This window comes from Duganella margarita (assembly GCF_009857535.1).
Lineage (GTDB): Bacteria > Pseudomonadota > Gammaproteobacteria > Burkholderiales > Burkholderiaceae_D > Rugamonas > Rugamonas margarita.
This window is the reverse complement of the sequence record NZ_WWCS01000020.1, coordinates 1-55,212: the sequence shown is the minus strand read 5'-3', so window position 1 is coordinate 55,212 and position 55,212 is coordinate 1. Positions and strand designations below refer to the sequence as shown.

General features: G+C 63.9%; 56 protein-coding genes and 1 pseudogene (1 of these 57 only partly in view). 24 read left to right on the top strand and 33 right to left on the bottom strand.

The window, feature by feature from the left end; genetic code table 11:
• The 3 genes in view from GTP55_RS23965 to hemC are tightly spaced (at most 7 nt apart) and all read right to left on the bottom strand, a layout consistent with a single transcriptional unit that may run on beyond the window.
• Positions 1–1,049, bottom strand: the 5' portion of a protein-coding gene (locus GTP55_RS23965; RefSeq protein WP_161047324.1) for a uroporphyrinogen-III C-methyltransferase. It extends 106 nt beyond the left edge of the window; only the first 1,049 of its 1,155 coding nucleotides appear in the window; the start codon lies at positions 1,047–1,049; its stop codon lies off the left edge, out of view.
• On the bottom strand, positions 1,046–1,837 hold the full coding sequence (locus GTP55_RS23960) for a uroporphyrinogen-III synthase (RefSeq protein ID WP_161047323.1): 792 nt from the start codon (positions 1,835–1,837) through the stop codon (positions 1,046–1,048). The genes GTP55_RS23965 and GTP55_RS23960 overlap by 4 nt, the downstream gene beginning before the upstream one ends.
• A 7-nt stretch (positions 1,838–1,844) precedes the next feature.
• Positions 1,845–2,858: a hydroxymethylbilane synthase gene (gene hemC, locus GTP55_RS23955; protein WP_161047354.1), complete on the bottom strand. Its 1,014-nt coding sequence runs from the start codon at positions 2,856–2,858 to the stop codon at positions 1,845–1,847.
• 166 nt (positions 2,859–3,024) lie between these two features.
• Between hemC and ppc the strand changes: the two genes are divergently transcribed.
• A complete protein-coding gene (ppc, locus tag GTP55_RS23950) occupies positions 3,025–5,859 on the top strand; it encodes a phosphoenolpyruvate carboxylase (protein ID WP_161047322.1) in 2,835 nt (944 codons plus the stop codon).
• A 294-nt stretch (positions 5,860–6,153) separates the two neighbouring features.
• Positions 6,154–7,209, top strand: a complete 1,056-nt coding sequence (locus tag GTP55_RS23945) for a PAS domain-containing sensor histidine kinase (RefSeq protein ID WP_161047321.1) — start codon at positions 6,154–6,156, stop codon at positions 7,207–7,209.
• An 11-nt stretch (positions 7,210–7,220) separates the two neighbouring features.
• On the opposite strand, the gene GTP55_RS23940 is transcribed toward GTP55_RS23945, so the two are convergent.
• The 4 genes from GTP55_RS23940 to rpoD all read right to left on the bottom strand — a co-directional run bounded on the left by GTP55_RS23940 (position 7,221) and on the right by rpoD (position 11,751).
• Positions 7,221–7,601, bottom strand: a complete 381-nt coding sequence (locus tag GTP55_RS23940) for a GFA family protein (RefSeq protein WP_161047320.1) — start codon at positions 7,599–7,601, stop codon at positions 7,221–7,223.
• Between the two features lie 10 nt (positions 7,602–7,611).
• Positions 7,612–8,088, bottom strand: coding sequence for a hypothetical protein (locus GTP55_RS23935; RefSeq protein ID WP_161047319.1), 477 nt, complete (start codon positions 8,086–8,088; stop codon positions 7,612–7,614).
• 25 nt (positions 8,089–8,113) lie between these two features.
• Positions 8,114–9,190, bottom strand: coding sequence for a CPBP family intramembrane glutamic endopeptidase (locus tag GTP55_RS23930; RefSeq protein WP_161047318.1), 1,077 nt, complete (start codon positions 9,188–9,190; stop codon positions 8,114–8,116).
• 89 nt (positions 9,191–9,279) lie between these two features.
• Positions 9,280–11,751, bottom strand: coding sequence for an RNA polymerase sigma factor RpoD (gene rpoD / locus GTP55_RS23925; protein ID WP_161047317.1), 2,472 nt, complete (start codon positions 11,749–11,751; stop codon positions 9,280–9,282).
• A 407-nt stretch (positions 11,752–12,158) separates the two neighbouring features.
• Here rpoD and GTP55_RS23920 point away from each other — a divergent pair, with 407 nt between their 5' ends.
• The 4 genes from GTP55_RS23920 to GTP55_RS23905 are packed head-to-tail and all read left to right on the top strand — an operon-like array spanning position 12,159 to position 15,319.
• Positions 12,159–12,638 (top strand): ProQ/FINO family protein, encoded by a 480-nt coding sequence (locus tag GTP55_RS23920; RefSeq protein ID WP_161047316.1) that lies wholly within the window; start codon positions 12,159–12,161, stop codon positions 12,636–12,638.
• A gap of 25 nt (positions 12,639–12,663) precedes the next feature.
• Positions 12,664–13,311: a 3'-5' exonuclease gene (locus tag GTP55_RS23915; protein WP_110848560.1), complete on the top strand. Its 648-nt coding sequence runs from the start codon at positions 12,664–12,666 to the stop codon at positions 13,309–13,311.
• Between the two features lie 38 nt (positions 13,312–13,349).
• The gene (locus tag GTP55_RS23910; protein ID WP_161047315.1) at positions 13,350–14,048 is read left to right on the top strand and encodes a c-type cytochrome; all 699 of its coding nucleotides are present in this window, start codon (positions 13,350–13,352) and stop codon (positions 14,046–14,048) included.
• Entirely contained in the window at positions 14,045–15,319 is a 1,275-nt protein-coding gene (locus tag GTP55_RS23905; protein ID WP_161047314.1) for a cytochrome c, read from the top strand. Before GTP55_RS23910 ends, GTP55_RS23905 begins: the two co-directional genes overlap by 4 nt.
• Before the next feature lie 3 nt (positions 15,320–15,322).
• On the opposite strand, the gene GTP55_RS23900 is transcribed toward GTP55_RS23905, so the two are convergent.
• Both GTP55_RS23900 and GTP55_RS23895 read right to left on the bottom strand, forming a co-directional pair.
• A complete protein-coding gene (locus GTP55_RS23900) occupies positions 15,323–16,441 on the bottom strand; it encodes a type IV pilus twitching motility protein PilT (protein WP_161047313.1) in 1,119 nt (372 codons plus the stop codon).
• Between the two features lie 64 nt (positions 16,442–16,505).
• On the bottom strand, positions 16,506–17,150 hold the full coding sequence (locus GTP55_RS23895; protein ID WP_161047312.1) for a class I SAM-dependent rRNA methyltransferase: 645 nt from the start codon (positions 17,148–17,150) through the stop codon (positions 16,506–16,508).
• A gap of 146 nt (positions 17,151–17,296) precedes the next feature.
• Here GTP55_RS23895 and GTP55_RS23890 point away from each other — a divergent pair, with 146 nt between their 5' ends.
• Positions 17,297–18,064 (top strand): head GIN domain-containing protein, encoded by a 768-nt coding sequence (locus GTP55_RS23890; RefSeq protein ID WP_229258135.1) that lies wholly within the window; start codon positions 17,297–17,299, stop codon positions 18,062–18,064.
• On the opposite strand, the gene GTP55_RS23885 is transcribed toward GTP55_RS23890, so the two are convergent.
• Positions 18,061–18,870: an alpha/beta fold hydrolase gene (locus GTP55_RS23885; protein ID WP_161047310.1), complete on the bottom strand. Its 810-nt coding sequence runs from the start codon at positions 18,868–18,870 to the stop codon at positions 18,061–18,063. The two genes, GTP55_RS23890 and GTP55_RS23885, sit on opposite strands and share 4 nt — an antisense overlap.
• Before the next feature lie 128 nt (positions 18,871–18,998).
• Here GTP55_RS23885 and GTP55_RS23880 point away from each other — a divergent pair, with 128 nt between their 5' ends.
• Positions 18,999–20,444 (top strand): NAD-dependent succinate-semialdehyde dehydrogenase, encoded by a 1,446-nt coding sequence (locus tag GTP55_RS23880; protein ID WP_161047309.1) that lies wholly within the window; start codon positions 18,999–19,001, stop codon positions 20,442–20,444.
• Positions 20,445–20,450: 6 nt separating this feature from the next.
• Here the strand turns inward: GTP55_RS23880 and GTP55_RS23875 are convergent, their stop codons facing one another.
• The gene (locus GTP55_RS23875; protein WP_161047308.1) at positions 20,451–21,476 is read right to left on the bottom strand and encodes an Rpn family recombination-promoting nuclease/putative transposase; all 1,026 of its coding nucleotides are present in this window, start codon (positions 21,474–21,476) and stop codon (positions 20,451–20,453) included.
• 98 nt (positions 21,477–21,574) lie between these two features.
• On the opposite strand from GTP55_RS23875, the gene GTP55_RS23870 reads away from it, so the two are divergent.
• A complete protein-coding gene (locus GTP55_RS23870) occupies positions 21,575–22,846 on the top strand; it encodes a Xaa-Pro dipeptidase (RefSeq protein WP_161047307.1) in 1,272 nt (423 codons plus the stop codon).
• Here GTP55_RS23870 and GTP55_RS23865 read toward each other — a convergent pair.
• Together GTP55_RS23865 and purU are read right to left on the bottom strand one after the other, a co-directional pair.
• Complete coding sequence (locus GTP55_RS23865) at positions 22,843–23,385, bottom strand: YaeQ family protein (protein WP_110848569.1); 543 nt, start codon at positions 23,383–23,385, stop codon at positions 22,843–22,845. The two genes, GTP55_RS23870 and GTP55_RS23865, sit on opposite strands and share 4 nt — an antisense overlap.
• A 21-nt stretch (positions 23,386–23,406) precedes the next feature.
• Positions 23,407–24,276 carry a formyltetrahydrofolate deformylase gene (purU, locus tag GTP55_RS23860; protein ID WP_161047306.1) on the bottom strand — a complete coding sequence of 290 codons (870 nt, stop codon included), beginning with the start codon at positions 24,274–24,276 and terminating at the stop codon, positions 23,407–23,409.
• A gap of 123 nt (positions 24,277–24,399) precedes the next feature.
• Between purU and GTP55_RS23855 the strand changes: the two genes are divergently transcribed.
• From GTP55_RS23855 to GTP55_RS23845, 3 genes are all read left to right on the top strand, one after another.
• Positions 24,400–25,419 carry an NADP-dependent oxidoreductase gene (locus tag GTP55_RS23855; protein ID WP_161047305.1) on the top strand — a complete coding sequence of 340 codons (1,020 nt, stop codon included), beginning with the start codon at positions 24,400–24,402 and terminating at the stop codon, positions 25,417–25,419.
• A 64-nt stretch (positions 25,420–25,483) separates the two neighbouring features.
• Complete coding sequence (phaP, locus tag GTP55_RS23850; RefSeq protein ID WP_161047304.1) at positions 25,484–25,927, top strand: TIGR01841 family phasin; 444 nt, start codon at positions 25,484–25,486, stop codon at positions 25,925–25,927.
• 84 nt (positions 25,928–26,011) lie between these two features.
• The gene (locus GTP55_RS23845) at positions 26,012–26,332 is read left to right on the top strand and encodes a KGG domain-containing protein (protein ID WP_161047303.1); all 321 of its coding nucleotides are present in this window, start codon (positions 26,012–26,014) and stop codon (positions 26,330–26,332) included.
• Between the two features lie 2 nt (positions 26,333–26,334).
• Here the strand turns inward: GTP55_RS23845 and GTP55_RS23840 are convergent, their stop codons facing one another.
• A complete protein-coding gene (locus GTP55_RS23840) occupies positions 26,335–27,012 on the bottom strand; it encodes an inositol monophosphatase family protein (RefSeq protein ID WP_161047302.1) in 678 nt (225 codons plus the stop codon).
• A 97-nt stretch (positions 27,013–27,109) separates the two neighbouring features.
• Here GTP55_RS23840 and GTP55_RS23835 point away from each other — a divergent pair, with 97 nt between their 5' ends.
• A complete protein-coding gene (locus GTP55_RS23835) occupies positions 27,110–27,895 on the top strand; it encodes a helix-turn-helix domain-containing protein (RefSeq protein WP_161047301.1) in 786 nt (261 codons plus the stop codon).
• Positions 27,896–27,905: 10 nt separating this feature from the next.
• Here the strand turns inward: GTP55_RS23835 and GTP55_RS23830 are convergent, their stop codons facing one another.
• On the bottom strand, positions 27,906–28,826 hold the full coding sequence (locus tag GTP55_RS23830; protein ID WP_202423843.1) for an AraC family transcriptional regulator: 921 nt from the start codon (positions 28,824–28,826) through the stop codon (positions 27,906–27,908).
• A gap of 131 nt (positions 28,827–28,957) precedes the next feature.
• Here GTP55_RS23830 and GTP55_RS23825 point away from each other — a divergent pair, with 131 nt between their 5' ends.
• Complete coding sequence (locus GTP55_RS23825; protein ID WP_161047300.1) at positions 28,958–29,785, top strand: oxidoreductase; 828 nt, start codon at positions 28,958–28,960, stop codon at positions 29,783–29,785.
• Here GTP55_RS23825 and GTP55_RS23820 read toward each other — a convergent pair.
• The 4 genes from GTP55_RS23820 to modA are packed head-to-tail and all read right to left on the bottom strand — an operon-like array spanning position 29,782 to position 32,688.
• The gene (locus GTP55_RS23820) at positions 29,782–30,573 is read right to left on the bottom strand and encodes a TOBE domain-containing protein (protein ID WP_161047352.1); all 792 of its coding nucleotides are present in this window, start codon (positions 30,571–30,573) and stop codon (positions 29,782–29,784) included. The two genes, GTP55_RS23825 and GTP55_RS23820, sit on opposite strands and share 4 nt — an antisense overlap.
• A gap of 2 nt (positions 30,574–30,575) precedes the next feature.
• Entirely contained in the window at positions 30,576–31,265 is a 690-nt protein-coding gene (locus GTP55_RS23815) for an ATP-binding cassette domain-containing protein (RefSeq protein WP_161047299.1), read from the bottom strand.
• Positions 31,262–31,942: a molybdate ABC transporter permease subunit gene (modB, locus tag GTP55_RS23810; RefSeq protein WP_161047298.1), complete on the bottom strand. Its 681-nt coding sequence runs from the start codon at positions 31,940–31,942 to the stop codon at positions 31,262–31,264. Before modB ends, GTP55_RS23815 begins: the two co-directional genes overlap by 4 nt.
• Positions 31,943–31,944: 2 nt before the next feature.
• Positions 31,945–32,688 carry a molybdate ABC transporter substrate-binding protein gene (gene modA / locus GTP55_RS23805; RefSeq protein WP_161047297.1) on the bottom strand — a complete coding sequence of 248 codons (744 nt, stop codon included), beginning with the start codon at positions 32,686–32,688 and terminating at the stop codon, positions 31,945–31,947.
• A gap of 167 nt (positions 32,689–32,855) precedes the next feature.
• On the opposite strand from modA, the gene GTP55_RS23800 reads away from it, so the two are divergent.
• The 5 genes and pseudogenes from GTP55_RS23800 (at position 32,856) to GTP55_RS29930 (ending at position 35,383) form a co-directional block, all read left to right on the top strand.
• Entirely contained in the window at positions 32,856–33,293 is a 438-nt protein-coding gene (locus tag GTP55_RS23800) for a hypothetical protein (RefSeq protein WP_161047296.1), read from the top strand.
• Positions 33,294–33,305: 12 nt separating this feature from the next.
• Positions 33,306–33,491, top strand: a complete 186-nt coding sequence (locus GTP55_RS23795) for a hypothetical protein (RefSeq protein WP_161047295.1) — start codon at positions 33,306–33,308, stop codon at positions 33,489–33,491.
• A 168-nt stretch (positions 33,492–33,659) separates the two neighbouring features.
• Positions 33,660–34,064, top strand: coding sequence for a retropepsin-like aspartic protease (locus GTP55_RS23790; protein WP_161047294.1), 405 nt, complete (start codon positions 33,660–33,662; stop codon positions 34,062–34,064).
• A gap of 128 nt (positions 34,065–34,192) precedes the next feature.
• Positions 34,193–34,849: pseudogene (locus GTP55_RS29935) on the top strand (peroxiredoxin-like family protein); the annotation flags it as partial.
• Positions 34,850–34,933: 84 nt separating this feature from the next.
• The gene (locus GTP55_RS29930) at positions 34,934–35,383 is read left to right on the top strand and encodes a carboxymuconolactone decarboxylase family protein (protein WP_229258138.1); all 450 of its coding nucleotides are present in this window, start codon (positions 34,934–34,936) and stop codon (positions 35,381–35,383) included.
• Between the two features lie 4 nt (positions 35,384–35,387).
• Here the strand turns inward: GTP55_RS29930 and GTP55_RS23780 are convergent, their stop codons facing one another.
• Positions 35,388–36,278 (bottom strand): LysR family transcriptional regulator, encoded by an 891-nt coding sequence (locus tag GTP55_RS23780; RefSeq protein ID WP_161047292.1) that lies wholly within the window; start codon positions 36,276–36,278, stop codon positions 35,388–35,390.
• Between the two features lie 150 nt (positions 36,279–36,428).
• Between GTP55_RS23780 and GTP55_RS23775 the strand changes: the two genes are divergently transcribed.
• From GTP55_RS23775 to GTP55_RS23765, 3 genes are all read left to right on the top strand, one after another.
• Positions 36,429–37,064 carry a glutathione S-transferase family protein gene (locus GTP55_RS23775; protein WP_161047291.1) on the top strand — a complete coding sequence of 212 codons (636 nt, stop codon included), beginning with the start codon at positions 36,429–36,431 and terminating at the stop codon, positions 37,062–37,064.
• A gap of 52 nt (positions 37,065–37,116) precedes the next feature.
• A complete protein-coding gene (locus GTP55_RS23770) occupies positions 37,117–37,626 on the top strand; it encodes a YgjP-like metallopeptidase domain-containing protein (protein WP_161047290.1) in 510 nt (169 codons plus the stop codon).
• A 137-nt stretch (positions 37,627–37,763) separates the two neighbouring features.
• On the top strand, positions 37,764–38,276 hold the full coding sequence (locus GTP55_RS23765) for a DUF4142 domain-containing protein (protein ID WP_161047289.1): 513 nt from the start codon (positions 37,764–37,766) through the stop codon (positions 38,274–38,276).
• 7 nt (positions 38,277–38,283) lie between these two features.
• Here the strand turns inward: GTP55_RS23765 and GTP55_RS23760 are convergent, their stop codons facing one another.
• The 13 genes from GTP55_RS23760 to GTP55_RS23700 form a co-directional block, all read right to left on the bottom strand.
• On the bottom strand, positions 38,284–38,826 hold the full coding sequence (locus GTP55_RS23760) for an LOG family protein (protein WP_161047288.1): 543 nt from the start codon (positions 38,824–38,826) through the stop codon (positions 38,284–38,286).
• Positions 38,819–39,607, bottom strand: coding sequence for a tetratricopeptide repeat protein (locus tag GTP55_RS23755; RefSeq protein WP_161047287.1), 789 nt, complete (start codon positions 39,605–39,607; stop codon positions 38,819–38,821). Before GTP55_RS23755 ends, GTP55_RS23760 begins: the two co-directional genes overlap by 8 nt.
• Before the next feature lie 16 nt (positions 39,608–39,623).
• Complete coding sequence (locus GTP55_RS23750) at positions 39,624–40,289, bottom strand: TetR/AcrR family transcriptional regulator (RefSeq protein ID WP_110848588.1); 666 nt, start codon at positions 40,287–40,289, stop codon at positions 39,624–39,626.
• 109 nt (positions 40,290–40,398) lie between these two features.
• The gene (locus GTP55_RS23745; protein ID WP_161047286.1) at positions 40,399–40,764 is read right to left on the bottom strand and encodes a phasin family protein; all 366 of its coding nucleotides are present in this window, start codon (positions 40,762–40,764) and stop codon (positions 40,399–40,401) included.
• 64 nt (positions 40,765–40,828) lie between these two features.
• Entirely contained in the window at positions 40,829–41,590 is a 762-nt protein-coding gene (locus tag GTP55_RS23740; protein WP_229258134.1) for a substrate-binding periplasmic protein, read from the bottom strand.
• A gap of 44 nt (positions 41,591–41,634) precedes the next feature.
• A complete protein-coding gene (locus tag GTP55_RS23735; RefSeq protein WP_161047285.1) occupies positions 41,635–42,864 on the bottom strand; it encodes a DUF1444 domain-containing protein in 1,230 nt (409 codons plus the stop codon).
• 2 nt (positions 42,865–42,866) lie between these two features.
• Complete coding sequence (locus tag GTP55_RS23730) at positions 42,867–46,529, bottom strand: EAL domain-containing protein (protein WP_161047284.1); 3,663 nt, start codon at positions 46,527–46,529, stop codon at positions 42,867–42,869.
• A gap of 20 nt (positions 46,530–46,549) precedes the next feature.
• Positions 46,550–48,034: a PAS domain-containing sensor histidine kinase gene (locus tag GTP55_RS23725; RefSeq protein ID WP_161047283.1), complete on the bottom strand. Its 1,485-nt coding sequence runs from the start codon at positions 48,032–48,034 to the stop codon at positions 46,550–46,552.
• 69 nt (positions 48,035–48,103) lie between these two features.
• Positions 48,104–49,060: an esterase/lipase family protein gene (locus tag GTP55_RS23720; RefSeq protein ID WP_161047282.1), complete on the bottom strand. Its 957-nt coding sequence runs from the start codon at positions 49,058–49,060 to the stop codon at positions 48,104–48,106.
• An 18-nt stretch (positions 49,061–49,078) separates the two neighbouring features.
• A complete protein-coding gene (locus GTP55_RS23715; protein ID WP_161047281.1) occupies positions 49,079–50,698 on the bottom strand; it encodes a GMC family oxidoreductase in 1,620 nt (539 codons plus the stop codon).
• The gene (locus GTP55_RS23710; RefSeq protein ID WP_161047280.1) at positions 50,695–51,222 is read right to left on the bottom strand and encodes a twin-arginine translocation signal domain-containing protein; all 528 of its coding nucleotides are present in this window, start codon (positions 51,220–51,222) and stop codon (positions 50,695–50,697) included. The genes GTP55_RS23715 and GTP55_RS23710 overlap by 4 nt, the downstream gene beginning before the upstream one ends.
• Before the next feature lie 62 nt (positions 51,223–51,284).
• Positions 51,285–51,731: an acyl-CoA thioesterase gene (locus tag GTP55_RS23705; protein WP_161047279.1), complete on the bottom strand. Its 447-nt coding sequence runs from the start codon at positions 51,729–51,731 to the stop codon at positions 51,285–51,287.
• Positions 51,728–52,525: an RNA methyltransferase gene (locus tag GTP55_RS23700; RefSeq protein ID WP_161047278.1), complete on the bottom strand. Its 798-nt coding sequence runs from the start codon at positions 52,523–52,525 to the stop codon at positions 51,728–51,730. The genes GTP55_RS23705 and GTP55_RS23700 overlap by 4 nt, the downstream gene beginning before the upstream one ends.
• 165 nt (positions 52,526–52,690) lie before the next feature.
• Between GTP55_RS23700 and GTP55_RS23695 the strand changes: the two genes are divergently transcribed.
• Together GTP55_RS23695 and GTP55_RS23690 are read left to right on the top strand one after the other, a co-directional pair.
• A complete protein-coding gene (locus GTP55_RS23695; RefSeq protein ID WP_161047350.1) occupies positions 52,691–53,473 on the top strand; it encodes an inositol monophosphatase family protein in 783 nt (260 codons plus the stop codon).
• A gap of 202 nt (positions 53,474–53,675) precedes the next feature.
• Positions 53,676–55,082, top strand: a complete 1,407-nt coding sequence (locus GTP55_RS23690; protein WP_161047277.1) for a DEAD/DEAH box helicase — start codon at positions 53,676–53,678, stop codon at positions 55,080–55,082.
• Positions 55,083–55,212: the final 130 nt, after the last annotated feature.

Here is a 55,212-nt window from a genome sequence, read left to right as displayed (position 1 = left end):
GTCTGGGTGGAACGGGCGCGGGTGTCGAAATACTTGACCAGCGCGTCCTGCGCGGCGATCAGGTCGGCGCGGAAAGCGCCTTCGTTACGCGACAGCAGCGCCATGCGCGCGTTCAGCAAACGCAGCTTGAGATTTTCGCGCATGAAGTAGGCCTGGGTTGGCGACAGCATCAACGCGTCCGGCGTGTTCACATTGCGCACCCGCACCAGATCACGCATGTCGCTCCACATTTCGCTGCTCCAGCCATTCCAGCCGTCCTGCAAGGCTTGCAGCCATGGGCTGGTGGTTTGTTCGACCACCACCGGCTTGCCGTCCTTGCCGTGCACGACCTTGGTTTTGACTTTCTTTTCAGGCAGCGCCGGCGCTGCCTGTTTTTCGTCCGACAGCATCGGCAGCGTATCGATTTGCGCAATCGCGTTGTCCAGGCGCAGCGCGACGCCGACCGAGTCGACGCTCGGCAGCGCTTTCAGCTTGTCGGTATCGCGCGCGATGGCGCGGCGGATGGTGATGAACTGCGGCTTGTCGGAACGCGACAGGCTGCGGTCGGCATTCTGCAGCGCGATCAGCGCGCCCGGCACGTTGCCAGCCAGCTGCAGCTGCTGAGACGCGGTCGACAGCACTTGCTCGATCTCGGTCAGCGCCCATTCGTCGCGGTTTTTCGACAGATCCTGATACAGCTGCTCCAGCGCCAGTTGCTGGCTCTGCGCTTCCTGTTGCTTGCTTTCCAGCAGCGCGACCTTGGCTTGCAACTCCTTCGTGCTCTCCTGCACGCTATGCACCTGGCTGCCGGTGTCGGCATTGATGGCGTCGCCTTTTTGCAGGCGCATCGCCACTTCCTCGCGCAGCTTGCTGACCCGCGCATGCGAATACCAGGTCTGGCCGGCCAGCAGGATCGCCAGCACAAGTATCCCCACCGACAGCATTTGCGGCTGTTGCAGGGTTTCGAGCAGGCTCGGTTCAGACTGCGTTGGCGGCGTGGCCGCAGGCGGGATCTCGCTGGCTTTGGCGGACGAGACGGCTGGGTCAGGTAAAGTAGGCAAATCGTTCATAGGCATGATTGTAACGCGGCCAGCAGGCGTTCGTCGCCTGATCCGGTGAGCGTCAGCTTGGAAAACCCCAAATTATTTGCCGTTTCGGCAATTCGGGCGTGGGGCACGATCAGATGCTGTTGTTGCATAGCTACAACGCTATTGTGCTGCATCGCGTCAGGGTGCTGCAAGTCCAATTCGGCCAGGATGCCGCACAGGCCGCGTAAAGCCTCGGAGCTGGTGATGATCCAGTCGTTTTGCTGCGCCAGCAAACGGCGCAACGTGGCGCCCAGTTCGGCCGTCAGCGGCGGCACCGAGCGGCGGTAGGCTGGCGCCACGTCGACCAAGGCGCCGGCGGCGCGCAGGCCGTCGCCCATCAGTTCGCGGCCGCTTTCGCCGCGGATGATCAGCACCGGCCGGCCTTTCAAGGCCGCCAGGTCCAGTGCCTGCAGCAGGTGTTCGGAGTCGCTGGGCACGTTGTCGGCCGGGCAGACGATGCGGTAGCGGTCCGGCGTGACGCCGTGCACCGCCAGCGCGGTGCGGCTGCCCTCGCCCACCACCGCCAGCGTCACCTCCGGCGGCCACTGCTTTATATGCGCAAACGCGGCATCGATGGCGTTGGGCGAGACGAAGGCCACCAGTGCATAATCCGCCAGCCGGGCCAGCGTGGCTTGCAGCGGCCGCTGGTCGGCCAGCGGCGCGATATCCAGCAGCGGCAGCACTTCGACCGTACGGCCCAGGGCCGCCACGCGGGCGGCCAGCGGCGCGGCTTGCGCCAGCGGACGGGTGATGACGACGGCGCCGGCCATCCCCGGATCAGGCGGCCGGCTTGCCGGCGGCGCTGGCGGCCAGCTCGGCCGAGCGCGCATCGTCGTCGGCTTGCGCCGCTTCGCTCAGGCAGGCGGCCAGGATGCCTTCGGCGTCCTGCACCCGCAGCAGCTCGGCCACTTGCAGGCCCAGCGCTTCGGCGTCGGCGGCCGGGCCGCGCGCTTCGGCGCTGATCATGCGCGTGCCGTCCGGCGTCGCCACCATGGCGCGCAGGTGCATCTGGTCGCCATCGATGGTGGCGTAGGACGCCAGCGGAATCTGGCAGCTGCCGCCAAACACTTGCGACACCTTGCGCTCGGCGATCGACACCAGCGCGCTGTGCGCGTGATGCAGCGGCGCCAGCAGCGCGACCAGGTCGAGGCCATCGTCACGTTCGGGAATCTCAATCGCCAGCGTGCCCTGTCCCGGCGCCGGCAAACTGGTTTCCGGCGACAGCAGCGCACGGATGCGCGCGGCCAGGCCCAAACGGTTGAGGCCGGCTGCAGCCAGGATGATGGCGGCATACTCGCCACGGTCCAGCTTGGCCAGACGGGTGTCCAGGTTGCCGCGCAGCGGCTTGATCACCAGTTGCGGATAGCGGGCGGCAATCAGCGCCTGGCGGCGCAGGCTGCTGGTGCCGACCACCGCGCCAGCCGGCAAGTCGTCGAGGGAAGCGTAATCGTTGGAAACAAAAGCGTCGCGCGCATCTTCGCGCTCCATCACCGCCGCCATGGCGAAGCCTTCAGGCAACACCATCGGCATGTCTTTCAGGCAGTGCACGGCCAGATCGGCGCGGCCTTCGGCCATTGCCACTTCCAGTTCTTTGACAAACAGGCCCTTGCCCCCCACCTTCGACAAGGTGCGATCCAGAATTTGATCGCCACGCGTCGTCATTCCGACAATTTTGACATCGCACTGCGGATATAATAATGTCAAGCGATCGCGGACGTGCTCGGCTTGCCACATGGCGAGACGGCTCTCCCGCGACGCAATGACCAATCTGGACGGGGAGTTTTGTACCAATTCGGATGTTTTCAAAACCAGTTCTTTCGCTGTAGCTGACGCTAACCGGCGCAAGCCAGTACCACGCGCGTGTTTAAGATCACAAATTTTAGCATGCTCACCTTCTTGCAGAACCGGGCCATAAGCCTACGCACCGACATATTTCACCTTTCGTGACTTAAAACACATGGCCAATCCATCTAGTGCATTGAACGAACACGTTGCTGAACAACCGGGCGCCGACAAAGACGCGCCATTGAAGGAAGACATCCGCTTATTAGGCCGCCTGCTGGGCGATGTCTTGCGCGACCAGGAGGGCGAGGAAGTCTACGCCGTGGTCGAGACCATTCGCCAGACCGCCGTGCGCTTCCGCCGCGAGGCCGACGCCGGCGCCGCCAAGGAACTGGACGGCATGCTGAAGATCCTGACCAAGGAGCAGACCATTTCGGTGGTGCGCGCCTTCTCGTACTTCTCGCACCTGGCCAATATCGCCGAAGACCAGCACCACATCCGCCGCCGCCGCGCCCACCTGCTGGCCGGCTCCAGGCCGCAGCAAGGCAGCGTCAACTACGCGCTGTGCAAGCTGAAGGAAGCCGGCGTCAGCCAGCAGACCGTCTCGACCTTCTTCCAGGAGGCGCTGATCTCGCCGGTGCTGACCGCCCACCCGACCGAAGTGCAGCGCAAGTCCATCCTCGACGCCGAGCACGACATCGCGCGCCTGCTGGCCGAACGCGACCTGCCGCTGACGCCGAAGGAAACCGCCGCCAATATGCACCTGCTAAAAGCGCGCATCGCCACGCTGTGGCAGACCCGCATGCTGCGCTACTCCAAGCTGACCGTGGCCGACGAAATCGAAAACGCCCTGTCCTACTACCGCATCACCTTCCTGCGCGAACTGCCGGGGTTGTACGATGACATCGAGCAGGACATCGCCCACCACTACGGCAACGACGAGCAGCCGCAGGCGATCACCGCACCATATGTGCAGATGGGCAGCTGGATCGGCGGTGACCGCGACGGCAATCCCAACGTCAACGGCGACACGATGTCGCACGCGCTGACGCGCCAGGCCACCACCATCCTCGACTTCTACCTGGAAGAAGCGCACACGCTGGGCGCCGAACTGTCGATCTCGACGCTGATGGTGGCGTGCTCGCCGGCATTGCAAGCGCTGGCCGACCAGTCGCCCGACACCTCCGACCACCGCGCCGACGAACCGTATCGCCGCGCGCTGATTGGCATCTACGCCCGCCTGGCCTCGACCGCGCGCGCCCTGGGCGCCACCAACATCCTGCGCAAGGAAGTCGGCCACGCCGAGCCGTACCACGGCGCCGCCGACTTCGCCGCCGACCTGCAAGTGCTGATCGACTCGCTGACCGCCAACCACGGCGAGGTGCTGGTGCAGCCGCGCCTGGCCACGCTGAAGCGCGCGGCCGACATCTTCGGCTTCCATCTGGCCTCGCTGGACATGCGGCAGTCGTCCGACGTCCACGAGCGCGTGCTGGCGGAACTGTTCTCCACCGCCGGCGTGCAGGCCGACTACGCCGCGCTGGACGAAGACGCCAAGATCGCGCTGCTGCTGGGCGAGCTGGCGCAACCGCGCCTGCTCAATTCGCCGTACATCAACTACTCGGCCGAGACCGTATCGGAACTTGGCGTGCTGCGCGCGGCGCGCCAGATCCGCGCCCGCTACGGTGCCCGCGCGATCCGCAACTACATCATCTCGCACACCGAGACCGTGTCCGACCTGCTGGAAGTGCTGCTGCTGCAAAAAGAGCTGGGCCTGCTGCGCCTCGCCGCGGGGCAAGCTGAACCTGAGCTGGACCTGATGGTAATCCCGCTGTTCGAGACCATCCCCGACCTGCAACGCGCGTCCGGCATCATGGAAGCCGTGATGGCCATCCCGCTGGTCAAGCAACTGATCGCCAAGCAGGGCCAGATCCAGGAAGTGATGCTGGGCTATTCGGACTCCAACAAGGATGGCGGCTTCCTCACCTCCAACTGGGAGCTGTACAAGGCCGAAACCAACCTGGTCAAGGTGTTTGAAAACGCCGGCGTCAAGCTGCGCCTGTTCCATGGCCGGGGCGGCACCGTCGGCCGTGGCGGCGGTCCGTCGTACGACGCCATCCTGGCGCAGCCGCACGGCACCGTCAACGGCCAGATCCGCCTGACCGAACAGGGCGAAATCATCGCCTCCAAGTTCTCCAACAAGGACATCGGCCGCCGCAACCTGGAACTGCTGGTCGCCGCCACGCTGGAAGCGAGCCTGATGCCGCAGCCGGAAGACACCGAACACAGCAAGCAACTGCACCAGTTCGAGACCATCATGGCCGAGATTTCGGACCGCGCCTACCAGGCCTACCGCAATCTGGTCTATGAAACCCCGGGCTTCACCGACTACTTCTTCACCGCCACGCCGATTGCTGAAATTGCCGAACTGAACCTCGGTTCGCGTCCGGCCTCGCGCAAATCGACCAAGCGGATTGAAGACCTGCGGGCGATTCCATGGGGCTTCTCGTGGGGCCAGTGCCGCCTGCTGCTGCCGGGCTGGTACGGTTTCGCCAGCGCCATCGGCGGCTGGATTGCCGACGGCGACCAGGCCGAGCGCCTGGCGCAGCTGCAAGCGATGTTCAAGCACTGGCCGCTGTTCGCCACGCTGCTGTCGAACATGGACATGGTGCTGGCCAAGACCGACCTGGCGATCGCCTCGCGTTACGCCGAGCTGGTGCAGGACAAGGAACTGCGCGACCGCATCTTCAAGCGCATCACCGACGAGCACGCCAACACGCTGGAGATCCTGCAAAGCATCACCGGGGCCGGCGAACGCCTGGCCGGCAACCCGCTGCTGGCGCGTTCGATCCAGAACCGCTTTGCGTATCTGGACCCGCTGAATCACTTGCAGGTTGAGCTGATCAAGCGCCACCGCGCGCTGTCGTCGGAGAGCAAAGCCGACGAACGCGTGCACCGCGGCATTCACCTGTCGATCAACGGTGTCGCTGCCGGACTGCGCAATACCGGCTAAAAACAACACGGCAACGCTACCAACACCCCGCTGGTCGGCGATGCCGTTCAGTTAAGCAACGTCGTTCCCGCGCAAGCGGGAACCCATGCCGCGTTTGCCCGGCAATCGTCCTATGGATTCCCGCTTTCGCGGGAATGACAGTGTGAAATGTCAGCTTAACTGGACGACATTACCGCTAGTCGGGGTGTTTCTATTTTTACATGACAATTTCGCAATTTCACATTATAATCGGCGAAACATTTGCTGAGTGAAACACTTATGCCTCGCCTGCCGAACTTGCCACCCAATGCAGACTTGCAGCGTCTTTTCACCGGATTCAAGGAAGGCTCCATCAGTAGCGAGGAAGTACGCCGGGTGGTGTCGATGATGCCCCAGCCGCTGTTCGTCAAGGACGCCGCCTCGCGCGTGGTGATGATGAATCCGGCATGCGAAGCGATGTGGGGCGTGCGTTTTGAAGACATCGCCGGCCAGGATGGCGCCGGGGTGTTCCCGCCAGAGCAGCTCAGCCTGCACCACCAGTACGACCGCATGGCGTTCGATCGGGGCGAAACCGTCATCGAGGAAGTGCCGCTGTGGCACGCAGGCCTGCAGGAAACCCGGCTGATGCTGACCTATAAGCACCCGGTCTATGACGCCGGCGGTCAGCCCTATCTGCTGATCGGCAGCAGTCTGGACATCACCGAGCGCCAGCGCAAGGAAACCGCGCTGGCCGACGCGCTGCAGTTGGCGCAGCAGATCGCCGGCGAACGGCAGGACGCCACCGAAAACCAGCACCGCCGCCTGGCCACCAGCATGCGCGACAACCTGGCGCAGAATCTGGTGGCGCTCAAGCTGGACATCGCCATGCTGCACGCGCGCACCGGCACCACGCAGCCGCTGCTGCACGAACGCGCCGTGCAGGCGCTGGCGACGCTGGACGCCAGCATCGACGCCGTGCGCCATATCATCAACGAATTGCATCCGGCGACATTGGAGCTCGGTTTGAGCGCCGCCATCGAATGGCAGTTGCAGCAGATTGCGCGGCGCCAGGGCCTGCAATGCGCGTTGCGCGTGCTGGACGACCGCGCGGTGCTGTCGCCACAGACCGTCAGCGCCTTGTTTCATATTATCCAGACCGGCCTGGAATACCTGAGCACCAGCGCCCGGCTGTTGCAGGTGGAACTGAGCCTGTGCACGTCGCAGATCGCCATCACGCTCAGCGGCGACCGCCCTCCCGGCGCCTCCTACCCGGCCGAGGCGGCAGCACTGAACGCCATGCGTCAGCGCCTGAGCGCGCTGGGCGGCACGCTGACCGTCAGCGTCGGCGCCGGCACCGCGCTGCACATTATTTGCCGCCCTGACCGGGACTGACCGGGGCTGACCTATCCGCACGGCAGCCAGGCAGGCTTGTTTTCGACAAACAGTTCGCGCTCGACCGGTCCGCTGTATTCCGGCTCCAGCGTGCCAAGCGCAATGGCGATGCGGTCCGGCGACGCTGTGCTGCGCCAGAACAGAGTCGAGCCGCAGACGCGACAGAAGTCGCGGCGGCCGTCATCGGACGAGGCGTACTCGGTGACCAGCTGCGCGCCCTGCTCGATCACCAGGCCGGCGCTGGCGACATTGGCATACGATCCCGCAGCCGCGCCATGCTGCTTCTGACACATGGAGCAGTAGCAGTGGCTGGCGTGAAAGACCGGCAGCGCGGCGCGATAACGTATGCCGCCGCATAAACAGCTGCCGTGCAGGTCGCCGCAATCTCCCATGGTCGCCTCCTTATTGTTTCAGCATCTCCGGCAGTGCATTCAGTGGCGCCAGTTCCTTGCGCGGCGTAACGCCCTTGAGCGCCAGGCGCGCCGGCTCGAAGTACAGCGCGCCGTCCTGGCTGGTCAATGCCGACCAGTAGAACAGGCCATCGCCCCGCGCATGCACCAGCACCGGATCACGCGTCACCGGCAGCGACGGCTTGCACCACTCGCCCAGATCGGTATGCACGGTTACCACCTCGCCCGGCCTGGCGCTCGAGCCGGCGTAGACCTGCTCCACTTTCAGCTTGATCTCCTGGCAGCCGCAGGCGTTGGAGATCGTCACCCGCGTGCTGCCGCCGGCGTTCGGCGTGCTGCCGCTCTGCGATTTGCAGCTGTCCACGCCAAACGGTATCACGGTAGCAGATTCCAGCCGGCCGGTGAGCACGATATCCTGCGCCATGGCGGAGGCGGACAGGCTCATCAAAATCAACCACAGTTTTTTCATCACGCTCCCCTGAGTTTTAAACACATCACGACGCCAGCGCGGACACATCCGCCACGATGTGCGCGACGATGACCGGAAACAGCCGGCCGCTGCGCCAGTAATAAACGCCGACCACCAAGCCGAAGAACGCTACCGACAGCAAGCCGAGCGGCCCCTGATAGGTGTGATACAGCATCCGCACCAGCAACACCACGCCCACCGCATTGGAGCCGCCCAGCCGGCGCAAGCCGCGTTGCAGGAAGGCCAGCAAAAAGACTTCCTCATACACGCCGTTGACCAGCGACAGCAGCAGCAACGCGCTCATCGAACGCTGCCCTTCCAGCAGGCGTTGAACCGGCTGCGTCAGATCGTCCGATGCAAAACCAGTGACCAGCACATTGCAGCCCACCGTCAACATATACAAGCCGGCGCCAATCAGCGCGCCGCCCCACGATGGCCTTGGCAACAAGGTCCGCAGCGGGTAGCCGCGCGCATACAGCACGCCCAGCGCACAGGCGCCGAGCATCAGCTCCAGCACCACGATCGCCAGCAGGCTGTTATCGGAAAACGCCTGCGTGCCGCCTTGAGAAAACACCGCAATGGTCGAGCCGAGGATGAAATAGCCGAAACACAGCGCACCCACCACGACGGCCTCGTTGTACGGCGTATCCGGCACCTGCAAGTGATCGATGGACACCGGCGGCACATGAACCTCTGGCCGCGTGCGTTCCAGATGGCGGTAGTAGCAGGCGCCCAGCAGCAGGCCCACCGGACTGGCCAGAAACGACATCAGCATACGGAAACCGTCATGCGAAGATGGCGTCTCCATCAACCCGTTCATCACCAGCACCGCCAGCACGCCCGCCACCGCCCGCCACGACCAGCGTTGCGACCAGTGCGCGGCAGCCATGCCGGCCGCCACGCCGCCAGCCAGGTCTACCAGCTGGATCAGCAGCCACATAGGCGAGTCGGAATGATCGGTGAAGACCGTATCGCCAGGCAGGCGCTGGCTGGCCGCCAGCATCCGGTGCAAAGTCCACGCCAGCATCATCGACGCCAGCCCCGCCAGCACGCCCAGCCACATGGTGCGGTAACGCGGCTTCAGCAATTGCGGTTCATCCATTATCTAAGCAGCCAAGTTTTTAATTTGGCAATGCTAGCATGAAAAAAAGGGAGGCACGAGGCCTCCCTTTCTGCTTGCTTCGCTGAACCTTAGTTTTGGGTCAGGAAAGTTTTCAGCTTGTCCGAACGCGACGGCTGGCGCAGCTTGCTCATCGCCTTGGCTTCGATCTGACGGATACGCTCACGGGTCACGTCGAACTGTTTGCCCACTTCTTCCAGCGTGTGGTCGTTCGACATTTCCACGCCATAGCGCATGCGCAGCACTTTGGCTTCGCGCGGGGTCAGCGAATCCAGCACTTCCTTGATGACGTTGCGCATCGAGGCGTGCAGCGCGGCATCCAGCGGCGCCAGCGTGGTGTTGTCTTCGATGAAGTCGCCCAGTTGCGAATCGCCGTCCTCGCCCATCGGCGTTTCCATCGAGATCGGCTCTTTGGCGATCTTCATGATTTCGCGGACTTTGTTCTCCGGCATTTCCATCTTCAGCGCCAGCGTCGCCAGATCCGGCTCGCTGCCGGTTTCCTGCATGATCTGGCGCGAGATGCGGTTCATCTTGTTGATGGTTTCGATCATGTGCACCGGCACGCGGATGGTACGGGCCATGTCGGCGATCGACCGCGTGATGGCCTGGCGAATCCACCAGGTCGCGTAGGTCGAGAACTTGTAGCCGCGACGGTATTCGAACTTGTCCACCGCCTTCAGCAGGCCGATATTGCCTTCCTGGATCAGGTCCAGGAATTGCAGGCCGCGGTTGATGTACTTCTTGGCGATCGAAATCACCAAGCGCAAGTTGGCCACCGTCATTTCACGCTTGGCCTGGCGCGCACGTTTTTCGCCGGCGGCCATCTGCTTGTTAATCTTGCGCAGGTCAGCCAGCGGCAGCGCCACGCGCAGTTGCAGGTCGATCATCTTGCGTTGCAGCTCTTTCACGGCCGGCACGTTACGGCCCAGCACAGTGCTGTAAGGATAGCCGGCATCGACTTCGCCATCGACCCAGTCCAGATCCGTCTCATTGCCCGGGAACACTTTGATGAAGTGCGCGCGCGGCATGCCGCAACGGTTGACGCACAGGTCCAGCACGGCGCGTTCGATCGAGCGCACTTCTTCCATCTGGCCACGCAGCGTGTCGCACAGCTTCTCGACCACCTTGGCGGTGAAGCGGATGCCCAGCAGTTCGGCCGAGATGGCTTCCTGCGCGGTCACGTAGGCTTTCGACGCATAGCCGCCCGACGCCTTGCGCATTTTCTCGAACTGGGCCGAGATGAAGGCGAATTTGTCCAGCGCGGCGATTTTCAGCTGCGCCAGTTGCTCGGTCGAGTAGCCGGCGGCGCCGCCGCCGACGTCGCCGTCTTCCTCTTCGCCGTCGTCTTCCTCGTCCTCGTCGTCATCCGACGATGCGGTGGCGACCACGGCCGGCGCAGGCGCGGCGTCGTCCGGATCGACAAAACCGTCGACCACGTCGTCCACCTTCATTTCGTCGGACGAGATCTTGTCGGCCAGCGTGAGGATTTCGGCGATGGTGGTCGGGCAGGCCGAAATCGCCTGGATCATGTCCTTCAGGCCTTCTTCGATGCGCTTGGCGATTTCGATCTCGCCTTCACGGGTCAGCAGCGCCACGGCGCCCATTTCACGCATATACATGCGGACCGGGTCGGTGGTGCGGCCGAAGTCGGAATCGACGGTCGACAGCGCGGTCGCAGCCGCCGCTTCCACTTCATCGTCCGATGTCACGGTGGCAACGTTGTCGCTCAACAACAACGCTTCCGCATCCGGCGCGCGCTCGTAGATGGCGATGCCCATGTCGTTGAAGGTGGCGATGATGCCTTCGATCGCTTCCGGATCGATGATGTTTTCCGGCAACTGGTCGTTGATCTCGGCATAGGTCAGGAAGCCGCGCTCTTTCCCCATATTGATCAGGTTCTTGATCTGGGTACGGCGTTTTTCCAGTTCCTCGGCCGAGGCTTTCGGATCCAGGCCCAGCAGATCGGCGCCACCCTTGGCTTTGCGCTCGCGGGCTTTCGACACGGCTTTCAGCTCGGCGCGCTCCACCGCGTTCAGTGCCGCGACTTCGTCGTTTTCCGGCGTGAATTCGGATGGCTTGCGGCCGCGGCGGCCCGGCACCTTAACGCCCGGCAGCAGGTAGCCGGAGGTATCGATCGACGCCAGCGTGGCGGCATCGGTCACCTGGCTGACCGACGGTGCGGTCGCCGAACTGGTGACCACCGGCGCCGGTTCCAGCTTGGCCTTGACCAGCTTGGATTTCGGCGCCACCTTGACGGTCACCGCAGGCGTCTCGTCGGCCACGGCGCCAGGAATGGCGTTCTTGCGCGCCACCTTGGCGACTTTGGCGGCGTCATCCGCCACTTCGGCCGACTGCACGTCCGCCTGGGCGGCTTCGGCAGCGGCACTCAGGCGGGTTTTCTTTTTAACAACCGTAACTTTGCTCGCTGCCTCTTCATTGTCGATGACGTAAGACAGAGTCGTCTTCGGCACCACCAATGGCGCAGCGCTGGCGCGGGCGGCGGGCTTTTTGACGGACAACGTTAAAGTTTTCGGTTTTGTCATTAGAAATCTCTCAATGCTATGCGCCGGAAAATTACAAAAAAGCAGACCCCGCGCCGACCGCGAAGGTGCGCTGGGGTGGAAATGTTGTAATTTAGCTGACGATTTTCTGCGGAATAAAAAAAGCCCGCATCCTGCCACGGGCTTGTTTCTCTTTTCAGGGAAGAATGAGAAGGGCAAATGAGAAGGGCTAAAAGCCCTTGGTCAGACCATCCGAATCGCATCCTGTACCAAGCTGAATCACACCGTCCTGCCGTTGGTGCGTCGAGCATTATACACAATTTAGGGCGCCTACGCACGTTTGCAAGAGGTCTTAACACCATTCTAAGCATGAGCAATTCGCTACAGTAGCCCAAAAGGCACTGCAATCCGTTGGGCAGCATGATATGCTGACGGTTGTTGCTTAACCTATGAAGTCGATGAACACTAGTCTTACCCCCCAGCCACCGGCCACTGAGCCAGCCACCGCTGCCTCCGCGCCGGCACCTGCCGCTCAAACCCCGCGCAGCCTGCTGAAACACCTGCAAACCCAATTCCCTGCTTTCCGCGATTTCCTGCCTCTGAGCATCGGAATCGACAAGCAGCTGCTGGCCGTCATGCCCGAGCTGGATCGCAAAACCATGCGCACTGCGCTGGGCATCCATACCGGCTCGCTGCGCTATCTGAAAGTCATGGAAAAAGCCAAGGTCCGTCACGACCTGGACGGCACCCCTGGCGCTGAAGTGACCGACACCCACCGCGCCCACGCGACCCAGGTGCTGCAGGAGCGTTTCAAGAAAGAAGCCGACCGCAAGAAGGCTGAACGCGAAGCCAAGGCCGCCGAGGAAGCTGCCCGCGTGCACGCTGACAAGCTGAACCAGCTGGCCGCGAAGTTCGCCAAAAAGAGCTGAGTTGGCTGAGTTGGACCATCAGCCCATGGCAGCGGCGGCAGAAGAAGAGCTGCCGCCGTATCTCGGCATCCAGATCGCCGATGTGCACATGGTGGTGACGCCGGAACAGGCCGTCGCCGCGCGCGACGCCCTGCTGGCCAGCGACGCCATCGGCTTCGATACCGAATCCAAGCCGACCTTTACGCGGGGCGAAACCTCCACCGGGCCGCACCTGATCCAGTTCGCCACCGATAACAAGGCGTATCTGTTCCAGATCGGCGCCAGCACCGAGCCGCACATCCGCGCCATGCTGCTGGCGATTCTGGAGCGCCCGTTGCCGCTGAAGATAGGTTTTGGCCTGTCGGACGACGTCAAGCGCCTGCACGCCAAGCTGGATATCCGCACCGCCGGCGTGGTCGACCTGTCGGTTGCACTGCGCACACCCGGTCAACGCAACGACCTCGGCGCCAAGACGGCGGTGGCCAAATTCTTCGGCCGCAAGTTGCAAAAATCCAAAAAGATTTCCACCACCAACTGGGCGTTGCCGCGTCTGAACGAAAAACAGATTCTGTATGCGGCCGACGATGCCCAGGTGGCGCTGCGGGTCTACCGGCACTGGCTTGGGCTGGGCAACAAGTTGCCGCCCCTAAAAGCTGTCAAATTGCCAAAACCACCTAAAACCGGGTTATCCTAGACGCGCGGCCGCCATGCGCCGCCTGTATCAGGAGGGGTATGCCGATTTTTTCCGCCTTGGGTTTCGCCGCCGCACTCGCCGCCGCACCGCTGCCACCAGCCGATACGCTGGAACAGCGGATTGCCGCCTGCCTGTCCTGTCATAGCGTCAAGGAGCGCGGCGATGCTTATTTCCCGCGCATCGCCGGCAAGCCGTCCGGCTACCTGTACAACCAGCTGCGCCATTTCCGCGACGGCCACCGGCATTATCCGATGATGACCTATATGGTCGGCAACCTGTCGGACGCTTACCTGCGCGAGATTGCCGATTACTTCGCCGCCCAGCATCCCCCCTACCCGCCGCCACCGCCTGGCAGCGGCAGCAATGCATCGGCGGCACAAGTGGCGCGCGGCGAGGCGCTGGTGCGGCAGGGCGATCCGCTGAAGAAAATCCCGGCCTGCGTCAGTTGCCATGGCGCGGCACTGACCGGCGTTGAGCCGGCCATCCCAGGACTGCTGGGGCTGCCCAGCGACTACATCAACGCCCAGTTCGGCAACTGGAAGAACAAGAGCCGCCGCGCCACCGCGCCCGACTGCATGGCCACCATCGCCGCCCGCCTGAGCGATAGCGATGTCGCCGCCGTGTCGTCCTGGCTCAGCAAGCAAACGCCAGACGCCGCCGCCCGCCCCGCCGCCAGCATCCCCTTGCCGCTGCCGATCGCCTGCGGCAGCGTTCCGCCGGCCGGAGGCGCCAAATGAGGAAAATCGTTTATACCGTTATGGCCGCCGCGCTGATCGCCGCTGTGGTCGCCGCAGTCCTGCTGGCCATGCAGTTCCGCCGGCCAGACGATAGTCCGCCCTCCGCCGCCACCGCCGCGCTGGCGGCCGATGAGCGCCTCGCCCGTGGCGCCTACCTCGCCAAAGCCGGCGACTGCATGGCCTGCCACACCACGCGCGGCGGCCAGCCCTATGCCGGCGGCCGCGCGCTGCAAACGCCGTTCGGCTCGATCATCGCCCCCAACATCACCGCCGACCGCAACACCGGCATCGGCACGTGGTCGAGCGACGACTTCTGGCGCGCCCTGCACCATGGCCAGTCGCGTGACGGCCGCCTGCTCTACCCAGCCTTCCCCTACACCAACTACACCCGCATCACGCGCGACGACGCCGACGCCCTGTACGCCTACCTGCAAACCGTGCCGGCCGTGACCCAGGCCAACCAGCCGCACCAGCTGCGCTTCCCGTACAGCCTGCAAATCTCGCTGGCCGCCTGGCGCATGCTGTACTTCAAGCCGGAAGTATTCCGCCCGGAGACTAACCAGTCGGTGGACTGGAATCGCGGCGCCTACCTGGTGCAGGGACTGGGACATTGCAGCGCCTGTCACAGCGCGCGCAATCCGCTCGGCGGCTCGGAAGGCGAAAGCCTGTCCGGCGGCATGATCCCGGCGCAAGGCTGGTACGCGCCGGCGCTGAACGCCCGCGGCGACTGGCAACAGGACCATCTGGCGGCGCTGCTGAAAACCGGCGTGTCGCCGCGCGCCGCCGTGTTCGGGCCGATGGCCGAAGTGGTGAAGGAAAGCCTGCAATACCTGAATGACGGCGACATCAACGCCATCGCCGTCTACCTGAAAGCGCTGCCGGCCGAGGCCAAGCCAGCTGCCTTCGAGCGCGAAGGCGCACCGGAAGCAGTCGCCTTCCTGGCCGCCGGCGCCAAACTGTATGAGAAGCATTGTGCGGAGTGCCACGGCGCCGAAGGCAAGGGCCAGTCGCCCGCCTATCCGCCGCTGACCGGCAACCAGGCGCTGATCATGACCAACGCCGTCAATCCGATCCGCATGGTGCTGAATGGCGGCTTTGCGCCGGCTACGGCGGGCAACCCGCGGCCGTACAGCATGCCACCGTTCAGCCACGCGTTGAATGATCTGGAAGTGGCGCAGCTGGTGTCCTACCTGCGCAGCGCCTGGGGCAACAACGCGCCGCCGGTCAACGCCACCGATGTCAACCGCTTCCGCGCCGTGCCGCTGGACTAAGCCTTACGGCTCGACGAAACCGATCCGGTCGGTAGTGGCGTTGCGCGCATCCTGCACCGCGATCTTGCCCTCGGCCAGCAGCGCGTGCAGCGAGGTGTTCATCGTATGGCAGCCCTCGCCCGGCTGGTCTTCCATCCAGATGCGCAGGTTGGAGACCTTGCCGTTGGCGATCATCTCGGTCACTTGCGGATTGTTGGTCAGGCACTCGGTGGCCAGATAGTAGCGCTCGCCCTTCACGGCCGGCAGCAGCGCCTGGCACAGCACGCCACGCAGCGCATGCCCCAAGGCCTGCGCCTGCGCTTCGGTATTGCCCAGCAGGCGCAGCATCTTCTGCAGGCCGAGCTCGGTGGAACGCGCGTGCAGCGAGGCCAGCACCAGCGGCCCGGCCTCCGACAGCGCCAGCGCCTCCTGCGCCGTCTGCGCGTCGCGGATCTCGCCGATGACGATCACATCCGGCCGCTCGCGCAGCGCATCCAACGCACCCTGGTAGAAGCTCTCGACGTCGCCGTCGGAGCCCACCTCGCGCTGGGTGATGACGCACTGGCGCTGGGGGATCAGCGTCTCGACCGGATCTTCAATCGTGATGATGTGACCGGAGCGGTGCTTGTTGATTTCGTCCAGCATCGAGGCGATGGTGGTCGACTTGCCCTGGCAGGTGTCGCCGATGATCAGCACCAGACCGCTGGTCAGCCTGGCGAAATTCTGCTCGTGCTCACCCAGCCCCAGCTTGGCCAGCGGCATCGGTTCTTTCGGGAAGCGGCGGATCACGCAACCGAGCCGCTTGCGGCCCTGGAAGCTGAAGCAGTTGGCGCGGATGCGGGCCGTATGCAGATCGACCGCGCGGTCGAAGGCGCGGTCCTGGATGCGCTCCGCCCAGTTCGGCTCGACCACCTCGAAGAATTCCTGCAATTCCTCGCGCGTGATCGGCGAGTCGGTGACGGCGACCAGTCCTTTCGGCTGGCGCAGCATCAACGGACTGTTCTGGTGGATCAGGATGTCGCTGAAAATCAGCTTGGAGTTCAGCAGGTGCAGAATCTGCTCGACGAGCGTGCCGAAGACCGGGTGGTCTTCGTTCTCGATGTAGCTCAGGGTACGAATTTGCGACGATTGGTAGTGTTCCATCTCTGCTCAAATCTCCGTGGATGCCGGATGATTATAAGAGAAAAACTTGCAACGCCGAAACTTTTTAAGCGCGGACCTTCGGGTATTTAAAGCCCGTGCGCAAATCCATGCTGAAGCGCTGGCCCTTTTCCGTGACCAGCACGTGATCCGGCGGCTCTTCGCCCGCCAGCGCGCGGTAAAAGATCGGCAAGCCTTCCGATTTGCGGATCAGATCATCGCAGCGCTCGTAGACATTCGGGCAGCCGGTATCGGCCAGCAAGGCCTGCACGATCGGCACTTTCCAGGCATCGACGCCGGCCGCCTGGAACTGGCAGATCAGGTAGCCGCTGGTGCCGCCCCAGCTATCGACCAGCAAGCCGGGCAAGCCGTCTTCGTCGCCGCGGATCACCGGCACCAGATCGGTCGGCGCGGCGGCGCGCACGGCGGCGGCGCGCTTGGCGATGGCGGCGCGTACGCGGCGTTTCATCATCGCGTGATCGACCGGTTCATCTTCCTTGTAGCTCCAGACGCGGGCGCGCACCTCGGACAAGGGATTCCACGCGGCGCGCGCCAAAAACTGGCGCGACGAGGTTTGCAGGATGGCCGTGCCACCGGGTTTGTTCTTTTCTTGCGGGCGACCGTCGACGCGCTCGATAGCGGTGGCGTAGATCAGGATATCGCCGGCCAGCAGGCGTTTTTCCTTGCCCTGTTTGATGGTTATAGTAAGCATAGGCAGAATGATACCTCATGCGCGCTCTATTCCCGGCGCTGTGCATTCTGCGCCACGCCGGCTGCAATCTGTCGCAAGCGCGTTCCAGGCGGCGGGCGACCTGCGTAGGATGCAGACTTAAGCCAATCAAATTTCAGGAGAACCATATGAACCGCCGCCATTTTCTGCCTTCGCTGTTGCTGTCCGCCGGCCTGCTGGCCGCCCCAGTCGTGGTCGCCCAGAACGGCCCGCTCAGCTGGCTGAGCGGCGGTGAACGGGTGCAAGGCAGCGGCAAGATCGTCAAGCAGAACCGCGACGTCGGCCACTTCAACGCGCTGACGGTGGGCGTCGGCAGCGACGTCGAAATCCGTCTCGGCAACACCGAAGGCGTGATCGTGGAAACCGACGACAACCTCCAGCCACTGATCGAAACCAAGGTGGACAACGGCACCCTGCGCATCCGTCCGGCGAAAAACAACCTGCGCGTGGATACCCGCAACATGAAGATCATCGTGCTGGCGCGCACGCTGGACCGGCTGTCGATCGGCGGCTCCGGCAATGTCACCGCCGACAAGCTGCGCGGCGAGCACCTTACCATTGATGTGGGCGGCTCCGGCTCGTTCAGCGTCGACCAGCTGGACAGCGAATCGGTGGCGATTGCACTGGGCGGCAGCGGCAACCTGAAAGCGGCCGGCAACACCGAGCGGCTGCAAGTGTCGATCGGCGGCTCGGGCCGGGTGCAGGTCGGCCAGCTGCAAGCGCGCGACGCAGTGGTCAGCATCGGCGGCTCCGGCCAGGCCACCGTGTGGGCCAAGAAATCACTGAACCTGAGCGTGGCCGGCTCGGGCGACATCAACTACTACGGCGATCCGCAGATCAGCAAAAGCATCATGGGTTCCGGCACCATCAAACGCCTGGGCGGCGCACCGCTCTAAGGATTGAATTTGCCCAGTACCTGCAACACGGCGGCGGCAATCGCCGCCGGTTCCGCCTGCGACACCTCCACCAGCGGCATCTCCCCAAACGGCTTGCGCGCAGCGCGCACCTGGCCGGCGCTGATCTCCAGACTATCCAGCTCGGAGGCTCGCGCCTTCCAATAGGTCAGCTTGCGTACCTGCGCCGCTTGCGCCGACGCCAGCGCCGGCCCGATCTCGCCATTGATGCTGGTGGCCGGATACGCGCAACCCTCGCCCACCTTGCCCTGTTCTGCCGCCGCCAGACAGGCCAGCACCGCATCCAGCTTGGCCGCGCGGTCCGCCGGCAGGGCATCTTCCTTGAGCGGCGCCACCAGCACCAGGCCGGTCACCGCGCCGCGCGAGCGCCAGGCGAACTGCTGCGCGATCAAGGCGCCATAGCCGGCGCCAACCAGCACGAACGGCCCCTCCAGATGGGCATTCCTGATGAGGAAATTCAGATCCTTGCTGGCATTCGCCACCGTCGCGGCGCGGATAATGGGATCGCTGGCGCCGAAGCCGGCGCGGTCATACACGCAGGCGCGCGTGCGCGCTGCGACCTCCGGCAACACCGCCGACCAGTCCCAGCCGGCGCGACCGGCATCGGCCTCGAACAGCACGGTCGGCGATCCCTTGCCGGTGCAATACAGATTCAGTTTGCGGCCACCGACGTCGACCCGCACTTGCGGACCTGCGAGGGCGTTCTGGCCGGCCGGTGGCTCGGCATGGACGCCGGCGCCAGTCAGCACGGAGACAGCCACCAGGGCTTTGAGCGAGAAATTATTCATGCTTTCAATATATCATTGCCAAGAGGGAAATTGGCGGCGTCAATACGGCGATGGCGGATTTCTGGCAAAGTAGAGGGTGTTCGGGCGTCGCTACGGGCGCCCTTCTCATCCATCAACGGAGATTTTTCATGACCACGACAACCTACCCTAACGTCCGCCTCCTGATCGCCAACGAATGGACCGACGCCACCGGCGGCAAGACCATTCCCGTGCTGAATCCGGCCACCGGCAAGGAAATCGGCACCGTGGCCCACGCCAGCATTGCCGACCTGGACCGCGCACTGGCGGCGGCACAAAAAGGTTTTGACGCGTGGCGCAAGGTTTCAGCCTTCGAGCGCACCGCCACGCTGCGCCGCGCCGCGGCCCTGCTGCGCGAGCGCGCCGACGAAATCGCCCGCCTGCTGACCCAGGAACAAGGCAAGCCGCTGGCCCAGGCGCGCGGCGAAGCCATGGCCGGCGCCGACATCATCGACTGGTTCGCTGCAGAAGGCATGCGCGTGTATGGCCGTATCGTGCCGTCACGCAATCCGCTGGCGCAGCAACTGGTATTGAAAGAGCCGGTCGGTCCGGTGGCCGCATTTACGCCGTGGAACTTCCCGATCAACCAGGTGGTGCGCAAGCTGGCGGCGGCGCTGACCACCGGCTGCTCCTTCCTGTGCAAAGCGCCGGAAGAAACCCCGGCTTCGCCAGCGGCGCTGTTCCAGTGCTTTATCGACGCCGGCGTGCCGGCCGGCACGGTGGGTTTGGTGTTTGGCGATCCGGCTGAAATTTCCAATTACCTGATTCCGCATCCGGTGATCCGCAAGGTGACCTTCACCGGTTCGACCCCGGTCGGCAAGCAGCTGGCGGCCCTGGCTGGCGCGCACATGAAGCGCGTGACCATGGAACTGGGCGGCCATGCGCCGGTGATCGTGGCGGAAGACGCCGACGTCGCGCTGGCGGTCGAAGCGGCCGGCGGCGCCAAGTTCCGCAACGCCGGCCAGGTGTGCATCGCGCCGACCCGCTTCCTGGTGCATAACAGCATCAAGGACGAATTCACCCGCGCGATCGTGGCGCATGCCGAACGCCTGCAACTGGGCAATGGTCTGGTGGAAGGCACGACGCTGGGCCCGCTGGCCAACCCGCGTCGCGTGGCGGCCATGACCCAGCTGGTGGAAGACGCCCGCGCCAAGGGCGCCAATGTGGCGACTGGCGGTCTGCGCATCGGCAACGAAGGCAACTTCTTCGCGCCGACCATTCTGGCCGACGTGCCGCTGAATGCCAGCGTATTCAATGACGAGCCGTTTGGCCCGGTGGCGGCGATTCGCGGTTTCGATACGCTGGAAGAGGCGATTGCCGAGTCCAACCGTCTGCCGTTTGGCCTGGCTGGGTATGCCTTCACCCGTTCGATCAAGAACGCACATCAGCTGATGAACAATGTGGAAGTCGGTATGCTGTGGATCAACCAGCCGGCGACGCCAAGCGCCGAGATGCCGTTTGGCGGCGTGAAGGATTCGGGCTATGGTTCGGAAGGTGGTCCGGAGGCGCTGGAAGCCTACCTGAACACCAAATCGGTGTCGCTGATGGCGGTCTAGGGCTCCTCAGCCCTCGGCAAACAACTGCCGGGGGCTGGCGCCGTCAAACAGCGCCTTGATCCAGTCACTAAGCTGGCTGCTGTCAGCCTCGGCAATCCTGGACTCTGCGTCAGCCGGCATACCCGCTCCCGCCAGTAAGCGGGTCAGCAGACGTTGCAGCGCCGCGCGTTCACCTTGCTGAATGCCTTGCTGAATGCCTTGCTGAATGCCTTGCTGAATGCCTTGCTGCATTCCGGCCTGCAGGCCTTCTTTGACGCTGTCCTCTCGTGGCTGCAGCAGAAGGTCGAGAAACTCGTCTGTCAATACATCTTCAAGCTTGTATTTTCTTTCAGCTGGCATAGCATCGTCCTCCTCCAGATCCATCTTAGTTTCGCCAAGTTCGTCCTGCAAGGTGAGCTGCAACCAGTTCCTGAGCGTTTCGCGTATCGGATTCAGGTCGGGTTCACGCATGCGCGTCACGAACGCTTTAACCGCCAACCAGAGTTCGGGCTCGGTGCGGCAACGTAGCACCCTGAATACCAAATTAACGATGTCACCGCGCGTGCCCTGATGATGCTGGTCAACCAGCAGATATTGCTGGCCAGCTTGAAAACGCTCCAGCCCGACTGGCGGAGGCAACATCAGTTGCTCCAGCGTGGTCGCCGCGCGCCATGGGCGGCGGCCGTGGTACAGCACGATCGGCAGCACCGGCGGCAACTTGCCGTGCTTGCTCAGGCGGTGCTGCGCCACCAGATCCTGATATAGCAAGCCGACGTATACCTGCATGCGCAAAGCCATCCACTTGTCCGGCCGCGACTGAAACTCCAGCAGGATATAGACGTACACCCACTCGCCGCCGATCCGCGCGCGCCACACCACGTCCGCGTGGCGCGCCTTGCCGTGATCGCTGGCGTAGCTGGCGTTGACGCGTTCCAGCTCATTCACCGTCAACGCCCGCGCCCACTCGGCCGGCAACAAACCGACCAGCAAATCACGCACGATTTCCGGATGGGAGAACAGCTGCTTGTAGACAGTGTCGCGACGGGAGGCCATGAAAAAATATTCTAGCCTTGGCTCTCGTTGCCGGGTACGCTAGGTGGCGAGCGTGGTTTGGCTCTCCTCAACAAAACAGCACAACAAGGGAGAAATACTTGAAAGCGATTGCCGTCTCCATCCTGCTTTTCGCCTACGCCGCCGCCGGCGCCGCAGACATCCCCGCCATCACCGCCGTCAAAGCCGCCCACATGGTGGATGTGCGCAGCGGCAAGCTGGTCGACCAGGCCGTGGTGCTGATCAGCGGCGAGCGCATCACCGCCGCCGGCAGTCAGCTGACGATTCCGGCCGGCGCCACCGTCATCGACCTCGGCAACAAAACCCTGCTGCCCGGCCTGATCGACGCCCACACCCACATCACCGGCCGTCCGGAAGACGCCGGCTATAGCATCATCGCCAAGTCGATCCCGCGCATCACGCTGACCGGCGCCCACAACGCGCTGACCACGCTGCGCGCCGGCTTTACCACCATCCGCGATGTCGGCGCCGATGGCTATACCGACATCGGCCTGCGCGACGCCATCAACGACGGCGACGTCCCCGGCCCGCGCATCCTGGCGTCCGGCCCGCCGCTCGGCATCACCGGCGGCCACTGCGACGACACCATGCACGCGCCCGAATACAAGTCCATTGCCCTGGGGGTGGCCGACGGTGTCGACGAAGCGTTGAAAGTCACGCGCCGCAACATCAAGTACGGCGCCGACGTCATCAAGATCTGCGCCACCGGCGGCGTGCTGTCGTTCGGCGACGATCCGCGCACCTCGCAATACACGCTGGAAGAATTGAAAGCCATCATTGGCGAAGCCCACCGCCTCGGCCGCAAGGCCGCCGCCCACGCGCACGGCGGCGACGGCATCCGGCTGGCGGTGCTGGCCGGGATCGACTCGATCGAACACGGCTCCTACATCGACGACGAAGGCATCAAGCTGATGAAGGAGCACAAAACCTATCTGGTGCCGACGCTGTACCTGGGCGACTGGCTGATCGACAACGCCGAAGCCATCAAGCTACCTGCGCCGCTGCTGGAAAAAGCCAAGGTGGTGCTGCCGCAGGCGCGCATCAACATCGGCAAGGCGATCAAGGCCGGCGTGCCGATCGCCTTCGGCACCGACGCTGCGGTCTACCCGCACGGCCTCAACGCGCGCGAGTTCGCCGTGCTGGTCAAGCTGGGCATGACGCCGGCGCAGGCAATCCGCACCGCCACCGTGAATGCCGCCGATCTACTGGGATGGAGCGATAAGGTCGGCAGCATCGAGGCCGGCAAGTATGCCGACCTGATCGCCGTGGACGGCGCTCCGCTCAACGATGTGCGCGCACTGGAGCAAGTCCAGTGGGTCATGAAGGGCGGCGCGGTGGTGAAGGGAAATTAGCGCTCGGCTTTCAGCACTTCGCGGGTGATTTCGACGGTCTCGGTGCCGTCGGTCAGCCAGATCTGGCCGTCCTGGATGGTGCACTGGAACTGCATCGTGCGCTGCGCCATCTTGCCCAGCTGTTCGGTGGCGGCGGCGTCCAGATCCACCACGGTCAGGTTCTTGCAGCGCTCGACCTTGTTGGCCAGCGCCTTCCACCAGATGTGACTGGTGGCGGCGTAGCTGTACACGTAGACGTGTTCGGAACGGCCGCAGGCCTTCAGGATCACTTTCTCGTCCGGCTGGCCGACCTCGATCGACAGCTCGATGGCGCCGGTCAGGTCCTTGTGCCACAGGTCCGGCTCTTCAACGTCGAACAAACCCTTGGTGAAGGTCAGCGCTTCATTGGCGTGAATCGCGAACGCCACCAGGCGCACCATCATGCGCTCGTCGGTTTCCGACGGATGGCGGGCCAGCGTCAGTTGATGGGTTTCATAGTAATTGCGGTCCATGTCCGCAATCGACAGTTCTGCTTTATAGATTGTTGCCTTGAGTGCCATTCGATTCTCTTGATTCTCTTATTACTTAAAGACGACGGTTTTATCGCCGTTTTGCAAAATGCGGTGTTCGACAAACCATTTCACTGCGCGCGCCAGCACCACGCATTCGACATCGCGGCCGATCGCCGACAGGGTATCCGCATCCATCGAGTGATCGACGCGCTCGACGTCCTGCTCGATGATCGGACCTTCGTCCAGGTCGCCGGTGACAAAGTGCGCGGTGGCGCCGATCAGCTTGACGCCGCGCTGATGCGCCTGCGCATACGGCTTGGCGCCCTTGAAGCTCGGCAGGAAGGAATGGTGGATATTGATCGCCTTGCCCTTGAGCGCCGTGCACAGGCCCGGCGACAGGATCTGCATGTAGCGCGCCAGCACCACCAGGTCGACCTTGTGGGTATTCATCAGCTCGATGATTTTGGCTTCCTGCGCCAGCTTGTCCTCGGCCGGCGCACCGGTCGCCAGCGGCAAGTGGTGGAACGGAATATTGTAGCTGGCCGCCAGCTGATAGAAGTCCATGTGGTTGGAGACGATGGCCGGAATTTCCACCGGCAGCAGCCCGCTCTTGTAGCGGAACAGCAGGTCGTTCAGGCAGTGGCCGATCTTCGACACCATCAGCATTACGCGCGGCTTGTAGTGGGCGTCGCGCAGTTCCCAGTCCAGCTTCATATCGGCAGCCAGCAGGCTGAAGTCGGCGCGCAGCAAATCGTCGTTGATGTTGCGATCTTCCGCCGAAAAATGCACGCGCATGAAGAACAGCTTCGATTCGCTATCGCCAAACTGGGCCGAATCGATGATGTTGCAGCCGTGTTCGGCCAGGAAGCCCGACACGCGATGCACGATGCCGCGCTGATCCAGGCAAGAGAGTGTCAGAATGTATTCGGGATAACTCATGACTACCGTAGAAGATGTGGACAAAAGAGATCTATTGTCGCATGCCTTGCCATTCACGACAAAAATAGCACGCTCGTGCAATTTGAGATATAGTCATCCCCACCCCACACAAGGAGAAAATCCATGGAGACAAATCTGCAATTCCGCCTGGCCGCGCGTCCGGTCGGCATGGTCAAGGACAGCGACTGGCAACAAGTGACCGAACCGCTGCGCGAACTGGCCGACGGCGAGATCCGCATCAAAGTGCTGTACCTGTCGCTCGACCCGGCCATGCGCGGCTGGATGAACGAAGGCAAATCCTACATCCGCCCGGTCGCCATTGGCGAAGTGATGCGCGCCGGCGGCGTCGGCGTGGTGGTGGAATCGAAGTCGCCGAAGTACGCCGTCGGCGACCACGTCCAGGGCGGCACCGGCGTGCAGCGCTACTGGACCGGCGCCGGCGACGACAGGCAGGCCGGCTTCCACAAGGTCGATCCGAAACTGGCGCCGCTGACCACCTACCTGAACACGCTGGGCATGCCGGGCATGACCGCCTATTTCGGCCTGATCGAATCGGGCCAGCCAAAAGCCGGCGACACCGTGGTGGTGTCGGGCGCGGCCGGCGCGGTCGGCCAGACCGTCGGCCAGGTCGCCAGGCAGCTGGGCTGCCGCGTGGTCGGCATTGCCGGCGGCAAGGAAAAGTGCGATTTCGTCGTCAACGAGCTGGGCTTCGACGCCTGCATCGACTACAAGAACGACTCGGTCAAGGACGGCCTCAAGCAGCATTGCCCGCAAGGCGTGGACGTCTACTTCGACAACGTGGGCGGCGAGATCCTCGACACCGTGCTCACCCGCATCAACATGAAGGCGCGCATCGTCATCTGCGGCGCCATCTCGCAATACAACAACACCACCGCAGTCAAGGGACCATCCAACTATCTGGCGCTGCTGGTCAACCGCGCCCGCATGGAAGGCATCGTGGTGTTCGATTACGCCGACCGTTACCCGATCGGCGTGGCGGCGCTGGCCGGCTGGATGAAGGACGGCAAAATCAAGAGCAAGGAAGACATCGTGCAGGGACTGGAAAACTTCCCGCAGGCGCTGAACATGCTGTTTGAAGGGAAGAACTTCGGCAAGCTGGTGCTGCAGGTGGCGACAGGATAAAACTGCGGAACCTTCCGCCCGCCTCGGCGTCTATTCAAGTACCGCCACCACGCCGAGGACCACCATGTTTCCCCAATTTCCCCATCCCCTAGTCCGCTCCCACATCGACAACCTGCTCGACCTCTATGTCGGCATGTCGCAATGCATGTTTGAAACCGCGCAGCGCCTGAGCGCGCTGAACCTCCAACTGGGCCGCGAACTGATCGCCGAAGCCGGCGCCCGCACCGAGCGCGTGCTGGCCAGCCAGGGCGCCGGCCAGTTCGGTTCCGCCCTCATCGCCCAGTTCACCCCGGGCAGCCAGGCCATGATCAACTACCAGCGCGGCGTGGCCGAGGTGCTGAGCCGCTGCCAGGCAGTGATCTCGCAGACCGCCGCCGACCGCATGCCGGCGGTGCGGCGCTCGGCCACCGCCATGGCCGACGACCTGCTGCAGGAAGCCAGCCGCCAGACCGCCCAGGCCGCCGAACAACTGGCGCGCTTCCAGCCCGGCAGCCAACTGCGTCATTAACTGGAACTTCCGTCAACCTTGCAACTCTAACCACACAGAACAGCAGGGATGCTGCTGTTTCTTTCCCATTTGACGGAGGTTTATATGGCCAACAGCACGACGAACGAAAAACCCAAGGGCACGGCCAAGCGCGGCTTTGCCGCCATGGACGAAGCCACCCAGCGCGCCATCGCCAGCAAGGGCGGGCAAGCGGCGCACCAGAAAGGCACGGCGCACGAGTTTGACTCGGAGGAAGCGCGCCGGGCCGGACAGAAAGGCGGCGAGGCGGTCAGCCGCGACCGCGAACACATGGCGGCCATCGGTCGCAAAGGCGGTGAAAGCCGCCAGTCCGCCGCCCGCGCCAACGCGGAGAAAAACCGCAGCGTCGCTTCCGAGCAATCGGCCAAGGGCGGCAACAAACAGTAGTGCTACGCCGCCTTCCGGTCTTGCAGGCGTTGCAGCATGGACGCATGCAGGACCGGTGGCGCCGCCACGATACTCGGCGACGTCAGGCGATAGGGCCGGCCATCGGCCTGCGTCGCCACCCCGCCCGCCTCCTGGATCAGCAGCGTGCCGCCGATGCTGAGATAACCGTCGGCGCCATCCTGCCAGAACGCATCCAGCCGGCCGCACGCCACGTAGGCCAATTGCAGCGAGGTCGGCCCGAGATTGCGGGTCGCCACCAGTTCCTGCTGCTGCCGCGCGCTGACACGGATCGGCTGGCCGTTGTACCAGGCGCCATGGCCCCACGACGCGTGGAACAGTTCGTCATGCATGGCGTCGTACACGACGGTGAACACCGGCACACCTTCGCGCATCAGCGTCAGCGACATGCACCACTGGGGAATCGCGCGCAGGAACTGCACCGCGCCGTCGATGGCGTCGCCGATCCAGTATTCGCCGCGCTGCGCATACTCTTCGCTGAGCTGGCCGTCGGCCCAGGCGATCGGCGGATACTGCGCGGCCAGCGCGCACCGCAGCGTGTCGTTGGCAGTCCACACCGCGTCCATGTCCACCAGCGGCGCACGGCGCCAGAAGGCGGCGCACAGGTCGGCGCCGACCTCGCGCACCAGCTCCAGTACGCCTTCGGTATCGATTGCCGTCATGGTTTTTCCTTGCGATGGATGAAAACCGTAGATTGCCTGTAGAATTCATCTATAGCTAACTGCCAATGGACAACTGATAACGCAATCGGGCCACAATATGAGCAATTACTATGGCGACAAACGACTGAGCGACGAGCTCCCTATCTACGTGGCGGCCCAGCATACCGACGGTTGCGGCGGCAGGGGCAGGCTGATGCATCACCATCCGGAAGGCCAGATGTACATCCCGGCGCAAGGGGTGATTCTGGTCGAGGCCGGCGGCAACCGCCAGGTGCTGCCGCCCGGACGGCTGGGCTGGATTCCGCCCTATATGCCGCACGCCGCCAGCGTGCACGGCAATACGCTCAAGCCGGGGCTGGCCGGCCACACCATCCATATCACGCCGGCGCTCTGCGTGGGATTTCCCGAGCAATCGCTGGCGCTGCGCATGTCGCCGCTGGCGGTGTCGCTGCTGGAGCGCATGTGCCGCTGGCCGAACGGTTCGCCAAGCGACGCTGCCGGCCTGCGCCTGATGGATGTCTTCCTCGACGAGATCCGTGCCGCAGAACCCGATCCGCTGCACCTGACCATGCCGCGCCACCCGCGCCTGATGGCGATGGCGGCCACGATTGCCCAGGACCCGGCCGACGAAACCGATCTCGACGCGTGGGCCGACCAGTTGGGCTGGTCGCGGCGCAGCCTGACCCGCCACTTCCGCAACGAGACCGGCATGTCGGTGGTGGAATGGCGGCAGGTGGCGCGCCTGCAAAAGGGCATGGCGCTGCTGAACGGCGGCGCCTCCGTCACCACGGTGGCGCTGAGCCTGGGCTATGACAGCGTCAGCAGCTTCATCGCCCTGTTCCGTCGCATCCTCGGCACCACGCCAGCGCGCTTCGCCGCTTAGCGTGGGTCGGTCAGTGCGCCGCCACATACCACGGTGACGGCTGCGGGTCGGGCGTGGCAAAAGTCTTGCGCATGTGCTCCACCTCCTCCACCGGACTGCGGCCGAACAGGCGCTTGAATTCGCGGCTGAACTGCGACGAACTCTCGTAGCCGACGCGCGCGCTGGCCGCCGCCACCGACATCTCCTGGCGCAGCATCAGCAGCCGCGCCTGATGCAGCCGGGTCGACTTCAGGTACTGCATCGGCGAGGTGCTGGTGACGGCCTTGAAGTGATGGTGGAAAGTCGCCACGCTCATGTGGGCTTCGGCTGCCAGTTGGCCCACATCCAGTTCCTCGCTGAACGATGCATGAATCTTGCGCAGCGCGCGGGCGATGGTGGCAAAGCGGCCCTGCTGCATCAAGGCTGCGCGCATGCTGGCGCCTTGCACGCTGGTCAGCACGCGGTAGTAGATCTCGCGCACCAGTGCCGGCCCCAGCAGCGCAGCGTCGAGCGGATCGGCCAGCGCTTCGAGCAAGCGCTCCACCGAAGCGGACAGCCGGTCATCCATCGGCGTCGAGTACAGGCCCTTCGGTTCGGCCGTCACCGCGTGGCCCTGCTCTTCCAGCTCCAGCAGCAGGTCGGCGGTCAGCTGAAAATCCAGCCGCAAATACACCGCCAGCAGCGGCTGCTCGGCACTGGCCTCGGTCTCCATCGAAAACGGCACCGGCACGGCGACCGCCAGGCAATGCTGGGCGTCGTAGACGAATTCCTGCTCGCCGAGAAAGCCCCGCTTGCGCCCCTGGCAGACGATCACGATATCGGGCTCGTACAACACCGGCGTGCGGCTCAGCGGACGGTTGGAGCGCAGGAAGCGCACATCCGGCAGCACGCTGAGGTTGTAGCCCTCGACCGGCGCCAGCCGCTCCATCAATGTCACCATGCGATTTTTCATGCAGCGATTGTAAGCCCGAACGCCGGCGCCGCCATCCTGCTCAGAGAATCAGGCAAATGATGCAGAGCTTCCGACATAGGCGCGTCGCGCGGGGGTCACTACCATGGCGGCTCTCACTGAAAGGACAGACCATGAGCAAGCTATTCTTCATTACCGGCGTCAGCAGCGGTTTCGGCCAGGCGCTGGCGCAGGCGGCGTTGGACGCCGGCCACACGGTCATCGGTACGGTACGCAATGAACAGGCGCGCGAAGCGTTTGCGGCGCTACAACCCGGCCGCTCGCACGCCTACCTGCTGGATGTGACCGATTTCGACGCCATCGACGGCGTGGTGGCGCAGGCGCAGGCTGAAGTCGGCCCGGTGGACGTGCTGGTCAACAATGCCGGCTACGGTCACGAAGGTATTCTGGAGGAATCGCCGCTGGCGGAAATGCGCCGACAGTTCGACGTTAATGTATTCGGCGCGGTGGCGATGATGAAAGCCTTCCTGCCTTCCTTCCGCAGCCGCCGTCGGGGCCACATCATCAACATCACGTCGATGGGCGGCTTCATCACCATGCCGGGTATCGCCTACTACGCCGGCAGCAAGTTCGCGCTGGAAGGTATCTCGGAGGTGGCAGGCAAGGAAGTACAGCAGTTTGGCGTGCATGTGACGGCGGTGGCGCCGGGCTCGTTCCGCACCGACTGGGCGGGCCGCTCGATGGTGCGGTCACAGCGCAGCATCGCCGACTACGACCAGCTGTTCGATCCCATCCGCGCCACCCGCGCCGAACGCAGCGGCAAGCAGCCCGGCGATCCGGCCAAGGCCGCGCAGGCCATCCTGGCGTTGACGGCAATGGCCGAGCCGCCGGCGCACCTGCTGCTGGGCAGCGATGCGCTGGGCCTGGTGCGCGGCAAGCTGGCGCAGATGGAAAGCGACATCAGCGCCCTGGAAGCGCTGACCCGCTCGACCGACGCTTAAGCCGGCGTGCCGATGATGACGCTGGAGGCCTTGAAGATGGCGCTGGCATCCGAACCGACTTCCAGCGCCAGCGCCTCGCCGCTATCCTTGGTGACGATGGCGGCGATGGTGCCGCCGCCCGGCAGCTCGATGCTGACTTCGGTATTCACCGCGCCCGGCTGCACGCGGCTGACCTTGCCCGTCAGGCGGTTGCGCGCCGACAGTTTGGCCTCGCCCAGGTCGGTCGCGACGATCACCGACGACGCCTTGATCAGCGCAAACGCCTCCACGCCCACGGCCAGGCCCAGGCTCGCGCTGCTGTCGCGCGTAATCGTCGCCACCAGTTGCTGGCCGCCGACGATTTCCAACACCACCTCATCATTGACGGCGCCCTGCTTCACCGCCACGACCTTGCCGCTGAACTGGTTGCGCGCACTGGTTTTCATCTTCATCCTCTGGATCAGCAAAAAATCGTCGGCCAGCGCGTGCGACTGGCTGCTCAGATGGGCGACAAACTCGCGGTGCGCCGCATCGATCTTGCGGAAATTCTCCACCAGCTGATTGCCACGCGCCGTCAGCCGGGTGCCGCCGCCGCCCTTGCCGCCGGCCACCCGCTCCACCAGCGGCTCGCCGGCCAGGTTATTCATTGCCTCGATCGCGTCCCAGGCGCCCTTGTAGCTCATGCCGACCGCCTTGGCGGCCGCCGTGATCGAGCCTTCCGACGCCACCGCAGCCAGCAATGCCACGCGGTCCTGCCCGCCCAGCTTCTGGCCGTCGATGGTCATCCACACATTGCCTTGCAATTCCATGCTCATGCCGCATTTTCCTCCACGCGGAAGATGCTACCATTTTCCATGCGCAGCACGTGATCGCCGAAGGCGCGCACGTCTTCCGGATCGTGGGTAATCATCAGCATCGGGATCTCCAGCCGGCGCTGCAAAGCGCCCAGTTCGGCGCGCATGCGGTCGCGCAGGGCGGGATCGAGCGCGGCAAACGGCTCATCCAGCAGCAACGCTTCCGGCTGCGGCGCCAGCGCGCGCGCCAGCGCCACCCGCTGCCGCTGCCCACCGGACAATTGATGCGGATACTGGTGCGCCACATGGTCCAGCTCGAAGGCTTCCATCCAGTAGCGGATCGCCTCGCCATCCACGCGCGCGAGCGGATTGCGCCAGCCGCGCTGCAAGCCGAAGCCGATGTTCTGCCGCACGTTCAGGTGCGGAAACAGCGCATAGTCCTGGAACAGATACGCCACTTTGCGCTGCTGCGCCGGCAGGTTGATGCCGCTGCCGCTGTCGTACAGGCAGCGTCCGGCCAGCTCGATGCGGCCGCTGTCCGGCGTCATCAGACCGGCCACCGCCTTCATCATCTGGCTCTTGCCGGCACCGGACGAGCCATACACCACCACCCGCTGGCTGGACGATTCAAACGACGCCTGCAACTGGAACACGCTGTCGCCGGAGCGCAGGGTTTTGTGAATATCGACTTTGAATTGCGTGCTCATGCTTGCGGATTGCGGTTAGGCGTCAATTTGTTGGCGGCGACCAGCACGGTCACACACACCACGGAAGTAATGATGACCAGCAGGTTGGCGTGATCGTCCTGGCCCGCCTGCACGGCTTCGTACACGGCGATCGACAGCGTCTGCGTCTTGCCGGGAATGCTGCCGGCCACCATCAGCGTTGCGCCGAACTCGCCCATCGAGCGGGCAAACGCCAGCAAGGTGCCGCCCAGCACGCCGCGCCACGCCAGCGGCAAGGTCACGCGCAAAAACACGCCGAACGACGACACGCCCAGCACCCGGGCCGCCTGCTCGAACTGCGTATCGACCGCCTCGAACGCGGCGCGCGCCCCCTTCAGCACCAGCGGAAACGCCACCACGGCCGCCGCGATCACCGCCGCCTGCCAGGTGAAAATCAGGTTGATGCCGAAGTGCTGCTGCAACCACGCGCCGATGACGCCGTTGCGGCCTATGATCACCAGCATGTAATAGCCCAGCACCGTCGGCGGCATCACCATCGGCAGGGTCAGCACCGCGTCCAGCAATTCCCGGCCGGGAAAGCGCTTGCGCGCCAGCAGGTAGCCGAGCGCCAGGCCAAACACCAGATCGATCAGCGTGGCCCAGCAGGCCACCTTCAGCGACAGGCGCAGCGCTACCCAAGCCGGATCAAACGACTCCACGCTTACGGACGGCCGAAGCCGTACTTGGCGAGAATGGCCTGGCCGGCTGGCGACTGCACATAGTCGGCAAACTTGCGGCCGGCGGCGGCTTGCGGACCGGCGGCGATCACGGCGATCGGGTAAGTCACCGGCGTTTCAGTCGGCACCGTGGCCACCACGGTCACCTTGTCTTTGACGATCGCCGCATCGGTAGCGTAGACGAAACCGGCATCGACTTCACCGCGCGCCACGTAGTCCAGGCACTGGCGCACCGAGGTGCCGAGGATCAGCTTCGGCTCGACCGAGGCCCACAACTTGGCGTTCTCCAGCGCAGCCTTGGTATAGCGGCCGACCGGCACGCTGGCCGGATTGCCGATGGTGATGCGCGCCACGGCAGGCTGCGTTACATCGGCCAGGCGCTTGACCAGCACCTTGCCGGCTTGCGGCGCGATGAGCACCAGGCTGTTGCTAGCGAAGTTCTTGCGGGTGCCCGGCGCCAGCAGCTTCAGGTTGTCGGCCTTGTCCATGGCATCCTGGTCGGCGGAAGCAAACACGTCGACCGGCGCGCCTTTGCTGATCTGCTGCACCAGCGGATCGGAAGCGGCAAAGTTGAACTGCACCTTGTCGCCCACGTGGTCCTTCTCGAACGCGGTGCCGATTTCCTTGAAGGCGTTGGTCAGGCTGGCTGCTGCCGAGACCGTGATGTCCGCCGCCGATGCCGACGCTCCCAGCGCCGCCAGTACGATTGCTCCCCCTGCTTTCAACATATCCGCTCCAGTGATTAAAACCGCAATAAACTCGATTATATAGCGCAACGGTCATCCTGGTACTAGCCGGAAGAACTAGTCCGCAGCGTTACCAAACCGTAACGGTTATCGAATTGGCATTCATCGTACAATCAGCGCAGCTTACAACCACATTCCGGAGGCCCATCATGCATCATCTTCGCTGGCTGTCATTCACCGCCCTGCTGCTCACGACAGGCGCACTAGCACAGGCGGCTGGGCCGGCGCTGCCGGGCGGCTGGATACCACTCCCGGCGCCGACGCTGTCCGGCGCCTTCCTGCATGAAGGCAATGCCGATACGGCCGTACTCACGGCGGACAAGGACGGCTACGGCCTGGTGGTGGTGCCGGACGCCGCCAGCGGCGCCGAAGCACGCGTCGTCAAGACCTTCCACGACATCGCAGCCAATCCACCGCAGCTCTCGCTGATCAAGCCCGGCAACTACCAGCCGCTGTGCCACGGCGGTGGCACCTGCCCGCCGGTCAGCATCGCCAGCGAAGCGATCGGCCTGTGTTTTGGCGAGGCCAGCTGCGAGATCCTTTATTTTGATGGCAAGGCTTTCCGCGATATCGCGATTACCGACTAACAGGTACCCTCGATGGGTAAAACCCCTCACGCCATCCGCACCAGCCTCGCCCTGCTGCTGGCCGCCACGCTGCTACCCCCCGCCCACGCCGGCTGCGAATACAGCGAACTGGCCGCCATGGAAGTCAGCTATCCCGGCGAACTGAACCTGCCAGCCATCCAGGGTGAAATCAATGGCAAGCCGGTCAACATGGCCTAGTTCGGCGGACTGGTTGGTTCCGATTTCCTGTCGCAGGCCGACCTGGAGCTGGCGCTGTCCGAAAACCGCATCAAGTTTCTCAGCTTCCACGGTTGCGGCGACCAGACGCTGGCCTACTGGTCTCCTGACGCGGAACAAGTAGCCCTGCTCCGAGGACCGAACAGCAAGGTGCCGCTGGTCGAGATCCGCATCAACGGCCAGAAAATGCTGGCGGCCATCGACACCGGCGCCACCATCACTCTCCTCGACCAAAAAGCCGCCGAGCGCCTCGGCGTCACACCAGAGACTGAAGGCAGCACGAAAGCCGGTCACACCAACGGCGTCGGCAGCGGCAAGCGCGCCATGTGGCGGGCCACCTTCGACAGCTTCGCCATCGGCGACGAGCAGGTGCAGCACCCGAGGCTGACCATCGTCAACCGCACCGATGATGCGGGCGAGCAGCGCAAGCTGCAATACGACCTGGTGCTGGGTCGCGATTTCCTCAGGAGCCACCGCGTACTGCTGGCCAACAGCCAGCAACGGGTGTATTTCACCTACCTGGGCGGGCGCATCTTTGCTGATCCCGATTCTTGACGACCCATTCTTACGAGGAATAAGTCATATAGCGCCTACCTGTCTTAACGGAATACCGATGCGGTTCCATACTGAGTTCCATGCCAGCCACACAGCGCCTGGCCAACTCACTCAGACAGGAAACCATCATGACCCTCAAAGCCAAACTGGACGCCTTCAAAGCCGACTTCGAAGCAGGCAAGCCGCCCTACAACGTCCCTTACTCGGTGATCGAAACCATGCACCGCGCCACCGCCGAACTGCGCGCCTCCGGCCTGGCCAACGGCGCGCTCAAGGTGGGTGACCGCGCGCCAGCCTTTGCCCTGAGCGATGCCGACGGCAACCCGGTCAGCTCCGCCGAACTGCTGAAGCAAGGTCCGCTGGTGGTCAGCTTCTACCGTGGCGTCTGGTGCCCGTACTGCAACCTGGACCTGCAAGCGCTGCAAGCCGAACTGCCGCAACTCAAGGCGCTGGGCGCCAATCTGGTCGCCATCTCGCCGCAGACCGCGTCCAACAGCCGCAAGGCGATGCGCCAGAATGATCTGTCATTCCCGGTGCTGAACGACAGCGGCAACGACGTCGCCGCCGCGTTCGGCATCCGCTATCAGATGCCGGATTACCTGATCGAGCTGTACAAATCGCTGAAGAACGACCTGCCTTCCTTCAACGGCGACGACAGCTGGACCTTGCCGCTGCCAGGCCGCTTCGTGATCGACACCGACGGCGTGATCCTCTACGCCGAAGTCGACCCCGACTACACCCGCCGTCCGGAAACCGCGCTGCTGCTGCCATCGCTGCAACAGGCGCTGACGCGCTTTGCCGTGCCGACCGCGGCCAGCGTCACGCCAGCCAATCAGGCCATCTTTGAACAGCTGAAAAAAGGCCTGGGCATGGTGCCCAACCTGTACGCCACGCTGGCGTATTCGGACACTGCGCTGGGCAACTATCTGACGCTGCAAAACGGCAAAAGCGCGTTGAGCGCCAAGGAACGCGAAGTCATCAACCTGGTGGTCAGCCAGGTCAACCATTGCGAATACTGCCTGGCTGCGCACACCGCACTGGGCGGCATGGTCGGTTTCACGCCGGAGCAGATCATCGAACTGCGCAAAGGCGGCGCCACGTTCGATGCCAGGCTGGATGCCTTGGCCAAACTGGTCAAGAGCGCAGCGCTGAACCGCGGCCACGCCGAGCCGGCGTTGCTGGCGGCTTTCCTGGCGGCCGGCTACAGCAAAGGGCAACTGGTCGACACGGTCATGGTCATCGGCGACAAGATCATCACCAACTACCTGCACGCATTGACGCAGGTGCCGGTCGACTTCCCGGCCGCACCGGCAATCTGATCGCTCAGGCAGGCGTCAGCGACGCCTGCACAAAGTCCACAAACGCGCGCGCCTTGGCGCTCGCCAGCCGGCCCGATGGATAGACCGCCCACACATCCATCGCCGGCAAGGTCCAGCCGGTCAGCACCGCCTGGACTTCACCGCTGGCCAGCTCCGGCGCAAACATCCATTCGGACGCCACCGCCAGCCCCTGGTCGGACAGCACCGCCGCACGCAAGCCCTCCGCCGCCGACACCCGCAACCGCCCTTGCAGCGTGACGGGCAAGCGCTCCCCATCGCGTTCAAACACCCAGTTGCCGCTGCCACCGGCGTCCTGCACATACGGCACCGCGCTGTGCTGCGCCAGATCGGCCGGCGATTGCGGCATGCCATGCTCGGCAAAATACGCCGGCGTGCCGACCACGAGCCGCCGTCCCTGCGCAATGCGGCGGGCCGTCATCGACGAGTCGCTCAGCGCTCCCATCCGCAGCGCGACGTCGATGCCATGTTCCAGCAAATCGATATGGCGGTCATCCAGCACCACATCCAGTTCCAGCGCCGGATGTTCCCGCAGCCACGCGCCCAACTTCGGCACCACGTGCAGGCGGCCGAAGGTCAGGCCGGCACAGATGCGTAACCGTCCGCTCAGGCTGGCGCCGGCGCCACGCGTCTCCAGCTCCGTCTCGTCGGCCTGGCTAATGGTCTTGCGCGCGCCTTCGTAGTAGCGATGGCCGGCATCGGTGGTCGTCAGGCCACGTGTGGTGCGCGACAACAGCCGCGTGCCCAGCCGCGCCTCCAGCTGCGCCACCGCCTTCGACACGGCCGGCTGGCCGGTATGCAGCCGCCGCGCGGCAGCGGAGAACGACCCGGCCTCCACCACGCACACAAAAATTTCCATCAGGGTTAAACGATCCACGGCGCTCCTCCTCCACCCTATCTTAACCAAGCATGGATGAGATGTCATCCTATTCCCGGAAGGAATGAGAGATATGGGTTTGGCCGTTCTTCCGCCACGGCACGTCAGACGGCACAGTAGCGTCATCACCACCGACCACAGGACTTCATCATGTACCAGCTCTACGCCTTCGCCACACCCAACAGCATCAAGGCCATCATCGCCCTCGAAGAACTTGCGCAGGACTATCAGCTGCACGCCATCAATGTCCGCCAGGGCGAGCAAAAGACCGAGGCGTTCACGTTGCTCAATCCAAACGCCAAAGTACCGGTATTGATATCGCCGGCCGACAAACTGGTGTTGACTGAATCAGCGGCGATCCTGGTGTATCTGGCGGAACGGCATGGGCAACTGCTGCCAACGACTGGCGTAGCGCGTGCGCGCGTGTTTGAGCAGCTGTTCTTTCACGCATCCGGCCTGGGGCCGGCGTTTGGTCAATCGGGCTATTTTCAGAAGTCCGCGCCGGAAGCTGTTCCGGCGGCGATTGCGCGCTTCGATGGCGAAGCCAAACGCACGCTCGCGCTGCTGGACCGCGTGCTGGCCACGCAGGACTATGTGGCAGGCGATAGCTATTCGATTGCCGACATCGCCCACTTCGGCTGGCTGTGGCGTCGCGCCTTCGCCAATATCGATTTCAGCGCCACACCGCATGTCGAGCGCTGGTATGCGCTGATAGCGGCGCGTTCCACCGTGCAGCGCGCCATCGCCCGCGCCGACGCCATGCTGGCCGACGCCGCAAAAGCCTGACCCGCAGCCGCGCTGTGGTACATTCCCGGTTCGCCATTTTTCTGCAGCCGTCATGTCCCACCTGAAGTACCTCAGCGCCTACTCCGAACAAACACAGCAGCAAGTCGCGCAACTGATCGCCAAGAACCAGCTGGGCGAAGTGCTGCTCAAGCGCTACAGCAAGCCGCACGATCTGCGCACCGACCGCGCGCTGTACCAGTATGTGCAGGAGCTGAAGACGGAATTCCTGCGTAATGCCGAGCCGATCAATAAAGTCGAATACGACAGCAAGATCCATGTGATCAACCACGCGCTGGGGCTGCACACCTCAATCTCGCGCGTGCAGGGCGGCAAGCTCAAGGCCAAGCATGAAATCCGCGTTGCCACCATGTTCAAGGAAGTGCCGCTGGAATTCCTGCGCATGATTGCCGTGCACGAGCTGGCGCACATTAAAGAGAAGCAGCACGACAAGTCGTTCTACAAGCTGTGCACCTACATGGAGCCCAACTATCACCAGTACGAATTCGACCTGCGCCTCTACCTGACCTCACTGGATATCGGCGGAGACCGTCTCTGGGCCTGATGCGTGGGCGTTTGCTGGCGCACAGTCCATCTGCAGGAAACCGACAAAGATGTCATGACCATATCAGGGCGCTTCGCCTTTGATGTGCAGTTCATTTCCCACTGAATCGTTATTCCTGCTCATACTGGAGAAGACCTATGTCCCATACCCGTCTATTCGCCGCCCTCGCCGCCAGCTTTGCCCTCGCCAATATCGCATCCGCTCAAGCGCCGATCGCCAAAGCCGATAGCGACCGCCTGGTTGCCATTGCCCAGGCCAACATCGCGGAAGTTGCTGCCGGCAAGATGGCGCTCGATAAAAGCAGCAACGCCGACGTCAAATCATTTGCGCAAACGATGATTGACGACCACAGCAAAGGTCTGGATGAGACCAAAAAAGTCGCCGCCGCGAAGAACGTGACGCTGCCGACCGAACCAGACGCCGAACACAAGAAAATGGCGGCTGATCTGGAGAAACTGTCCGGCGCCGCGTTTGACAAGCAATATGTCAGCAAAGCCGGCGTTGCCGACCACACCAAGGTCCTTGCCGCGCTGAAGAAAGATATCGCCAGCGCGAAAGACGCCGACGTCAAAGCGCTGGCCAGCAAGCTGGAGCCAACTGTCGCCCATCATGGCGAGATGGCCAAGAAGCTGGACGCTACGCTGAAATAAGCATCGGTCAGATGCTGGTCAGGCGGCCGAGCAGCGCTTCCGGTTGGCTTTCGACATTCATCAGCGCCACGTGGTGCGGGCGAATGAAGCCTTGCTCGCCGGCGTGGCGGATGAAATTGGTGAGACTGTCATAGAAGCCATCCACATTCAGCAGCCCGATCGGCTTGGCGTGGATGCCCAGTTGCGACCAGGTCAGCATCTCGAACAGCTCTTCCAGCGTGCCCATACCGCCCGGCATGGCGATGAAGCCGTCGGCCAGCTGCGCCATCATCGCCTTGCGCTCGTGCATGTCCTTGACGATGAACTGGCGCGTCAGGCCTGTATGGCCCACCTCGCGTTCGACCAGCGCGGTCGGGATCACGCCGGTGACCTCGCCGCCCAGGCGCAGCACTTCGTCGGCTATGATGCCCATCAGGCCGACATTGCCGCCGCCGTACACCAGCGACAGGTTGCGCGCCACCAGCGCCTGGCCCAGCCCCCGCGCCGCCTCGGCATACTGGGGAGTGATGCCGGCATTGGCGCCGCAGTACACGCAAATATTTTTAACCACTAAACTTTTCCTCTTCCAGTTCTTTTTGCGCCGCGTCCTGATCCAGCCGCTCGGTTGCGTCGCGCACGTTGCAGCAGGCGGCCTGCTTGTATAAATCCATGGCCTGCGCCAGTTTGCTTTTCTTGTCCAGCATCAACAGCGCGCGCGCATACTGGATGCGGGCGATGGCCGAGTCGGGATTGAGCTGCATGCCCAGTTCAAACTGGCGATATGCCTCGTCCTTTTTGACACCGTAGCTCAGGCCGGCCAGCACCGCACCGACCTTGTCCAGGATCTCGGTGTGGTACACGCCCAGCGCGACGTGCGCATCGGCGCGCTGCGGTTCCAGCTTGATGGCGATCTCCAGGCTGCGCTTGATTTTAGTGCCCAGGCCGCGCGACAGCGCCTTCACCACCGAGATGCCTTGCGAATACTGGCCCAGCGCATACGCATGCCAGTAGTAGCCGGCCGGATTGCCCGGCTGTTCCAGCTGCTGCCGCTCGCACCGCTCGGCCACGCATTCAAAGGTGGCCAGGCGGCGCTTGTCGTTCGGTTCCAGATAATTGGCGTACATGCAGATCGCCTTGTGCGCGACCGCATAGCCGTTGACGCCCACGTCCAGGCCCAGCCGCGCGGCGCGCTCGAACTCGCCGGCGTGGAAGGCGATCCAGGCCTGCACCAGCGCCGGATGAGTGGGAAACGCTTCGCGGTCGCCGCCATGCAGCTGCGGCCAAGCCGCCTGCAAGGTCTCCGGCGTGTAACGAAACGCCGGATCAGGGTACGGAAAAGCGGTCCACGCCATCAAAGCCTCCTTCAGCTCACTTGAGTTTCTTCAGGTATTCTTCGGACAATTTCTGGAACAGCAGCGCCGTCTCGTTACGCAAATACGGGCCGATCTGCGACAGCACCTGGTAGCAGCCACGCGCCAGCGCGTCGGCCATCGATTGCTGCTCGCTGTATTTGCGCGGATTGCGCACGTATTCGTAGGATAACCAATACGTCGCCACCACCACCATATTGGTGGCCATGGCGTCGATCGCGTTGTCGGACGCTTCCAGCGATTTCTCGCTGCGCAGGTCTTCGCACAGCTGCTTGGCGACCTTGATCTTGTGCGCCAGGATCTGCTTGAAGTGCAGTTCCAGCTTGCGGTTGCGCGACAGCAGGTCGTTCAGGTCGCGGTAGAAAAAACGGTAGCGCCAGATCAGCTCGAACATCAGGTGCAGATACAGCCAGACGTCCTCGATATTGGAACGGCGGCCGTTGGGCACGGTCAGGATGCGTTCAATCTCGGCTTCGAACTGGACGAAGATCGAGTTGACGATGTCGTCCTTGTTACGAAAATGGTAGTACAGGTTCCCCGGCGAGATATTCATCTCTTCGGCGATCACGGTGGTGGTGATGTTGGGCTCGCCGAACTCGTTAAACAAGCGCAAGGACAGCTCAAGGATGCGTTCGCGGGTGCGGCGGGGGGCTTTTTGTAGCATAGCAGGGAACCTCTGTTTATTCTCGCGCAAGCATAACACCGATGCACATCACAGAGGAACACCCGCGCACGCTTTTAGGCGCACATAGCAGCCAGATGCCGCCAGTTAGCTATTTCGCTTTCTTGGCAGCAGGCTTTTTAGCCGCAGCTTTCTTGGCGGCCGGCTTTTTAAGAGCGGATTTTTCGGCCTTGGGAACGGCTTTTTTCGCGGTAGCCGGCGGGTCGGTCAGCGCCGCCAGCTGCGCGCTCAGCTGGTCGATGCGCAAATGCAGCGCGTCGACTTCCTGGCGGCTCGGCACGCCGATCGAGCTCAGCGCGCGCAGCACGCGTTCCTCGAACAGCTGCATCGAGAAGAACTTGCCCTCCTCGTCCTGCGCCTTGGCGAAGGCCGCCAGGCCGGCCTGCCAGATCTCCTGTGACGACATGCGTACCGCGTCGGCCAGCTGGTCGTCGTTCTTTTTCAACTTCTTAGCCATTTCCATCCCGTGAGTGCTGTTTGCCGGTATTTTATTCTATGCCAGCAGGACTAGAGCATGGTTACTAATGGCTCTGGGCGACATCCGCCGGCAACTGATGCGCGGGCAGCCACTTGCGGTAGATTTTCAGGAAGCTGCCGTCGCGCTTCATCTCGCCCAGCGCGTTATCCCACGCCTGCACGGTGGCCACTGGCGTACCTTTGGAAAAGGCAAAATAGACCTGCATCGGGTCCAGCCGGAACGCCACCTCGACCTCGCTCGGCTGATAGCCGGCGCGCCGCAGCGCATCGTCATGCAGTTCCTCACCGTCGAACCACAGGTCGAACCGCTGGTTCATCAGCATCCTGGCGGCGGTAACGGAAGTATTGGTCTGATCCACTACGTTGTAGCCTTGCGCCACCGGCAGGCTGACGAAAACGCTGCCGCGCCGCGCGCCGGCGCGCAACTTGTGGAGATCGGTGTGGTCGCGCTGCCACTCGGCAGCCTTGCCCTTCAGCGCAAACGCCGTCACCCAGGTATTGAACAGCGGCCCGACAAAGTGCATGGTGTGCTCGCGTTCGCGGGTGCGTACGATGGACAGCAGCAGCACGCCAGGCTCGGTCAGCGCCAGCGTATTGGCACGCGCCCAGGGCACAATCTCAATCGGATCGCGCTGCCCCAGCCGCTGCTGGATGGCAGCCGCCAGCTCGACCACCAAGCCGTCGGCCTGGCCGTGGTGCATGAAGCTGACCGGGGCGCTGTCCATGCCGTAGATTTTCAACGGCGCAGCCGCAGCAATGCCTGCCAGAAGCCAGCTCAGTGCGCAAACGAGACGTATCAGGTTCATGCGCCATGGTAACCTAAGTTTCGATCCTGACGGTAGCTTTGGAATCAGCTGACCAGATCGGTGACGGCCAGCCGGTCGAGCAGTTCGCGACTGGGAAAGCTTGGCAGCCGGTAGCGCGCCGGGTAGCCTGGCACGCTGTGATGCAACTCCTTGATGTGCGCGCGCAGTTCGGCCCAATCGACCACCCGCATGTCCGGCTCGCCGCTTTCCTCGTGATAGCGCACCAGCGCCACCTTGTCGACTTCCGGCAGCAACGTGTCGACCTGATCGGTCCAGACGCCGTAACTGTGGAGGCGGCCGGTCGCCTCCGATTGCACCAGCGTGTAGCTGGCGACGAACAGGTCCAGACTGGCTTTGTCGTTCAGCTTGTCCAGCATGTGCTTCTGCGACTGGTAATCCTCCAGCAGGAACAGCTTTTTCAGTTCGGCCGCCCGTTGCGCCACCTGCGCGTCGCCGGGCTGGTATTCGACCGGCTTGCCGTTCTCGAAGCGGTACATCAGCGCCGATACCTGGCGCCCCTCCTCCTCGGCCAGCGTGCGCGCCAGCGCCAGCATGCCGAGCAGCGCTGCCGGCTGGTTGGCGGACGCCACCAGCAGCTTGTGCCGCGACGGCGCCATGACCACCGGCTCGCCGCCCAGTTCCATGCGGTAGAACAGATCGGCAAACAACAGGCGCGAGCTTTCGTAGGCATCGTTCCAGCCGCCCAGGAAAACGCCGGGCGCCACCTGCGCGAAGTTGGACACCGTCCTGTCGCGCAGATTATCGGTGGCCACCGCCAGCGCCTCGTCGAACGAGACGCCCCACTCGATCAGCGTGGCGCCGGTCAGCGTCTGGATCGAGTGCGCGCTGTCGCAAGCCAGCATGATCACGCTGTCGCTGCTGAACGGCGCATAGGCGTCGATCAGCGGCTTGACGGCAGCGTCCGCCAGCGTCGCCGGCATCAGCCGCAGATATTCCAGCGTGCCGCGCCCGCGTATCACCGGCCGCAGGCTGGGGCGCGCTGCGGCGAAGCTGGCCGGCAGCGGCGGCGCCATCATGCCCTGGACGAAATTCGCCAGCGCCTGCGCGCGTTGCTTGCGCGGGGCGGCGCAATAGGCGCGGTAGCCGTTGTCCAGGTTGATGATTTGCGCGCCGTCGCCGGTGCCCAGCAGCCGGCACTCATCGGCGTCGTAGCGCAGTTGGGAGGGATTGCCCGCCTCGGCAAAAGCCTGCATGGCCCGTTGCGCGAATTGTTCGAGGGTGGGGGTGGAACGGAAGAAATCTAAAAATCCCAACGCTACTCCTTGATCGTTTCAGTATCGGCCGGTGACCCGATGGCAGCCAGCGGCCCATGCGCCTGCGCATGCAGGCGGAAACCTTCGCGGATATTCTCGCGCAGCACCGCGCCTTTCCACGGCTTGGTGTAGAAGCGGTCGATCGCGCCATGGTTGATGGCGGCCATGATCGGCGTCAGGTCGGCGTAGGCCGACAGCATGATGCGGAAGGTGTCCGGGCACAGGTTCTTGACCCGCTCCATGAACTCGGTGCCGCTCATCAGCGGCATGCACTGGTCGCACAGGATCACCTGCACCCGGTGCCGCGCCAGGATGTCGAAGCCCTCGGCGGCGGTCTGCGCCGTCAGGATGCGGTAGCCGTCCTGCGACAGGAAATCGGTCAGCACGTCCAGCATGAAGGCGTCGTCGTCCACGATCAGCAGGGTCTGCTGGTCGACGAGCTGCGCTTCGCTCGGCGCCTGCAGGCGGCGGCCTTCGCGCAGCATGGCCTCGAACTCCTGCTCCGGCAACGGCCGGCTGAAGTAATAGCCCTGCATCTCGTCGCAGTTGTGGCGGTGCAGATAGGCCAGCTGCGCCTCCTTCTCCACCCCTTCGGCAATCACTTTCAGCTTCAGGCTGTGCGCCATGTTGATGATGGCCAGCACGATCGCCGCATCGTCCGGATTGCTGGTGACTTCGCGCACGAAGGCGATGTCGATCTTCAGCTTGTCGATCGGGAAGCGCTTCAGGTAGGCCAGCGACGAGTAGCCGGTGCCGAAGTCATCGATCGAAATCTGGATCCCCAGCGCCTTCAGATTCTGCAGCACGCTGATGGTTTCCTCGGCGTTGGACATCAGCGAGCTTTCGGTCAGTTCCAGCTCCAGCAAATCGGGCGCGATATCGTGTTCGCGGATCGCCTTCAGCACTTCTTCTTCCAGGCCGCCGACAAAGAACTGGATGCCCGACACGTTGACCGACAAATGCACCGCGCCGGCGCCGGTCTTTTGCCACGCGGCGATCTTGCGGCAGGCCTCGTTGATCACCCAGCTGCCGACCCGCACGATCAGCCCGGTCTCCTCCAGCAGCGGGATGAACAGCGCCGGCGACACCATGCCGTGGCCTGGCCGCTGCCAGCGGATCAGCACCTCGGCGCCGCTGATGCGGCCGCTGCTGATGTGCACCTTGGGCTGGAAATGCAGCACGAATTCCTGGTTGTCGATGGCGCGCCGCAGCGCGTTTTCCAGCTCCAGCCGCGCCAGCGACTGCGCGTTCATCTCGGCGGTGAAGAAACGGAAGGCGTCGCGGCCCGCCTCCTTGGCGCGGTACATGGCGGTGTCGGCGTACTGGATCAGCGTATCGGGCTCGACGCTGTCGTCCGGATAGACGGCGATGCCGATGCTGGCGGTAACGGTGGCCTCGTGCCCCTTCAGGTCGAACGGCCGGCGCAGCGAGTCGCGGATCTTGTCGACCACCGCGATGGCGTTCTGCGCGCCTTCCGGCAGCATCAGGATAGCGGCGAACTCGTCGCCGCCGAAGCGGCCGATGGTGTCGCGCACGCGCAAACAATCAACCAGGCGGCTCGAAAACTGCCGCAACAGCTCGTCGCCGATGGTGTGACCGAGCGTGTCGTTGACGTTCTTGAAGCGGTCGACGTCGAGGAACAGCACCGCCAGCGACCATTTATGCTCTTCCGCCTGGCGCACCGAATGCACCAGCGAATCGTAGAACTGGCTGCGGTTAGGCAAGCCGGTCAGCGTATCGAAGTGGGCCAGCTTGAGCAGGCGCTGCTCGGCCTCCTTGCGTTCGGTGATGTCGCGCGCCACCGCCACCAGGATCCAGCTGCTGCCCGAGCGCAGCGTGCGGCGCTGCACTTCCACCGCCAGCGGCGCGCCATCCTTGCATTGCAACAGCAGCTCGGTCATGGCGCCGCTCTGGTCGCCGGCCAGCAACTTGTCGTACAGTTCTTCCAGCTTGTGCAGCTCGCCTTCCAGCGCGCGATTCGGGCCGACCTGGAGGAAGTCCTCGCGCGCGAAACCCAGCATGCGGCAGGCGGTGGCGTTGACGTCGACAAAGCACATGCCGGCGCGGTCGACCAGAAAAATGGCGTCGGCGGTGGCGTCCATCGCCAGCCGGAAACGGCGCAGATCTTCGTCGAGCCGGATGCGGGCGTTCATGTCCAGCGTCAGCTGCGCGTGGTGGCGCTTGATTTCGTCGTACAGCAGCAAGTTCTCGAACGCCACCGCGACCTGCGCCGCCACCGTGGCGGCCACCCGCTCGTCGACTTCGGTAAACCCGTCGGCGCCCAGCTTGTCGACCAGGTACAGCCAGCCGTGGGTGCGCTCGCCGGAGGCGATCGGCACGCCGAGAAAGGAGTGCACCGGCGGATGGGTCGGCGGCAGGCCGATGGTGGCGGGATCGCCGTTGAGGTCGTTGATGCGGCACGGCAGGCGCTGGTCCAGCAGGCCGCGCAGCACGCCGGCGCGCGGCGTCTGCGCGATCTGGCGGGTCGGCATGCCGGCGCCGCAGCTGGAGAAATAACTCAGTTCGGCGGACCCCGGCTCCAGCACGCCGATGCAGGCATATTTCGCCACGCAGATGTTTTGCGCCACGCGGCAGCCGATGTCGACCAGCGCCTGCGGATCGCGCTCGGCGCCCAGCTCGATGCCAAGTTCGATCAGCGCGGTCAGGCGCAGGCTCACCGCCTGCAGGCTGGACAGCGACTGCGACAGCCGCTGCGTCATGTGGCTCAGGTTTTCCGGCGTCGAGTCGGTGTTGTCGGCCGCCATCAAGCTCATCAGCTGGCTGCTCGATTCCAGCTCGTCCAGGTACTCGGCCACCTGGTGGTCGATATCGTGCAGCCGGCCTTCCGGCGGCGGTTCCGGCGCGCTCCCCGGCCGCGCTGCGGACGGCGTGATGTTGTCGGCCATGCCGAGCGCCTCGTGCACCGTCGCCAGGATCACTTCCGGATCGGAGGGCTTGGGCAGCACCCAGCGCACGCCGCACGACTGCGCCACCGCCATCGCCTCGCGCTCGCGGTAGGTGGCGGTGTAGAAAATCACCGGCACGTCGGCGGTCTCGGCGTGCGCGTGCATGCGGGTGACGAATTCGTAGCCATCCATATTCGGCATCAGGATGTCGGAGATGACCAGGTCCGGCTTTTCCGCCATCACCATTTTCAGGCCTTCGGCGCCGTTGGCGGCCTCCAGCAACCGATGACCGCCGTAGCTCAGCAGCGTCATCAGGAATTCACGATTGAGTACGTGATCGTCCACGATCAGGATCGTGGCGGTATCGTTTTTATTCCCCGGGGACGACACCACCCCTTGCAAGAAAGACTCGATCTGCGCCACGAAGGTGTCCGGCTCGATCGGTTTGCCGATGTAGCCGTCAAAGCCCGCCTGCAGCAGCTTTTCGCGGTCGCCCACCATCGCCAGCGCGGTCACGGCCAGCGCCGGAATATGCCGCACCTCGGGGTCGGCCTTGAGCGCCGCCACCACGCCGTAACCGTCCAGCTTGGGCAAGTGCACATCGCAGATGATCAGGTCGGGCCGTTCGCGCCGGGCTGCCGCCACGCCCGCCTCGCCATCGCTGGCCGACAGCGGCTCGTAACCGAACGCCCGCAGCAAATACACCATCAACTCCATGTTGGTGGCGTTGTCCTCTATGATCAGAATCCGTGCTGACACGTTCGATCTCCCTTTCCTGGTTACTCTTGCAATGGCAGCGCCAGCGTAAACACGCTGCCTTTGCCGTATTCGCTGTCAAATAAAATTTCACCGTGCAGCAGCGCCGCCAGCTTGCGGCTCAGATGCAGGCCCAGCCCGGTGCCCTCGAACTGGCGCAGCGCATTGCCGTCCAACTGCGAGAAGGCCTGGAACAGGGTGCCGCGCTGCTCATCGCCGATGCCGATGCCGGTATCGCTGACGCTGATGGTGGCGCACGGCCGCTGCCCCACCACCGACTTGGCCAGCCGCACCAGCACCGTGCCGCTGTTGGTGAACTTGATGGCGTTGTGCACCAGGTTCATCAGGATCTGCTGCACCGCCCGGCGGTCGCTGGACACCGTCACGTCGTCGGGCGCCGGATCGAATTCCAGCGCCAGGCCCTTGCTGCGCGCCTGCGGCTTGAACGAGCTCAACACCTCATCGATCAGCGCGCGGCACCGCAGCGGCCCCACGTCCAGCTCGACCCGGCCCGAGTCGATGCGGGTTAGATCCAGCAAGTCATTGATCAGCGACAGCAGATGGCGGGCACTGCTTTGCACCATGCGCAACTGCTTGCCTTGCTCATCATTGATGGGGCCAGGCAACTTCATCAGCATAGTACCTGTAAAACCGATGATCGCGTTCAACGGCGTGCGCAATTCGTGCGACATGCCGGCCAGGAAGCGGTCCTTGGTGGCGATGGCTTTTGCTAGTTCGACATTCTTTTCTTGCAGCGCAACTTCACTTTGTTTACGTTCCGTGATGTCGCGGATCGCGCTCATCACCAGGGTGCCCTCTTCAGTACTGATCGGGCTGAGGCTGATCTCGACCGGGAATTCGACACCGTCGCTGCGCAGGCCGTACAGGTCGCGGCCGCTGCCCATGGCGCGCACCAGCGGCTCGGCGGCAAAGCCGGCGCGGTAGCCGATGTGCGCGGCGCGGAAGCGCGGCGGCATCAGCGTCTCCAGCACCATGCCGCGCAGCGCGTGGCGCGGATAGCCGAACAGCCGCTCCGCCTGGCCGTTGGCCAGCACGATGCGGCCGGCCGCGTTGGCCATGATGATGGCGTCCGGCATCGACTCGAGGATGCCGTCGTAGCGCGCCTCGACCAGCTTGGCGTCGCGCAGCACCTTGAGCGGGGTGACGTCTTTCTTGCTCCACAAAAGATAGTCGGGCTGGCCATCGACGCCGCGCACCAGCTTGCACGAACTGTCGATATAGATCAGCGTGCCGTCCTTGGCGCGCCGCACCGATTCGTAGCTGGTCACGCCGTCCGCCTGGGCTTGCTGCGACAGGCTGGCGCCCTGCCCGACCAGGGCCGGCGGCACGATCAGCGCATCGAGCTGACGCCCCAGCGCTTCGGCGCTGGTATAGCCGAACACGGCCCGTGCGCCATTGGTCCAGCACACCACCTCGCCGCCGGTGGTGGTGACCACCACGGCATCGGGAATCTGGTTCAGAATCAATGCGCCGAAATCGACCGTCATCGCCTCGCCTTCCTTGCGTGTACACAGATCCACCATACAGCAAGGCGGGCGCAAGAACATCACACAAAGTCACACCGAGGCGGCGGCGGTAATCTCCTGTAACGCGCACCGCATGATGTCCGGATGCCGTCCCAGCGCCACGTGGCCTATGGCGCCGAACACCAGATTGCGCGCACCCGGCAGGTCGCTAGAGTCCTGCGGCGCGATAATGTTGTCGTGGACAGAGTAGATGGAACTGAACAACATCCGTTGCGTATTTGCCTCAGACGCGGCCAGCGCGTCGAGCCACGGACTGTCACGGCGCATTTGCGCCGCGTTGCTGCCCGGTCCGAACGACGCCAGCGCGGTGCCGTGATGCGGCGTGCCGAGCGTGATCACGCGGGCCACTGCGGGATCGGCATGGCGGCGCACGCAGTCGCGCAAATACGCGCGCGCCACCAGCCCGCCCATGCTGTGCGCCAGAATGATCACTTGCGCACTGCCAGTCTCGCGCCGCAGGCGCGCCACCGCCGCCTGCACCTGCGGCACGAAATCATCGATCGATGCCCCCGGCGGTTCGAGGTCGACGCCGTAATGGCTGATGCCCGCCTGCTTCAGCAGCTTGCTCATCGGTAGCCAGTAGCCGCTGTTGCAGGCGTAACCGTGGATCAGCAGTACCGGCAAGCCCTGCTGCTGATCCGGCGGCTGCAACTGCATGCCGACCGGCCGCAGCATGTAGTACGACGAGGTCAGCATCGAGGAATGGAATTCATGCCAGAACAGGTTGGCGGCGCTGCGCAGGTTCAGCGCATGATCGGGCGGCGTGACGCTGCCGGCGCGCCAGCTCAGATAGAAGTTATTGGCCGAGATCAGCAGCCGCACCAGCAGCACCGCCAGCAGGCCGCAGGCCAGATAGAACAGCGCCGTCGCCGGCGCGCTCAGTTGCGCCTCCCACGCCGGGCGCCACCAATCATAGAGGCCGGTCGCCAGCAGCGCCATGCAGGCCACCTGCACCACCAGCAGCAGTATCAGCAGTCGTTTGATCATGACTGCATGATAGCGCGTTCAGGAAGCCTTGGGGCGAGGCGCCGGCTGGCCGGTGAGCTGCTGCGCCAGCCCGCTGGCCAGGCGCGCCACGATGCCGTAGATCGACAGCTGCGGATTGGCGCCGATCGAAGTCGGGAACAGCGAGCCATCGTGTACTGACAGATTCGTCAGGCCGTGATAGCGGCCGAGCGAACTGGTGACGCCCAGCCGCGCATCGTCCGACATGCCACAGCCGCCCATCACATGCGCCGACACCACCTTGGTCTGCAACAGCTTGAACGGCAGCGCGTTGATGCCGGCCTGCGCCTGGGCCCAGGTGCGGTACGCCTCGCCGCGCTCGTGCACCGGCGTGACCGATTGCGCGCCGGCGGCGAACTGGATCTCGGCCATGGTCAGCAGCGCGCGCCGCGCGCCATCCCACAGGAAATCGCTGATCGGATAATCCAGCACCGGCGCGCCGTTGACCAGCGCCACGCTGCCGCCTGGCACGTCGGGGTGGAAGCCGTCGCGCAGCAGCGCCAGCAAGGCGTGCACATGCGGGAACTGCCGCATCACGCCCGCATGCTGCGTGCCAAAGCCAGGCATGGTGGTGGCGAACAGCAGCGGATGCAGCGGCGGCGCTTCCAGCTTGTAGCCGACCGGACCGTCGATGCGCTCGGTGTGCAGGAAGTGGTCCGAATAAACGGTTTGCGGCGCGCCGGCGTAACCGTCGACACGCTGTTCAAACAAGCCGGCCGAGACCACGGTCGGATGCAGGAAAGTGCGCTTGCCCAGCAGGCCATGCGGATCGGGCGCCGCCGAGCGCATCAGCAAGGCCGGCGTATTGATGGCGCCGCCAGCCAGCACGAAATGCCTGGCCCGCAGCGTGACGCGCCGGCCAGTGGGACTGAGACCGTCGGCCGCCAAGGCCAAACAGCTCAGCTCGGTCACGCGGTCGCTCTTGATCACCAGTTGCTCCGCGCGCATGCGCGTCAACAGCTGCGCGCCGTGCTGCAAGGCGGACGGGATGGTGGTCACCAGCATCGACTGCTTGGCATTGGTCGGACAGCCCATGCCGCAGTAGCCGAGATTCCAGCAGCCGTTGACGTTGCGGCGTATCAGCCCGGTCGGGATATTCAGCTTGGCGGCGCCGCGCCGCAGCAGGTCGTTGTTCTCGTTGGGCGGCGTCGGCCAGTCGCTGATGTGCAGGCGTTCTTCCATCATGCCGAACCACGGCGCCAGCGTCGCCGGCGTGTAGTCATTCAGGCCGAAATGCTGGTTCCAGTACTGCAGCGTGATGTCCGGCGTGCGGAAGCTGCTGGTCCAGTTGATGGTGGTGCTGCCGCCCACCGTGCGGCCCTGCAGGATCGTGATGCCCTTGTCCCTGGTCTTGCGCGCGGCCGACTCCTGGTACAGCGTCGGGTACGCCTCGGCCTCGCGCATCTTGAAATCCTTCGACGACTTCAGCGCGCCTTCTTCAACAATGATGACTTTCAGGCCGGACAGCGCCAGGATCTCGGCCGTGACGCCGCCGCCGGCGCCGCTGCCGACGATCACCACGTCGGCCTCGAGCGTCTGGTCGGCTTGCAGTTGCGCGCCATCGGTCACCTGCCAGCCGGCGGCCAGGCCGGCGACGATTGGATCGGGAATCACGCTCATGCCAGCAACTCCTTCATCGGACCCGGATAGCCGATCGCTTCCCAGGTGGACGGATCGGCATACCAGGCGCCCATGATCAGGTCATGCAGCGCGTGATAGCCGACTTGCAGCGTCTGCAGGCTGTGCGTGCGCCAGCTGCGCAGAAAGGCCGCCACCAGCTGCGGATCGGCCTGCTCCCAGCCACCCGCCACGCCCGCCAGCAAGCGCCGCGCCGGTCCCAGCGCCAGCAGGCCGAACAGATCCTGCACTTCTTTTTGCGTCGTCAGCGGCAACCCAAGCACGGCGTCCCGCACGCGCTGGCTGGCGGCACGCACGGCCATCGCGCGCGCTTCGGCCGCCTGCGGCAGCGCCGGTCCCAGCATGGCCGGGATGACCGCGTCCAGTACCGTCTGGGCGGGGCCGTCCAGGGCAAAGCGGTGCGGCGAACTGGCCGGATTGACCAGGCGATAGATGGCGCCGCCGGCTGCGAGTGTGCACGCGCCGGCCACGCCGATCTTCAAAAAAGATCTGCGGGATACTTGCATTGTCTCCGTCCATTTTTTATGGTTTTGCAGCTAGTGTAGCCGGCAAAACTAGAGGAAGGCGTCTAGTCCGGCACACCATCGGCGACCACGGCCGGCAGGTAGCCGTCGCAGAATTCCGGCGGCATGCGCCGCGCGCGGCCGCTGCTGATCTCGATGCACACCAGTTGCCACCGTCCGCGCAACACAGTAGCGCCATCGCTGGCGCGCAATAGCTGGAAACGGCGTTCCATGTTGAGCTTGCCGTCGGTGCTGTACAGCCAGGTGCCCAGCAACAGCGCTTCGCCAGCGGCGGTGGGCAGGATGTAATCGTATTCGGCATGGCGGATCGCCATCGCCCGGTCCAGCCGGCGGTAGTCGGCCAGGCTCAGGCCCAGCGCTTCCGAATGGGCCCAGCCGGCCTTTTCGCACCACTGCACGTAGACGGCATTGTTGGTGTGGTCCAGCCCGTCGATATCGGCGGCCGACGGCGTCAGTGCCAGCGTGTACGGTTGCGGATGGTCCCAGTTCATTGCTTGTCCTTGTCATGACGGCCGGTCATGTGGCGGGCGATGCCGCGCAGGATGTTGACCTCTTCCGTCTCCAGCTGGGCGCGGGCGAACAGCCGCTTCAGGCGCGGCATCAGCTTGCGCGGATTGCTGGCGTCGAGAAAACCGATCGCCACCAGCGCCTGCTCCAGGTGCGCGTACATGCCCTCGATCTGCTCGACGCTGGCGGCCTCACCGTGGAAGCCGACCTCGCTGGCCTCCGCCACCGGCAAGCGCGGCGTGTGGGTGACGCCCGCACACTCCAGCAGCGCCATGCGGCATTCGTAGGCCAGCACCTGGGCCGCCTGCGACAGGTTCAGCGACGAATACTCGGGATTGGCGGGAATATTAATCAAGACATTACACTTTTGCACCAGTTCGTTCGGCAGGCCGAAGCGCTCATTGCCGAAGATCAGCGCCGCGTGCAATTCAGGCTGCGCCACCAGCTGGCCGGCCAGTTGACGCGGAGATAACACCGGCGGCGAAAACTCGCGCAGCCGCGCCGACACCGCCGCCGCAAAATTAATCCCCTCCAGCGCCTCGGCGATGCTGCCGACCACCCGCGCATTGGCCAGGATATCCTGCGCACCACTGGCGAACGCCACTGCCTCCGGGTCTTGCAGCGCATGCTCGAAGCGCGGCGTCACCAGCACCAGGTCGCTGTAACCCATGGTTTTCATGGCGCGCGCGACCGCCCCGATGTTACCGGCGCGGCTGGTTTCGACCAGAATAAATCGCAGGTGTTTGAAAAGATTCGTGTTGATTTGGGACAGGTTCATTTAAAATAGCGGAATTACGCGGTGTCAAAACAGGAATTCATGCAGAATTCTACCTTGTTGAAGCCGCCCCGCTCTTTGTCATTTTGTCTCCTGTCGTGCCGCCGGATTGAAATTCTTCCGGTGGGCGTTAGCATTTTTATTACGGAATAGTCCATGCAATCTCCAATGATTAACACGGCCGTGAAGGCCGCTCGTCGCGCCGCCGCCGTCATCAACCGCGCCTCCTTCGACCTCGACCGCGTCATCGTGACCGAGAAGGACCACAAGGACTACGTCACCGACGTTGACCAGGCTGCCGAGCAAGCCATCATCGAAGTGCTGTCCAAAGCCTACCCTGACCACGCCTTCCTGGGCGAAGAAAGCGGCGCTTCCGCCAATGCGCACGACGAGGCAGAATACACCTGGATCATCGACCCGATCGATGGCACCACCAACTTCCTGCACGGCTTCCCGCAGTACTCGATCTCGATCGCGCTGTCGCACCGCGGCATCATCACGCAGGCCGTGATCTACGACCCGGTCCACAACGACCTGTTCACCGCCACCAAGGGCGCCGGCGCCTACCTGAACGAAAAACGCATCCGCGTGGGCAAGCTGGACCGCATCGCCAACGCCCTGCTGGCCACCGGCTACAAGACCGGCAGCCCGAAAGCGCTGAAAGAATACCTGGAAATGTACGGCATCATGGCCGAACGCAGCCAGGGCATCCGCCGCGCCGGCAGCGCCGCGCTGGACCTGGCCTACGTCGCCTGCGGCCGCCTGGACGGCTTCTATGAAAAAGGCCTGAAACCGTGGGATATCGCAGCCGGCACCCTGCTGGTCACCGAAGCGGGCGGCATCGTCGCCGAATTCAACGGCGAGTCGGACTACCTGTACAAGGGCGACATCGTGGCCGGCAGCCCGAAAGTGTTCGGCCAGATGATTGGTCTGCTGACGCCGTTCGCGTAACTTTACGTTAGTTCGACAATTTGTTACAAATTAAGGGCGCTACGGCGCCCTTTGTCTTTCCTTAGCGAAACATAAGCCGCACTTAGCTGTTATACTGAAAGCTGCGGCCTACGCCCAGTCCTGTACCGCAAGCTCAAGAACAACCGATTGCCTGCGACTGACGCCCACCGTGGCGACAGGTCGATCATAACAAAAAGTTAATATGTCATTTTCCTCCCTCGGTTTGTCCGATGCGCTGATGCGCGCAGTTGCCGACACTGGCTATACCTCGCCGACCCCGATCCAGCAGCAGGCCATCCCGGCCGTGCTGAATGGCGGCGACCTGCTGGCCGGCGCACAAACCGGCACCGGCAAGACGGCCGGCTTCACCCTGCCGCTGCTGCACCGCCTGTCGACTGACCCGGTCGGCGCCAAACTGACCAGCAACACCTCGCCCCGCGCGATCCGCGCCCTGATCCTGACCCCGACCCGCGAACTGGCGGCCCAGGTCGAGGAAAGCGTGCGCATCTACGGCAAGTACACCAAGCTCAATTCCGCCGTGATCTTTGGCGGCGTCGGCATCAACCCGCAGATCAAGCAACTGAAACACGGGGTCGACATCCTGGTCGCCACCCCGGGCCGCCTGCTGGACCACATGGACCAGGGCACGGTCGACCTGTCGAAGATCGAGATCCTGGTGCTGGACGAAGCCGACCGCATGCTCGACATGGGCTTCATCCGCGACATCCGCAAAGTGCTGGCCAAGCTGCCGGCCAAGCGCCAGAACCTGCTGTTCTCGGCCACCTTCTCGGACGACATCAAGGCGCTGGCCAACGGCCTGCTGACCAACCCGGCGACGATCGAAGTGGCGCGCCGCAATTCGACGGTGGAAATCATCGCGCAGAAAATCCACCCGGTGGACCGCGACAAGAAACACCCGATGCTGGCGCACCTGATCAAGTCCAACAACTGGACCCAGGTACTGGTGTTCACCCGCACCAAGCATGGCGCCAACAAGCTGGTGGAACAGCTGGACAAGGACGGCATCAAGGCCATGGCGATCCACGGCAACAAGAGCCAGTCGGCGCGCACCAAGGCGCTGTCGGAGTTCAAGGACAGCAAGCTGCAAGTGCTGGTGGCCACCGACATCGCCGCGCGCGGGATCGACATCGACCAGCTGCCGCACGTGGTCAACTACGACCTGCCGAATGTGCCGGAAGACTATGTGCACCGGATCGGCCGTACCGGCCGCGCCGGCGCGACGGGCGAAGCGGTATCGCTGGTGTGCGTGGATGAGAACGACATGTTGAAAGACATCGAAAAGCTGATCAAGCAGACCTTGCCGCGTGAAGTGATTCCAGGCTTCGAGCCGGACCCGACCGCACGCGCGCAGCCGATTCAGCTGCGCAGCGGCAACCCAGGCCACCGCAACGGCGGCCGTCAAGGTCAAGGCGGCGCAGCGCGCAAGCCGGGCGCCGGCAATGGTGGCGGTAACGGCGGCGGCAACAAGCCGCGTGCGGCTGGCGGCGGCAACGGTGGTACTGGTGGCGCGCCGCGCGGCAACGGCGGCGGCAATGCCGGCGCGCCGCGCTCCGCAGCCCAGCACCGCTCCGGCGGCCGGGGCCGCTAAAACTCCGGGGTCAGATACCGTCTTGAATAGCAAGCCCTTTCGCCAGGTAATTGGGGTCAAAGGGCTTGTTTGTTTTGATGACGCCGTAAATGAAATGCGCCAGCTTATGCATGACGGCGCCGATGACGGC

Bases quoted from the DNA above. Each gene is read 5' to 3' on its own strand.
- GTP55_RS23960 (WP_161047323.1), bottom strand. From the start codon at position 1,837: ATGGCCGGCGCCGTCGTCATCACCCGTCCGCTGGCGCAAGCCGCGCCG.
- ppc (WP_161047322.1), top strand. From the start codon at position 3,025: ATGGCCAATCCATCTAGTGCATTGAACGAACACGTTGCTGAACAACCG.
- GTP55_RS23940 (WP_161047320.1), bottom strand. From the start codon at position 7,601: ATGGGAGATTGCGGCGACCTGCACGGCAGCTGTTTATGCGGCGGCATA.
- GTP55_RS23935 (WP_161047319.1), bottom strand. From the start codon at position 8,088: ATGAAAAAACTGTGGTTGATTTTGATGAGCCTGTCCGCCTCCGCCATG.
- GTP55_RS23930 (WP_161047318.1), bottom strand. From the start codon at position 9,190: ATGGATGAACCGCAATTGCTGAAGCCGCGTTACCGCACCATGTGGCTG.
- rpoD (WP_161047317.1), bottom strand. From the start codon at position 11,751: ATGACAAAACCGAAAACTTTAACGTTGTCCGTCAAAAAGCCCGCCGCC.
- GTP55_RS23920 (WP_161047316.1), top strand. From the start codon at position 12,159: ATGAAGTCGATGAACACTAGTCTTACCCCCCAGCCACCGGCCACTGAG.
- GTP55_RS23915 (WP_110848560.1), top strand. From the start codon at position 12,664: ATGGCAGCGGCGGCAGAAGAAGAGCTGCCGCCGTATCTCGGCATCCAG.
- GTP55_RS23910 (WP_161047315.1), top strand. From the start codon at position 13,350: ATGCCGATTTTTTCCGCCTTGGGTTTCGCCGCCGCACTCGCCGCCGCA.
- GTP55_RS23905 (WP_161047314.1), top strand. From the start codon at position 14,045: ATGAGGAAAATCGTTTATACCGTTATGGCCGCCGCGCTGATCGCCGCT.
- GTP55_RS23900 (WP_161047313.1), bottom strand. From the start codon at position 16,441: ATGGAACACTACCAATCGTCGCAAATTCGTACCCTGAGCTACATCGAG.
- GTP55_RS23895 (WP_161047312.1), bottom strand. From the start codon at position 17,150: ATGCTTACTATAACCATCAAACAGGGCAAGGAAAAACGCCTGCTGGCC.
- GTP55_RS23890 (WP_229258135.1), top strand. From the start codon at position 17,297: ATGAACCGCCGCCATTTTCTGCCTTCGCTGTTGCTGTCCGCCGGCCTG.
- GTP55_RS23885 (WP_161047310.1), bottom strand. From the start codon at position 18,870: ATGAATAATTTCTCGCTCAAAGCCCTGGTGGCTGTCTCCGTGCTGACT.
- GTP55_RS23880 (WP_161047309.1), top strand. From the start codon at position 18,999: ATGACCACGACAACCTACCCTAACGTCCGCCTCCTGATCGCCAACGAA.
- GTP55_RS23875 (WP_161047308.1), bottom strand. From the start codon at position 21,476: ATGGCCTCCCGTCGCGACACTGTCTACAAGCAGCTGTTCTCCCATCCG.
- GTP55_RS23865 (WP_110848569.1), bottom strand. From the start codon at position 23,385: ATGGCACTCAAGGCAACAATCTATAAAGCAGAACTGTCGATTGCGGAC.
- purU (WP_161047306.1), bottom strand. From the start codon at position 24,276: ATGAGTTATCCCGAATACATTCTGACACTCTCTTGCCTGGATCAGCGC.
- GTP55_RS23855 (WP_161047305.1), top strand. From the start codon at position 24,400: ATGGAGACAAATCTGCAATTCCGCCTGGCCGCGCGTCCGGTCGGCATG.
- phaP (WP_161047304.1), top strand. From the start codon at position 25,484: ATGTTTCCCCAATTTCCCCATCCCCTAGTCCGCTCCCACATCGACAAC.
- GTP55_RS23845 (WP_161047303.1), top strand. From the start codon at position 26,012: ATGGCCAACAGCACGACGAACGAAAAACCCAAGGGCACGGCCAAGCGC.
- GTP55_RS23840 (WP_161047302.1), bottom strand. From the start codon at position 27,012: ATGACGGCAATCGATACCGAAGGCGTACTGGAGCTGGTGCGCGAGGTC.
- GTP55_RS23835 (WP_161047301.1), top strand. From the start codon at position 27,110: ATGAGCAATTACTATGGCGACAAACGACTGAGCGACGAGCTCCCTATC.
- GTP55_RS23830 (WP_202423843.1), bottom strand. From the start codon at position 28,826: ATGAAAAATCGCATGGTGACATTGATGGAGCGGCTGGCGCCGGTCGAG.
- GTP55_RS23825 (WP_161047300.1), top strand. From the start codon at position 28,958: ATGAGCAAGCTATTCTTCATTACCGGCGTCAGCAGCGGTTTCGGCCAG.
- GTP55_RS23820 (WP_161047352.1), bottom strand. From the start codon at position 30,573: ATGGAATTGCAAGGCAATGTGTGGATGACCATCGACGGCCAGAAGCTG.
- GTP55_RS23815 (WP_161047299.1), bottom strand. From the start codon at position 31,265: ATGAGCACGCAATTCAAAGTCGATATTCACAAAACCCTGCGCTCCGGC.
- modA (WP_161047297.1), bottom strand. From the start codon at position 32,688: ATGTTGAAAGCAGGGGGAGCAATCGTACTGGCGGCGCTGGGAGCGTCG.
- GTP55_RS23800 (WP_161047296.1), top strand. From the start codon at position 32,856: ATGCATCATCTTCGCTGGCTGTCATTCACCGCCCTGCTGCTCACGACA.
- GTP55_RS23795 (WP_161047295.1), top strand. From the start codon at position 33,306: ATGGGTAAAACCCCTCACGCCATCCGCACCAGCCTCGCCCTGCTGCTG.
- GTP55_RS29930 (WP_229258138.1), top strand. From the start codon at position 34,934: ATGGTGCCCAACCTGTACGCCACGCTGGCGTATTCGGACACTGCGCTG.
- GTP55_RS23775 (WP_161047291.1), top strand. From the start codon at position 36,429: ATGTACCAGCTCTACGCCTTCGCCACACCCAACAGCATCAAGGCCATC.
- GTP55_RS23770 (WP_161047290.1), top strand. From the start codon at position 37,117: ATGTCCCACCTGAAGTACCTCAGCGCCTACTCCGAACAAACACAGCAG.
- GTP55_RS23765 (WP_161047289.1), top strand. From the start codon at position 37,764: ATGTCCCATACCCGTCTATTCGCCGCCCTCGCCGCCAGCTTTGCCCTC.
- GTP55_RS23755 (WP_161047287.1), bottom strand. From the start codon at position 39,607: ATGGCGTGGACCGCTTTTCCGTACCCTGATCCGGCGTTTCGTTACACG.
- GTP55_RS23750 (WP_110848588.1), bottom strand. From the start codon at position 40,289: ATGCTACAAAAAGCCCCCCGCCGCACCCGCGAACGCATCCTTGAGCTG.
- GTP55_RS23745 (WP_161047286.1), bottom strand. From the start codon at position 40,764: ATGGCTAAGAAGTTGAAAAAGAACGACGACCAGCTGGCCGACGCGGTA.
- GTP55_RS23740 (WP_229258134.1), bottom strand. From the start codon at position 41,590: ATGAACCTGATACGTCTCGTTTGCGCACTGAGCTGGCTTCTGGCAGGC.
- GTP55_RS23725 (WP_161047283.1), bottom strand. From the start codon at position 48,034: ATGACGGTCGATTTCGGCGCATTGATTCTGAACCAGATTCCCGATGCC.
- GTP55_RS23720 (WP_161047282.1), bottom strand. From the start codon at position 49,060: ATGATCAAACGACTGCTGATACTGCTGCTGGTGGTGCAGGTGGCCTGC.
- GTP55_RS23715 (WP_161047281.1), bottom strand. From the start codon at position 50,698: ATGAGCGTGATTCCCGATCCAATCGTCGCCGGCCTGGCCGCCGGCTGG.
- GTP55_RS23710 (WP_161047280.1), bottom strand. From the start codon at position 51,222: ATGCAAGTATCCCGCAGATCTTTTTTGAAGATCGGCGTGGCCGGCGCG.
- GTP55_RS23705 (WP_161047279.1), bottom strand. From the start codon at position 51,731: ATGAACTGGGACCATCCGCAACCGTACACGCTGGCACTGACGCCGTCG.
- GTP55_RS23700 (WP_161047278.1), bottom strand. From the start codon at position 52,525: ATGAACCTGTCCCAAATCAACACGAATCTTTTCAAACACCTGCGATTT.
- GTP55_RS23695 (WP_161047350.1), top strand. From the start codon at position 52,691: ATGATTAACACGGCCGTGAAGGCCGCTCGTCGCGCCGCCGCCGTCATC.
- GTP55_RS23690 (WP_161047277.1), top strand. From the start codon at position 53,676: ATGTCATTTTCCTCCCTCGGTTTGTCCGATGCGCTGATGCGCGCAGTT.